The organism is Bacillus cereus group sp. MYBK95-2 (assembly GCF_051915225.1).
Classification (GTDB): domain Bacteria; phylum Bacillota; class Bacilli; order Bacillales; family Bacillaceae_G; genus Bacillus_A; species Bacillus_A cereus.
In genome coordinates, this window is sequence record NZ_JBQAEH010000002.1 from 801,112 (window position 1) to 858,782 (window position 57,671).

Genomic DNA, 57,671 nt, shown 5'->3' on the forward strand with positions numbered 1-57,671 from the left:
ATGAGGATGTACAAAGCCTATTAGTTCAAGCTTTGTTGGTCTTTCGAAATCATACATATTTAAAGCGCCAATTAATTGAGTACCGTTATAAAGAAGAAAATCGTTTATATAATCTTCATTTCGATTTTTTAAAAAGTTGATATGTAAATCTGAAGAGTAATCAAGATTGTCTTGTTGCCCACAAATATAAGCCAAATCCTTCATTTGCTGTATTTCACTTTCTGTTACAGAACGCTTTTTCTGAATATCCATTGTATACTCCCTCTCATTCGTATTTAAAAATAGGATGGGTGACTTAACCATTTTTTAAATTCCACATTACCTTGCACAGATAACAGTCGGTATAAATAACGATAAGGCTGTCTATATTCTTCTAAGTGAGGAATAGACATAATTGTTTCGTAACCACTTTTAAAGGCATGTGCTTCTTTTTCGGTAAGTACATATTCTAGTCCGATAAAATCAAGCTCTCGCGGAGCAACAGCGTAAGCTTCAGTATCTACTAAACCCGTAATAGTTGTACCGTCAGATAAAAATTGAGTAGGATCCATATCAATTAAGACGAGTGTAGATTCCTTTGGTACGGACAGGGAAGAAAGTTGTGATTCAAAAGTAGGGAATGCATTTTGTATGCTTTCATCATCGGAATAAAACATATTCACAAGCTCTTTACTCACGTTTAAAATATGTGATTGGAATTCATCTAGTGGAATTTGGAACGTGCCTGACGGATTTCCTATGAAATCGGCTTTAAACTTATGTATTTCTGCAAGTCCTTTTCCTAGGCTGAATAAAATAGAATCTGGTTGCTCGATAAAAGATTGAACTGTGTTACCTACTAACTTTTCGACCACCACAAATTCACGGCCATTTAAAACATGTTTTTCTAATATTTTTGGGATAGGAAGATTCGTATGTTCTTGCAGCAATGTATGTACAGTTTCTAAATGATGGACGTTCCTTGGATCAATTCCAAATAGATTTTTACATCCCCACCAAAAATCATTATTTGGTTCTTCATTCATTTTAGAAGCACGAACGATAACTTCTGTATCTTCTGTTTGAACGAGAAAAACATCACTTGCATGATCTTCATAACCTGGGTGCAAGGCTTGAACGGATAGAATAGGTGAATTGAATAGTTGTTGTAACATGAAAAGACTCCTTTTTCTGTAAATTCCATAAATTCATTATATAACAGATGATGTGTTATGAGGATAAAGATAAAAAGATAGACAGCATACTTACATTTATAGTGAAAACTCATTAAAAATATTATATTTCTCTATTTTTGTATGAATTGTCTAAAAATAATGGTGGTAATACTTGAATGTAAGACTCGTATCTTTAAATCTATGAAGAGTAAAAGTAAAATTAAGCATTCATTTATAAGATTGTGAATCACAATAATGTAGACTATAGAAAATATTTCTCAATAATAAAATGAAGAGAAAAGCATGAAGAAGTAGAATGCATTCATTTATAATAGACTTAAATTAATTAATATAATTAATTGTTAATTTTATTATATTAATTGGATAGGAGAGAATGTTATGGCAAATGTACTCGTAATAAATTTTCCTGGGGAAGGTCATATTAATCCGACTTTAGCTATTGTAAGTGAGTTAATTCAGCGAGGGGAAACAGTTGTTTCTTATTGTATTGAAGATTATAGAAAGAAGGTTGAAGCAACAGGTGCGGAATTCCGAGTGTTTGAGAATTTTCTCTCTCAAATTAATATTATGGAACGAGTAAATGAAGGTGGGAGTCCTTTGACGATGCTATCTCATATGATTGAAGCATCAGAGCGTATTGTTACTCAAATTGTAGAAGAAACAAAAGAGGAAAAATATGATTATTTAATATATGATAATCATTTTCCAGTAGGACGTATTATAGCGAATATTTTACAATTACCAAGCGTTTCATCCTGTACAACGTTTGCTGTTAATCAGTACATTAATTTTCATGATGAGCAAGAATCGAGACAAGTAGATGAAATGGATCCATTATATCAATCTTGTTTAGCGGGAATGGAAAGATGGAATAAGCAGTATGGAATGAAATGTAATAGTATGTATGATATTATGAACCATCCTGGTGATATTACGATTGTATATACTTCAAAAGAATATCAGCCGCGTTCAGAGGTATTTGATGAATCGTATAAATTTGTAGGTCCATCAATTGCTACTCGAAAAGAAGTGGGGAGTTTTCCTACCAAAGATTTAAAAAATGAAAAAGTGATTTTCATTTCTATGGGAACAGTTTTTAATGAACAACCTGCTTTGTATGAAAAATGTTTTGAAGCGTTTAAAGATGTTGATGCGACAGTCGTATTAGTCGTTGGTAAGAAGATAAATATAAGTCAATTTGAAAATATCCCGAAAAATTTTAAGTTGTATAATTATGTCCCGCAATTAGAAGTTTTACAGCATGCTGATGTATTCGTGACACATGGTGGTATGAATAGTTCGAGTGAAGCGTTATATTACGGTGTTCCATTAGTTGTAATTCCGGTAACAGGAGATCAGCCATTCGTTGCAAAACGATTGACTGAAGTAGGGGCAGGAATAAGACTTAATCGCAACGAGTTAACTTCTGAATTATTACGTGAGACTGTAAAGAAAGTAATGGATGATGTGACGTTTAAGGAGAATAGTCGTAAAGTGGGAGAGTCGCTTAGAAATGCTGGTGGATATCAAAGGGCAGTTGAGGAAATATTCAAATTAAAAATGAAGCCGTACGTAAAGATTAAATAGATGTTAAAAACACACTTACTTTTAATTTGTAAGTGTGTTTTTAGTATTACGCGTTACATGTATTACATAAAAATAGCGATAAAGGTGAAACTTTTCTGTATATAAATCGATACCTTTGAATTAGTAGTAAAATTACGTTAAAATAATACTAAGAAAATATATAAGTTTTGGGGGTAATGAATGAAGAAAGTATTTGAATACGTATTATTAACAATTGGCTCAATTATAGTAGCAGGTTCATTAGAGCTTATTTTAGCACCTAATGGATTAGTAGATGGCGGGGTAACGGCTATTGCTATTATGGCAAATAAAGTCGCAGGATTGCCGCTTTATGGTGTGTTCTTAGGAATTAATATCCCAATTTTATTATTTACTGCAAAAGTAATGGGAAAGAAGTTTTTTATCCGTACATCTTATGCGAATGTAGTTACAACACTCGGATTAATTTATTTAAAACCATTTCCAGCAATTACGACTTCTGAGTTATTAATTGTACTTTATGGTGGAGTGCTGTTCGGAATTGGTGTTGGGATTGTTGTTAAAATGGGTGGAGCAATTGACGGTTCAGAAATGTTAGCAGTTTGGATGAATAAACACTTTAATGTACCGATTAGTACATTTTTACTTGCAGTAAATGCAGTTATTTTTATCTTTGTTGCCATTTTATTTTCAATCGAACAAGCGATGTTCTCGTTAGCAATTTTCTATATTGTTACGAAGATGATTGATTTTATACTAGATGGTATTAATCAAGGTAAGAGCGTTATGATTATTTCTGGTAAGAATAAAGAAATAGGCGATTTACTTATGAAAGAATTGCAACTATCTGTTACGTATCTACATGGAGAAGGTGGTTTTTTAGGGGAGCATAAGAGAATCATTTATTGCATTACAAACCGATTCATTTATCCGAAAATGAAAGATCTCGTTCTCTCTGTAGATCCAACCGCTATAATTGAAGCTTCCTATTCAACAGAAACGACTGGTGTGAAACGTCCGGGAAGGAAAGTTAGGTCAGGTGAATAACTAGAAGAAGGCTGTCCAAAAAGTTATTTTGGAACAGCCTTCTTTTTTATTTTGTTGAATTGTTAACATGTTACAAGTTAAACCCAATGTTAACAAGTTTCCTTGCAACTAGGAAACCAAGCGTCTTTCAATAATATAGCCAACGTTTCAATTTTATTTTCCGGAATACTACCAAAGCCGAGTAATACGTATGATTCCTTACGTAAATCATTCACGAAATCATATGGAGAAAGTGGGTATAATTTAACGCTTTGTTTTTTAGCGGATTCAATCAGTTCATTTTCATTCATACTGTTATGGACACATAAAACAATATGAAGTCCGGACTGTTCGCCAAGAATTTGAACATTAGCCCCCATTTCTTTCATAATGGATTTTACTAACGCATGATGTTTTCTTTTATATAGTGTACGACTCCGATTAAGGTGACGTTCCCAATTCCCGCTTTGTATAAAGTTAGCAAAAGCAAGTTGTTGTATTGTAGCGACTGTTTGTTTGAAAATTCCATGCAGTTCTTGATATGTTTTTAAAAGGTGTGGTGGTAAAACAACATATCCCATTCGTAAAGAAGGTAAAAAAGATTTTGAGAAAGTTCCCATATAAATAACGCGTTCATTTGAATCAAGACTTTGTAAAGAAGGAATCGGCTTACCAGCGTAGCGAAACTCTCCGTCATAGTCATCTTCAATAATGTATCCATTGCAATCATTAGCCCACTTTAACAATTCTAATCTTCTAGATAAAGGCATAATAATCCCGAGCGGAAATTGATGTGATGGTGTAACGTATGCGACATTGGAATTTGTATTGTATAAACTAGAAATATCAATCCCTTTTTCATCCAATGGTATGGGATGAATTTGTCTATCACAGCTTTTAATGATTGCGTGTATACGGTGAAATCCAGGGTTTTCAATGCCGTATTCTTTTGTAGGGCCAAGCAGTTGAAGTAGTAGCCAGAGAAGTGGCTGCGTTCCGGCGCCGATCACAATTTGATTAGGTGAAGAATGGACACCGCGAGAATGATATAAATATGTTGATATATGCTCTCGAAGAGCGAATTCACCTTGAGGGTCTTCTTTGGCAAATAGTGCATTTTCGTATGTAAGTATGGATTCTTGTAATGCTCGTTTCCAATTTGTAATCGGAAATGTATTTTGATCAATAAGTCCCTGGCTACAATCATATTCAAATTTTTCGTCTATCAAATTGCTCGTCTTCTTTGCTGCATTTCGCTTTTTATTTGGGATAACGTCAATATCGAAATTTGCTACAAAAATACCACGTTTCGGTTTACTTTCTACATAACCTTCAGCTAATAATTGTTGATAAGCTGATTCAATAGTAATGCGGCTAATATTAAGTTGTGATGCTAAATTTCTGTGTGAGGGTAGACGTGTGCCGACAGAAATAGTCCCTTGTATAATTTCAGCTTTTATATATTCGTAAATTTGCAAGTAAATAGGTGTGTTACTTTGTAATTGCAATGGGATAGTAAAATCCATATAAAACTCTCCTTTAAAACTGGCCTTATAAAAAACACTTAAACTGTCACTTAAGTGAAGGGCAGTTACTTTCTATAATAATGATATAACATTTAGAAAATTAAATAAATAGTTAGAGGAGAGTTAAAAATGAATGTTAAAGAAGTAGTAACAGAAGAGCAATTACATGAAGTATTACCTGTTTTACAGCAATTAAGAACGAAACTTTCAAAAGAGGAAACAAGCTCTTTATTTCGAAATATGAAAGAAGAAAATTATAAACTATTTTCGTTGCGTAATGAGGATGATGAAGTTGTTAGCCTTGCAGGTGTAGCAATTTGTACGAACTTTTATAATAAGAAACACGTTTTCGTATATGACCTTGTAACAGCAGAAGCACATCGTTCAAAAAGACATGGGAAAGTATTACTTTCGTATATAGAGAACTGGGGAAAGGAAAACGAATGTGAGTCTATCGTCCTCACGTCAGCATTTTCAAGAATTGATGCTCATCGTTTTTATGAAAGAGAAGGGTATGATAAGGTGAGTTATTCTTTTCATAAAGAATTATAAAAAATAAGAAGAAGTTGTCCCGCAAAAATTGGGAACAGCTTCTTCTTATTTTTTAAGTTATTATTAAACCGTAAATAGGTTGTAAGTTATGGTATATGTATTTGAAAAGGTTATATAGTGTATTTTGTCGAATTGTTTTAATTTAATAAAGAGAATGATTGGAGCGCTTATACTTGAAAAAAATAAAGAAACTATCAATCCCTAATGATACTAGAGTTATCGTCATATCTGATATTCATGGAGAATTAAATCTTTTAAAAGAAGCACTACATAAAGTTAACTTTAAAGATGAAGATTATTTAATTATTAATGGAGATCTTTGCGAGAAAGGACGAGATAGCGTAGGCGTAGTAAACTACGTTATGAATCTTGTAAAGAACAATTCAAAGGTTCACGTTGTTGAAGGGAATTGTGAAGTTTTAGTTGATGCTCTTCTAAATGAAAATCCTGATCTTATTAATTATTTATGTATGAGAAAGCACTCGATTTTTAATGAATGGCTAGAGCAATTAGGTTTTTCAGTTCATGAGGGCACTTCAATTCGTGAAGTGAAAGAAGCATTGTTAAGTGAATTTTCACAAGAACTATATTGGCTAACAGAGTTGCCAACAGCGATTGAAACAGAAGATTATATTTTTGTACATGCCGGTCTAGAAGATAGAGTAGATTGGAAAGAAACAGAGCGCAAAAATGCGATAGCAATGCCACAGTTTTTTAATAAATCACATAAAGCAAATAAGTATGTAATAGTTGGTCATTGGCCTGTCGTGAACTATTCTGAAGAAGCACCGTCTAACAATCCAGTTATTGATAAGGAGAAAAAAATTATTGCAATTGATGGAGGAAATGCAATTAAAGAAGCAGGGCAATTAAACGTATTTATTATTCAGAGGAAACAAACCGGCGATACGTTTTCTTATACATATGTAGACTATTTTCCAGAGTACGAAGTAATAGCGGATTTTAATGCGAATTCAGAAATGCAGGGCGGAGTGACATATCCGTATTATTACATAGAGCCTATCGAGAAGATGCAAGATTACACCGTATGTAAACAAAAGGAAACGAATAATTTACTCACTGTAAAAAATGAATATATGAAACAACTTGAGTCAGGTGAATATACAGTGAAAACCGATATTTCTTGTGCGCAAATAAGCGTTAGGAAGGGAGATATCGTTTCTCTCATTGATGATAGCTGTTCAGGATATGATTTAATTAAAAAAGATGGCGTAGAGGGTTGGATAGGGAAAGGGATTTTAGTTGAGATAGAAAAAGTGAAAAATAAAACATTAAGCTGAAATAGGAGGGGTATAACCCCCTATTTTTTTAAAGGAGTAGATTGCTTGCTGTCTTTAATAAGTAAATAAATCGTACTCGGCAGAATGATAAACGTCATTCCTAAAAGAATTGCTAGTATAGCATAACCTCTATAGAGAGCAGAAACGATAAAAGGAAGTATCGCTAAAAAAATACCTGCTATCATCATTGAAATACTACTAATATTTGAAGCTCTTTTTTCAAGGTGCTTATCATTCCATTCTAATGAAACGGTTGATTTAGTCGTATCAATTTTGGAACTGAAATAACCTATTAATATAAATAAAAGCCCTAATGCTAAAAATATGAAATGATCAAGAGGAAGTGAAAAGCCAAGAGCGATGAGGGCGATGACAATATCGACAAAAAATAAGAATAGTAACATTGTGTTACCGATCCAATGGAGAAATTTCTGGTTACTCGCTGCTTTAGATAAAGCTAAAAATACAAAGAATAAGAAGGAACATATAATTATATTTACGATTACAAAAGTGCTTTTATCCATTGTTGATGTAGGCGTTCCATTAAAGTCCCATTTCGTAACAATACTTAATGGTAAGAAGAAATAGAGAATAATATTTGTCATAATAATAGTAAGAAATAAAGCAATACTAAATCGATTATTCACTGAATCACCAGCTTTCTAAATCAATAATTGGTATCTAATAACAAAATTATACAATATAATATATGATATTAGTTTTGATTTTTCTGAAAAAATATTATAATTATATATGAAATAAAGAGGAATGCAGGAGGGAATTATGCAAAACATTGTATTAAAGGGGAAGAAAGTTACAATTCGTACAATAGAAGAATCAGATATAAAAACATTATGGAATATCATATTTAAAGAAGAAAGTCCAGAATGGAAGAAATGGGATGCGCCATATTTCCCGTTCTCAATGCAAGAATACTCTTCCTATAAAGAGAAGATGCAAACTCGTTTGAAAGAAGAACCACTGTCAAATTTAATTATAGAAAATAACGGTCAAATCATTGGGACAGTCGGGTTTTATTGGGAATATAAACCGACGCGTTGGTTAGAGATGGGGCTTGTGATTTATGACTCAACATACTGGAATGGTGGATACGGTACAGAAGCATTGACATTATATAGAGATTTGCTATTTGAAAAAATGGAGATTGGTAGAGTAGGAATCACGACTTGGTCTGGCAATGAACGAATGATGAAAGTAGCGGAGAAAATAGGAATGAGCTTAGAAGGTAGAATGCGAAAGTGTCGTTATTATAACGGAACATACTATGATTCTATTCGAATGGGCATGATTCGTGAAGAATGGGAAGCGCTATGTGTAACGAAGGGGTGAGAAAGATTGTACGCTATTATTGCTACATTTGATCGTGTGTTTACTCATAAAATTACAGAACTGCAAAATGAATTAACAAATGTAATTGGAACAAATCAACTAGCTGGAGTAGAACCTCATATTACGTTAGCTGATTATAATGAGTTAGATGTCCATTTGTATATGGAGAAACTAGGGGAGTTTGTAGCTATTCAAGAAAATATGGATGCAGTGAATTTTCCTTCTATTGGAATTTTTCCTACTAATGGAACGGTCTTTCTAGCGCCGACTGTTACCGATGAATTGTTAAAACTTCATCATTCTTATCATGATTATTTTAAAACTTTTCATGACAACCCAAATTCATATTACGTACCGGGAAAATGGGTTCCGCATTGTACAATTGCAAATAGATTACAGACAAAGCAGTTTTTAAGTGTAATGGAATATATTTATGGGAAATTTGATTTTGCAACAGCTTCAATTGAGAAATTAAAATTAATTAAGGTGAATTATGAAAATGGTTCTGCCATTTCTTCTAGTATATTAGCAGAATATAATTTAAAGAGAATGGAGACATCGAGATGACATATATAATTAGAGAAATGAAGCAAGAAGATATTCATGCTGTACAATCAGTAGCAAAAATAGCTTGGCATGATACATACGAAGGCATTATTCCAAGAGAAATTCAAGATAGTTTTTTAGATGAGGCATACTCTGATGAAAAAATGAAATATCGTCTTAAAAATACACATTTATTCGTTGCGGAAGAAGAGGGTAAAGTAATAGGGTTTGCAAACTTTTCACCTGTTAGACTACAAAACGAAGCAGAATTAGGTGCGATTTATTTGTTACCAGATCAGCAAGGAAAAGGGATCGGAAGTGCTTTATTACAAAGAGGGATTAAAGCATTAAATGGGATACGGAAATTGTACATACATGTAGAAGCAGCAAATGAAAAAGGAAAACGCTTTTATGAAGCGAAAGGTTTTGCTGAATTAGAGCAATTTGAAGAAGACTTTGAAGGACATATGATGCAGACAGTAAGGATGGTTTTATACGTATAAGGAGGACTAGTAATGAAAATTTTTGATTTTAGTGAAAAAGTAGGAAAGCACCTATCAGTATTTCAATCTAATTTCATCATGTCAAAAATATTAAACCATCAAGGAAATATACATATCGGTGCTATGCATTTACACGAGAATGGAATCATCGGTAATCATGAAGCAGTTGTATCTCAACTGCTTCTTATTGTGGACGGGACAGGATATGTATGTGGAGTAAATAAAGAAAAGATAAAGATAGAGGCGGGACAAGCTGTGTTTTGGGAAAAGGGAGAGCTCCATGAAACAAGTACAGAACACGGATTAACGGCAATTGTTATGGAAGCGGAGAATCTTGAACAAGCGATAGTAATGCCTATTATTCAAGGGGAGTTGTGAAAAATGATAATTAAGGCGAATCAAGAAGATACCAATGAAATATTAAAATATGCGGCTCAATCGCTTTTTGAAGGGACGAGAGGGAATTGTCAATTAAGTACCGAGAAAGCAATTGAGATTACAAAGCCGATTGTAGAAAAAGGAGCATACTATTTAATTATTAAAGAAGAAAATAAAGTAATGGGATGGATATTAATAGGGGAAAATACAGACTATTTTTCTCGTGAAAAACTTGGATTTATATATGAATTGTACGTTTTCCCAAAATATCGCGGGAGAGGATTATCGCGAGAACTGATGGAAGCTGGTATTAAGGAATTACAGGAGAAGTATTCAGAAATTCGGTTGAATGTATTTGCTGGGAATTTTGCAAAAGAGATGTACGAAGAGTTTGGGTTTGTTGAAAGGCAGGTAATTATGACTTTGAAGTGAGTATTATAGTCTGAATGGGAGAAAATAATGATTTAGTGGCTACTTTCTCGCTGGGATTTAAAGTGAATAAGTCCCTATAAATATATAAAATAGATGGTTTGCCTTTATTTTATAGTAGATTTATAGAGTGTGCTTAAAAAAACAAATTAGTATTATACAATATATCGTTATTATAGTAAAAGAGAAATTTTGGAAAAATATCATTTTTTTGTTTAGAAATTTTTAAATTATTGATATAATCAATTTGTAGAATTGATTATTGGTTAATTTTACTATTTTTTAATTTTAAGGGGGATTTAATAATGGCAGGACAAATTCGTATGTCACCAGAGGAGCTTAAATCGAAAGCGACTCGATATGGACAAGGTGCAAATCAAATTGAGGACATTTTACGTCAACTACAAAACTTACAAAATGAATTAAGAGGAGAATGGGAAGGTCGTGCTTTCGAAGGTTTTGACCAACAGTTCAATCAATTAAAGCCAAAAGTACAAAACTTCGCACAGCTATTACAAGAAATTAATATGCAGCTTAATAAAACTGCAGAAGCTGTTGCTAGACATGACGAAGATCTTTCTCGTAATTTCGGTCTACAATAAGACAGATAAAAAGAAATATATAATTTAGCCATGCAACCATACGTTGTATGGCTAAATTACTTTAAAACTAGAGTAAGATACGAAGTCTTTCATCAGATAGACTCGCAGTCGCAGGAGTGATAAGTAGTGAAAAAGTTCAAATGGAGCATCTTGTTGTTTATTATTTTAGCTCTTGTACTATCGACAGGGGTCTCCTATTTAGCATTAAATCAAAATGTTAAGAAAGCTAATGAGAATACTACACCAAAAATGACAGTTGCTTTGGTAAATGAAGATCAGGGCACTGTATTTGAGGGCAATAAAATAGCGTTTGGAGATCAATTTGTTAAAAATGTAAATAAAAATACGAAACAAGAATGGTACGTAGTTAGTCGCGGGGTAGCGGAAAATGGATTGAAAAATAATAATTACAATATGATGATTGTTATTCCAAATGATTTTTCTAGGAAGGCAGTTGCGATTGATTCAGAGATTCCAGAGAAATTAACGTTAAACTACAAAGTAAATGCAACTGGGAATAAGGATTTGAAAGCTGAGGCAGAAAATACAGCTTCTGTTATTTTAGAAGATTTCAATAAGCAAATAATCGACGTTTATTTTGCGAGTATTATCGGTAAGCTACAAGGTGCACAAGATAATATAGGTAAAATAATTGAAAAAGGAAACGTTCAAACAACTATGTATAAAAAAGATATACATAGTCCGTTAGCAAATTACACAAATCAATTTAAAACAGTACAAGATTATACAGGTGTTTCTGTTAATAGTTTCAAAGGATTTCAGGATGTTTTAAAAGGTTTCGGTCAAGCGTTAGATGAAGGGAATAAATCTAACAGTACGTATTTAGATGGTTTTAATAACTTTCAAAAAATGCAAAATGATAACAATTTGTTAGCGAATAATTTCACAAATCAATTCAATCAATATATGAATGATATGAATACAGGCGATGCTTTAAAGCAATTAAGTGCATTGGAATCCGCTAATAAAATTATTTCAAATCAATTTACGTTTTCAGAGAAAGAACCGAATATTTTAACTGATGCTGCAGCGATTCAAAAATATTTAGCAGATGTAAAAAAACAAGTGTCTGAATATGATACAGAACTTGCAGGAAAGTTAGAAAGTGATATTCAAGAGACGGTAATTAAGAAGTTAAAGCAATCTATGTCGAATGATGGAAAGCAAGAAATCTTCATAAATACATTAATGAAACAACCAGATGCTCGAATAAAGAAACAAATCGAGAATTTAATTGCGAAATTACCTAGTTTAAACATGGAAGAAATCGGTCAAAGTGATTTGCCAGATACAACGAAATTACAACTGCAAAATGTAATTCAATTTACAAAAAAATATAATAAAGAAAATAATTTTTATTATGATCCTGTAAATAAAATATCTTTAGGAAACGCAATTAAAGAAGTAAAGGATAGACTTTATACAGAGGGAATTACATTTAGTGATACTGCGAAAGTAATTAAAATGGAATCTGCACAAACTTTGAAGATAAGTATTCCGGAAGAGTTTGAACTATATGGAAGTACAGAAGCTTTGAAGATTGATGATGTGGATTACACAAGTATGTTTCTGGAGAAAAACGGAGAAATCACTATACCTCCTCGTAATGAAGGGGATATAAAAATTAATCTGAATGTGAAGTTAAAAGATCCAAACATCAATATAGATGTTTTCTCTCCTGTAATGTGGCAGTGGGAATTGAGTGGGACTCATAAAAAAGAAACTAGTCCTGAAAAAGAAAAACCTAACAAAGAAGATAAAGGAACACAAACGGAAAATAGCAAGGTGGAAAATGTGGTTCATAAATCACAGTATGGCATAATGCCGTTAGTACACAATGCTAAAACGCCTATTATTCAAAAAACAGAACAGAGTAATAATGGTGACAGTGTAAATCCTGATGCAGGAGGAAAACCTGATACGGGAGGGAATCCAGACACAGGAGGAAAACCTGATACGGGAGGAAAACCTGATACAGGAGAAAAACCTGATACAGGAGGAAAACCTGATACGGGAGGAAAACCTGATACAGGAGGAAAACCTGATACGGGAGGAAAACCTGATACAGGAGGAAAACCTGATACAGGAGGAAAACCTGATACAGGAGGAAAACCTGATACAGGAGGAAATCCAGACACAGGAGGAAAACCTGATACAGGAGGAAAACCTGATACAGGAGGAAATCCAGACACAGGAGGAAATCCAGACACAGGAGGAAATCCAGACACAGGAGGGAAACCTGATACAGGAGGAAATCCAGACACGGGAGGAAAACCTGACACAGGAGAGAATCCAGACACTGGGACAGATAACGGTAGCAATTCAAAAACTATTGAAAGTACAACGAATCAAGTTGTACATCAAAAAGCAGAAGTATTAACAAAAAATATATCTAGTTTATTAATTAAAGAAGCAGTAGATACAGTCGAAAGTTATCAAGGTTTAATGAGCCTTTACGAAATGTATTATGGGATTGATTTAAGAACGAAAGATGTAGGTCCTAAGTTAGAAGAGGGAAGTTTAGATGCAATTGCGACGGATCAATCTTTGTACTACGTATTAAATAAACAAAGCTTAATTGATTTAATTTCAAATCTTGTTTCATCAAGTATTACTACAGAAATAAAGCAAGATATGTCAGGTTTAAAACAAAAAATAAACTCTTATCAACAATCTATTACTAGTGCGGATCAAAATTCTATGCTACTAGCGGAGAAATTAAATGGAACGACGCAACAAGCAACTAGTATGAATGAAAATTTAGGAGAGTATGTAAAAGGTTTAGCGAAATGGCGTGAGAATAGCTTAAAACTAGTTGAAGAGCAGCAAGTATTAACAACAAATCATGCTGGTGAGCAAACAGCTGTTTTATCGTTAGATTCTGGTATTAAATCATTAATGATGCAAAGTCAGTCATTGGTCGAAAGTTCGAAACATAGTTTAGCAACTTCAGACGATGTATATAAAACATTTGATCAAATCAATGGACAAGCAAAAGAAATTCAAGACAGCGGAACGACAATTGTTTCAAAAGCTGATTTATTATTAAATGACTTTACGAAGAAAATGGAAGATGATAAATCATTCTCCAAAAACTTTACGAAAATTTTAGCGAATAGCCGTATTGGAGATCGTCAAAATGAGATGCTATATGACTTTTTAGCTAGTCCAGTTCAAAAGCAAAATGATGGAGTAATTGTAGCAGGTAATGCTTTTACACCGTATTTAATTGTATTAACTTGTTTCATTGTTGCATTATTTACAGCATACGCAATTGCGAATCAAGAAAAGAAACGAATGCAATCAGATCATTTTGAAGAGAAATTCTCATTAATTGATATGAATGTACCAACTACAGTAGTAGCTTTCGGTATATCAATTGTGGAAGGGATTAGTATAGGTATCATTTCTGGGCGTCTTTTAAAGTTCGGTCAGGATCAAAGTTTACTATGGATTGCGTTCATCACATTTATTATGATGGCGTTTGTATTGGTCTCAACCTACTTATTACGACAAATAAAAATGGTAGGTATGTTTATACTATTAGTATTTTTAAGCATGTACCTATTTTTAACTGAGGCAGTTGGAAGTAAAGTAGATCAAATGTCGTCTGTCGGAAAGATACGTCAATTCTCACCGCTTCAGTATATAGAAAGTTTTCTAAATGATTTTATTAGTGGTAAAGATACTGGGAAAGTTATTTTTGTCGTATTGTTTGTAATTGCCATTATTGGATTGGTTAGTAATCTATTTGTATGGCATAAGAAATGGGAGGAAAAAGAAGTAAATGATCAAACAATGGAGCATAGTGGCTAAGTTATCATTTCTCTCTATCCTTTTACTGTTTGTCGCGCTACCGATAAGGAGCGCGGCTGACAGTTATCTTGGTGATGATGGGAAGATTAAGTTTAAAGTGGATCGACTTGAAGAAAGCGACCAAGAAAAAAATAAAAAGGAACATAAGGAAACAGAATTAGATAAAGCATCGATTGAGTTATTTAACAAAGATATAGAAGAAGAAATTGAGAAAAAGAAAAAGAAAGAACAAAAAGATATGGAAGCTTTGCGAGATTCTCTTTTTACAAAACCAAAAGAGAATAATAGTGTTAAAGATACGAAAAATAGTTTGTTTAGCAGTGAATACATTGTCAGAAAAAGTGCAGATGAAGTAGCGAGTAATGAAACAATGAATGAAGAGCCAATTAGTATAACAATAATATTATTATTTGGCGGCGGCATTCTACTTATTTGCATCGGTATTTATACAGTTCTTCGTAAAAGTTGGAGGTAAAGCGATGGCAATACAAACACATATCAATGTGACAGTAGATTTTAGTAAATGGAATGGAAATACATATGATTTGCGTATTCCGAATCATCAATCTATTAAATATTTATTAAAAAACTTATTAGATACGCTAAAGATTGATAATCATGAAGGTTCACATTTTGTAATTAAAGTGAAAAATAAGTCAATTGTTTTAACAGATAATGATCGTTTAATTGATCACCAAATAACAGATGGAGATATTTTGCAAGTTTTATAAAGAATATTTTTTACTTTTAGTTATTTGAAAATAAGTTATTACGGGTTATAAAGAAAAGGAGAAGAGGATAAACATGACGGAAAAAATAATTCAAATTGATGCAATGAACTATCAATTTCAAATAGAAAAAGAAAATTGGAAATTGGAGATGACCAAATCTCAAACACGTATAAAAGACTTCCGTCAATTCGATATAATTACGGGCGAATCATCTGAATTTGTACCATTAACAATAGAAGAAACGGATGATATGTTTACGTTTCTATATCAAGTAGATAAAAAATTATATAAGTGGGACGATCTTAGCCGTTTTGGAAGAAATGAGAAATTAAGACTACTTCGGAATGTTGCGCAGTTTCGTAAATATTTAAATAAACGAATCACGTTCTTTTTACATCCAGACAATATAGTTTTTAATGCTAATTTAATACCAAGTATTATACATAGAGGAATTCGAGATATTGTTCCGCCAACCCCGTTATTAGAAGAGCAATTTTTAACACAATATAAGTGTCTAATTATTGCTTTATTCTCCCAAAAACATAACTTTGATGATTTGTATGCTGGGTTACTAAAAGATGCAAAAGAAACAACATTTGAACAGACCGTTGCTCAAATGGAAAGCTTAGATGCATTACTGCAGTTTCTTGATGACAGCTTTGAGAAGGAACAAACAAAAACAGAAAAAAATATGCAGTTAGTACCTAAAAAAAGCTATAAATCATTTAAATACTTAGCTTTTTCCTTCATAGCGGCGACAGTTATTTTAGCTGCTCCTTTAATATATTTCACTTTTATAAAATTTCCTTATCAAAATAAATTGTTAGAAGCAAATGCAAGTTTCATAGCAACTGATTATGACAAAGTCATTACGCAATTGAATGAAGAGGAGTTTGAATCATTACCGATTGCATCTAAATATGAGTTAGCATTTGCATATATTACAGCTGAAAAACTAGGTGAAGCTCAAAAGAAATCGATTATGAAAAACATTAGTTTGAAAAGTGATGAAAAGTATTTGCTGTATTGGATGTATAACGGAAAAGGTAATTTTGATAAATCATTAGATTTAGCTAAGACACTTGATGATCCTCAGCTTATTATGTACGGCCTTGTTAAACAAATTGAATCACTGAAAAATAATCCAGATTTATCAGGGGAAGAACGTGATCAAAAGTTAAAAACATATGAGCAACAATTAGATGAATATAAAAAGAAATATGGCAATTCATCAAACGATAAAAATTTGTCGGACACAGAGAAAAAAGAGTAAGCACTTGATGAGACAGTTGAAAAGGAGCAGTGAACACGGATGGAGCAACTATTAGTATTGACTTATGGAGACAAAATATATAAGTGCACATTACATCCAAATGAGCAATCAATAGTGTCGATTGGAAAAGAGTGGACAAACGATATTACGAATCCAAGTTTAGAACAAGAAGTAGAGTTAAAGTGGAATAATGAAGTAAATGCTTGGATGGTACAGGATCAATTAATAGAATTCAATAAGGAAATTGAGATTGGGAAAACAAGAGATGTGAGCTTGAAAATCTTTATATCTATTGTTGGCACAACTAAAGTGTTTGATATCGGAACGAAACATTCTCTTACAGTGAGTCAAAACGATTACGATGATATTTCTATTACCGGGACTAGTGTAGATTTAATGCTATCTCGCGAAACGTTGTACGATTCTTTTAAAGTGAACGTGTATGGCGGGGATGTATTTCATAATTATACGAAGTTAAAAGATAGCGTTATGTTGGAATCAGGAGACGTATTATATTTTGATGGTATTTTATTGGAGATTGGTAGTGAAGACATTCAAGTACTTTCTTCAGAAGATAAAGTGAAATCTGCGTTACCTATTTTAGTAGAATCAGAAACAAATTATCAAAGTGGTTATCCAGACTATCATCGTTCACCACGTATTATTTACCGTGAACCAGAAGAGAAAATGACAATTGCAAAGCCTTCAAGTATGCCATCAAAACCAACGGAGCATTTAGCAAGAATCATTGCACCTTCACTTGTCATGATTGTCGTAACTGTATTACTTGCTATTTTCATGAAATATGGAATGTTTATTATCGCATCGATTGCGATGACATTAGTAACAATCATTGTTTCTGTCACATCGTATATTAAAAATTTGAAGCAATATAAAGTCGATATTGTTGAACGAGATAAAAGCTATAGAGAGTATATAAAACAAAAAACGAAAGATTTACATGCAGAAAGTGAAAAACAGCGTCACGCATTACATTATCACAATCCAAATGTAGAAGTAATACGTAATATGGCAGTTCAAGTAAATCCTCGAATTTATGAAAAAACAATGTTACATCATGATTTCTTAACATTTAGCGTTGGAACAGGACAAGCTAATACGAGTTTTGAAATTCAATTTAATGAAGAAGAATTTAGTCAAACGAAAGATGAATTAATTGATATAGCACGTGAACTAAGACAGCGTTATCTATCGTTGGAAGATGTACCAGTTGTAACAGATTTAATGAATGGACCAGTCGGTTATATTGGTCAACGCTCTTTAGTGTTAGAGCAATTACAATTATTAGTTGCACAAACGGCTTTATTCCATAGTTATTATGACTTGCAGTTTATTACTATTTTTCCGGAAGAAGAAAAAGAAAAATGGGATTGGATGCGCTGGTTACCTCATGGAAGTGTTCGCGATATAAATGTACGTGGATTTGTATACCATGATCGTAGCCGTGATCAAGTGTTAAATAGTTTGTATCAAATATTGAAAGAACGAAAATTAAAACTAGATGAAAAAAGTTCTACTAATGAAAAAATGTACTTTGCACCGCACTATGTCGTTCTCATTACAGATGAAAAACTAATATTAGACCATGTTGTTATGGAATTCTTTAATGATGATCCGAGTCAATTAGGTGTATCACTTGTATTTGTACAAGATGTTATGCAAAGTTTACCGGAGCATGTGAAAACGGTAATAGATATAAGAGATGCAAAACAAGGGAACATCATCTTAGAGCAAGGAGAACTTGTTAACCGTCAATTTAAACTAAATCATGTGCCAAAAGGATTCAATTTAGAAGATATTTCACGGGCATTAGCACCATTAAATCATTTGCAAAACTTAAAAAATAGTATTCCAGAAAGCGTAACATTTTTAGAAATGTACGGCGTTGAAAAAGTAAAAGAACTGAATATCACAAGTCGTTGGGAGAAAAATGCAGCGCATAAATCTTTAGCTGTACCACTTGGATTACGTGGTAAAGAAGATATCGTAAACTTAAACTTACACGAAAAAGCACACGGACCACACGGATTAATAGCAGGTACAACAGGTTCAGGTAAATCGGAAATTATACAATCGTATATATTATCTCTAGCAGTCAATTTCCACCCGTACGAAGTAGCCTTTTTACTAATTGACTATAAAGGCGGCGGAATGGCGAATTTATTCAAAAACTTACCGCATTTATTAGGAACAATTACGAACTTAGATGGAGCGCAAAGTATGAGAGCGCTCGCATCAATTAAAGCTGAATTACAGAAAAGACAACGATTATTTGGTGAAAATGATGTAAACCATATTAATCAGTATCAAAAACTGTATAAAGAAGGCTTAGTAAGTGAGCCGATGCCGCATCTATTTTTAATTAGTGATGAATTCGCGGAATTGAAGTCAGAACAACCAGAGTTTATGAAAGAGTTAGTTTCAACAGCACGTATCGGTCGTTCGCTCGGAATCCATTTAATATTAGCTACGCAAAAACCGAGTGGTGTTGTAGATGATCAAATTTGGAGTAACTCGAAATTCAAACTAGCATTAAAAGTTCAAAATACGTCAGATAGTAATGAAATTTTAAAAACGCCAGATGCTGCTGAAATTACATTACCAGGACGTGCTTACTTACAAGTTGGGAATAATGAAATTTATGAACTATTCCAATCAGCCTGGAGCGGAGCAGACTATGTAGAAAACAAAGAGGATAAAGAACATTTAGACGCAACAATCTATGCAATAAATGATCTAGGACAATATGAAATATTAAGTGAAGATTTAAGTGGCCTTGGTAGCAGTAAAGAAGTAATAAGCGTACCATCTGAACTGGATGCTGTTATTGACTACATTCACGATTATGCAGAAATAAATGAAATTGAAGCGTTAGCTAGACCGTGGTTACCACCACTTCCAGAAAGCGTATATTTACAAGACTTACATGCAATTCAGTTCAAAGAAGCATGGACGAAAGAAAAGAAACCATTACAAGCAACAATTGGTCTACTAGATCAGCCTGAATTACAATCACAAACACCATTAACACTAGATATTAGTAAAGACGGACACGTAGCGGTCTTCTCAAGTCCAGGCTACGGAAAATCAACATTCTTACAATCAGTCATTATGGATGTAGCTCGTCAGCATAGTCCGGAGCATTTGCATGTGTATTTAGTGGACCTTGGAACAAATGGTCTTCTACCTTTGAAAGGATTACCTCATGTAGCGGATACGATTACGATTGATGAATCTGAAAAATGTTTAAAGTTTGTTGAAAGATTAACTCAAGAAATGAAAAATCGTAAACGATTATTAAGTGAATATGACGTTGCAAATATTGAAATGTATGAAAAGGCAAGCGGGAAAGAAATACCACATATTATTATTGCAATCGACAATTATGATGCAGTAAAAGAAGCGAAGTTCTATGAAAGCTTTGAAATGCTAATTATGCAAATTGTCCGAGATGGTGCAAGTTTAGGAATTCATACCTTAATTAGTGCAGGGCGACAAAATGCACTTAGAATTCAATTGTACAATAATATTAAAATCCAAACTTGCCTATATATGATTGATCAAAGTGAAGTAGCTAGTATTGTAGGGAGATCTGATATAAAAGTGGAAGAAACAGCAGGAAGAGCGTTAATAAAACTAGAATCTCCTACATTATTCCAGGTTGCATTACCTACGAAAGCAGAAGATGAATTACAGCAAATTCAATTATTACAACAAGAAGCAAATGATATGGATCGAGAATGGGATGGAGAACGTCCGAAGGCAATTCCAATGATGCCAGAAGTGATTGATATTGCTACTTATCGTAAAAATAAAGACGTTACAAAAGCTCTACAAGCAGCAAGAATTCCAATGGGGCTTGATTTTGCAAACGTAGAAGTTGTAGCTCATGATATTGCAGTGAATGATCATTTAATGATTTATAGTGTAGATGATAGTATGAGAAAACAAATTGTATCTAGCATCCTATCTCAATTGAATAAAGATTATTTTGAAAGTGTGACGTTGGTGGATACAGCAGAGTATAGTTTCGTTCAATATAAAGACGATGTGACGCACTACATTGTAGACGAAAATGAAATCAATATGCATGCGAAGTATTGGATGGAAGTAATTCGTGAACGAGCTTTTGAATTAGCACAAGCAAGACAAGAAGGTAGAGAAATTCCTGCATTCACAAAACAACTCATTATCATGACAAATGTTGAAGAGTTTAGTAAATTTGTTTATTTAGAAATGGAGGATGCAGCGACTTTAATTGATTTATCTCGTACAGTAGGTATTTACTTTGTATTAGCAGGTCACCACGACTACATGGACCGAAATCGTGAAGCTCTACCTATGAAAATGAGAAGTAAACTAACAGCAGCAATTATCGCAATGCCATTAAATGATCAAAGTATCTTCAATATAAAATATATAAGCAACGAAGCACCATTAGGTAAAGATGAAGTGTATTACTATCAAAAAGGGAACATAATGAAACTAAAAATGCCTAGAGTAACTAACGAGGTGACAGTATGAAATTAAAGAAGAAAGCTAAGGTGATGATAGTCGTGTCAATAATGGCAAGTTTATTAAGTGGATGTGGTTTTGGGGAGACAAAGATAGAGTATGAGAGATTAGTAGAGGCATTGGATGAAGGGGACATGAAGACAGTTATGTCTGCGAGTGATGATGGGTATGCGTATGTGAAAGAAGAGGTTAGGGATAGCACTTTTATTGAGGATAATAATAAGCAAATAGGAGTAGTTTATCAAACAACGCAAGGTATTTATAGTATTAAAGATAATATTCTTTTTGGTGAGGCACAAAAGAAAGTCAATACTCCAGTTGAGGATGAAAAACATAGTGACAACCCACAATATAAAGAAGAAGTTGTATTCAAGTCAGATATAAGATACGAAAATGGACAGCTAGAAGCTTCAAATCGAGGGGGAGATATGTCTAATATAAAATTAATGCTCAATAGAGTGCAAGGAATAAAAGAATTGAAACCAAATGTGAATAAAAAAAGCTTCAGCCAACCAGCTACGATAAGCTATAATTTATCAGAAACTCAATTTAAAGAGCTATTTAATGGGAATTTAGGATTAGAGTATGAGAAGTTTAGTTATGCAACACTACTAATTGAATTTAATTCTGCTAAGGATACAAAGGAAAATCCGATGGAAATAACAGAGATAACAATTTCGATAGGCTATAAACAAAGAAATGAAGAAAATAATATGATTAGGCATGATCAAGAAATAACAACATATTTACATAATAAAGAAGAAAATAATCGGAAATCAAAAAAAGATTACTTACAATATGAAAAGAAATTTAAAGAAAGCCATTAATATATAAAGGGGAGAATATGGTGAATGAGGAAGATTATAAATTAAGTAGTGATGTAGGAAAATTAAGATTATCGGCAAAAGATATTTATGATTATAATGCACAAGAAAAAAAATATAATAATTCTGATCCAATAATAAATAAACAGAAGTTACAAGACAACTTTAATGCTAATATTATAGCTTCTGATGATATTCATTCAGTAACTGGATTTGGGGCGTATGCTTTAGAGGATAGAAACACGCATGAAATTTTCATTGTATACGTTGGAACCCAACCGAGCCAAATAGGTGATTTAGCAACCGATGGAGCAATTGGACTGCATAATTTAACTAATTCACCTATATTGGGGTCATTAGCAGAATTTCAGTATAGTCAAGCAGAAAAATTTTATGAAAAAGTCAAGGCGGGGAATAAAGGAAAGAAGATAACTTTACTAGGGCACTCCTTAGGTGGCGGAGCAGCGAATACAGTTGCATTAAGACATCAAGAAGATAATATAAACGTATTAGCTTTAAATCCTGCGCCTGTTTTAAATAAAGATGTGGTTAAGTACGGATACGGGACCAATATGAAAAATTGCCGCAGTCTTATAAATGAATATGATCCTTTGTATGGCGCCATTAAGGCCGCAGATTTTGTAATACCTGGACAGGTTTATAAAATGGAAAATGGGGAAGGGCATTCTTTTTTATATGATCCAAAGTTTTATTCTAGGAATGGGAATGTAGCAATAGATAAATTGAAAAAGGTTAGCGAAACAGGATTTGATTGGAAATTTGGTTTTTTAGAAATATCAGAATCTGCTGGGGACCTATATAAAGGAATCACTGGAAAAAAAACATTAAGTACAACAGAAGAAGTTGTAGTGGATTTAGTGGTAAATGGAACCCCAGTCAGTGCAATTCTAGTTGCAATAACAGTAGTGGGAGATACTAGTGCTCTAGCAACAAAAATAGCAAGTATAGGTGTAGAAACAGGAAAAAAAGCTTTGAAATTTAGTAAGGAAGTTATACAAGAAGTTAGAAATCAGGTGAATGCGGCTGTGGATTGGATAGAGAATAAATTAGCAAAATGTAAGGAAAAGGTACTTGAAGTGTTAGAATCAGTATTTAACGCAGCTGTAGATTTTTTAGTAGGATGCATTATTCTTTATTTATCCCGTGATGAAATTATAGCAATTGCAAAAGAAGTAGCATCTTCTCTTGTTCAAGATATTTTAGATGTATTTAAAGGTGACTTTGAAATTGATACAAATATTGCTTCAATTGCTGGAGATTATGTAAGAAGCCATCGCCAATCATTATTAAACTATTTTATGAATGATGGTAGTAGAGGATTAAATCGTTCATTATTAGTAGAGATTTCCAGAGATGTGAACGAACTTTCAAATGATTTAAAAGAGTTAAGTCAAGATGTAACAGATGCGGTAATTTCTATGATAGCAAAAGATGAAGAGTTAGCTTCGGTTTCCTATTATTGATAAATGTTAAGGAAGGGGGTATGAGGATGGATTTACATATGATAATGTCGAGGGTTCATAGTACATTTCCGGACAGTGGTGGGCGAGATCAAATTATTAACGTTGTTATGCAACTTGAAAAAGCAGCTGTATCTTTGACAGGAGATATTAGAAGATTAGAAAGTAGTATTGATAATAGTTTGCAAGGTAAAACACGTGATGCTTTTATTGATCGTATTCGCCAATTAGAAAAAAGGCGACAAAAAATAGAAGAGAAAATTATCGTATTAAAAGGATCGGTGAATTAATATGAAAGATTATATGGAGAAAGTTTTGCCTTTAGGAAGTGTAGTGAGGTTGAGTACTGAGGAAGAAAAAGATGTAGAGTATGTAATTACTACAAGAGGAATACTTCTCGATGAAGACACTTTCTATGATTATGGTGGGGTATTACACCCAGTAGGTTTGACGGCAGAGACATATAAATTATTCAATGACTTTGATATTTTAGAAGTGAAATTTGAAGGGTATAAAAATTCTATTGAAGGAAAATTTGCTCATAATTTTAAAATATGGCGAAATGAATTTGTAAAAACGATAAAGAACAAGGCTGAAAATAATAAGTAACAATTATTAATAAAACAAGGGCTATAATATATTTAGAAATAAATAGACTTTCCTCTTCCAACATGGAAAGAGGAAAGTCTATTTTTGATTGAATAAGAATCTAAATATCTAGTATTACGTGGGAACAACATGAAAAGGAACGCCACGAATTTATAGCAAATAGAAAAAGAATAAGAGAGAAAGAACAAAAGCGAAACAAAAACTGAAATGAAAGTTATAAATGATACTCGTAAACTTACATTGAAGATAGAATGAATACATTATTCATAAATTAACTAGTAAAGGGAGGAATGTAATATCTTGAATAAAGATTCTAAAGCTGCAAAAAAAGAAAAAGGTTTATTTGAAAGTGTAATAGCACCTATTATTGTTGGGATTATGTTTATCTCTTTAATTCTATATAAAGTAGCAGAGTTTCTGGGGAAGTGGATTGTTATCTTCGGAATAATATTTTTTATTGGTAGTATATTTCTTTGCATATATCTAGAAGAATATGGAGGGGTGTTGGGCGGTGGGATAGGGTTAATATCGATGCTATTGTTATATGTTATGTTTATTAGAAAAAGTAAAAAAGGCTAGTTTAATATGAAATACCAAAAACATTTATTTACTCTCAGTTTGTCTACAAAAATAGAGTTATTACATGATTTTAGAAAAGATGGTGTAATTATATGTGGAATATAAAAGAAAAAGATTTAGATGAATTTAAAATAACATGTAGAAATCGCTTAAGCCCAGAAGACTCTGTGGGATTTATGTTTGGAGGAATAGTTTATAGTTCATTATTCATGATTTTTATTTTGGTAGCATTAATTAAGATTGGCTGGGGATACTATCCGACTCTCTTTGACAAAATAATTGTTAGTATTGAATTAGTGTTATATGGTTTGCAAGTAATCTTTTTCATTCTATATCTAATTCCAAAAGCTCGTTTCAAATATCAAAAGTTGCAAGCACTTGTGATATTATTATTTGCATTTCAGCTAGGAACTATAGGATTCACATTGTTTATACTTCCAGCAATTTCGAATTATTCAATTGATCAAATTACATTATTGTATGTGGGTTTATTGTTTCTAGGAGCAGTTTTTGTTCATCTGGTGACAACGATTGATACCTTTAAACAAGCAGAGAGTGGGGCATTTAGTATGGATGAAAGAGCAACTTCATTTTTTAGTAAAACAAAAGGCAATGCAATGATTGGTGTTACGATATATGTACTAACCCTTCTTATCTTAATTTATGTTCATAATAATTATGAAACAGGGGTTTTAGTGGGGTATATGGCAGGAACCCTTGTAATGTACGCGGTAGCCATAGGTGCAGCAGAGTTCCAATTATTAGCCTATTGTAGATTTAAATTTCCATCATTTTATATTTCGTGGGAGGAACATGAAAGGGAACGTCAGAAAAGACTAAAGCTTTATGAAGAGAAGGAAAAAAGAAAACTAAAGAAATAAAATAAGTTTTGGTTTCTGAAAATTCGAATAGAATATATAAACAATTAAGGATTGTATATAAATTAATGCTATTAAAAATTAAAGTATCTTCAATATAATCTGTATGAGTTAATAAATACCGGTAAGTAAAGGTGAACTATATTACTATCAAAATGGGAATGTAATGAACCTAAAAATGCCTAGAGAAATCAACGGGGGTCAGTATGAAGTTAAAGAAGAAAGCTAGGATGATGATAGTTCTGTTAATAGTATCAAGTTTATTAAGTGGATGTGGTTTTGGGGAGACGAAGATAGAGTATGAGCCATTTGTCAAAGCTTTGGATGAAGGTGACATGAAAAAGGTTATGTCCGCTAGTGATGATGGATATGCGTATGTGAAACAAAGAGGTATATATAGTACATATGAGCAAAAAGAAGATGGAGAGCATAGAAAAACAATCTATCAAACTTCGGAAGGGATATATAATACGAAAGATAAAAGTTTATATGGAAATATAACACAAGAGGTTACTTCAGCAGTAGACAGCAAAGATAATAAAGAAGAAGTTGTTTATCGTACCAATATTATGTATAAAAATGGAGAGGTACAAAGTCCGGAATCGAATCTGGATGTTTCATATGTGAACTTAATTGTAGATCGTTTAAAAGGGATAGGGAAACTAAAGATGAAGCCAGGAGGTGATATAAAAAAGTTTGATCAACCTAGTACAGTTGGATATAAACTAAATGAATCAGAGTTTCAGAGTATCATTAATGATAAGTTGAAAATACAATATGATGAATATGATGGTGGATCAATCGCATTGCATATTGATTCTAAAAATGGTTCAAAGCAGATATTGGAAGTAAGTATTGTAATAAATTATAAGAAGCGAAATGATGAAGGTAAGTTAGTAGAATATATATCACAAATACATACATCTTTTGATAGTCACCAAGGTAATAATCAGGATGCGAGACAGGAATATATTGATTTTAAAGCAAAGTATAATAAGAAGCAGTAATATTAAGAAGGGCATTTGCACGTAAAGATAATAGTGATATAAGTGTGATAAATCTTTCATAAATATTTCTATTTGTAGCGGAAAGAATTTGAGAATAAACAGGTAGCCCCAATTGCTGGAGTAGATGCAACAATTGGGGCTTTTATGTGTCTAAATTTAGTTTGAATGCATACCGTTTTTTAGTTAGAGTCCTTGCTCCTCAAGTAGTTTCTTCATAACAACGGTTTGAAGTTTTTGTGTAATCTGCTTTTATTGCTAAGTTACAACTATTTCCTCTTATAGAGTACTTCTTATTATCGATACATCGTCCACATTCCAATGTCTTTAAATCCTAGTCGTTTATAAATTCGTCCAGCAGCTGGATTGTTATAAAATAAACAAAGTGTTCGGCCTTCTTTCGTAAAGTCTTGGATCATTTTTTGTAATATGAGTGAAGCGTAACCATTTCCGCGATAATTCGGGTGTGTACATACACCAACTACCATAGCGGATAATGAATTTTCAGCGGAAGTAGAGGCGGATGCGATGATAGCACCGTCTTTTTCAATATAATATGTGCGTCCTGTATTTGTTTTGAGAGCTTGTCTTAATATTTTCTCTGATTCATTAACAACTGGAAATTCAGCAATGTTACCTCGCAATTGCATAATTCGCTCTACATCATCTAGTGAGGCAAGTTTAATTGTTTCATGAATTGGTGTGCTAGGTAAGTTGTTGTCATTTAGACATTCACAAAAATACATTTCATTTTTGACGCCTAATTGTAGACTTGGAGCAGTTTCAAACTTTTCTACAATGGTTGACTTACCAGAGAGTTTAAGCGGCTTATATGTGGAAAGAAGTGCCTCATAATCAGTGGTAATAAATTCTTCTTTACTATAGGGTATAAATGAATCGTGGAATCGGAGTAGAATTGATTTTAATGTTCCATTCTCTTTAAATACTCCCCATAATTCTTGAAAATCTGTGTCATAACCGAAAGCTTCAATATCTCCAATAATAAACAAGTTAAGGGCTGCTTCTTCTTTTAGGTAAGCGAATACTTGTTCATGATCTTTCTTTGTTAATTTTCGCATCATAACGAATCGACCTCTTTTTTTATTTTTCTAAATATTACAACTTAAGTTTTTTGAAATCAATATAAAATTTTATGTTTAGTTCACAAACTTTCGGAAAAACTAGGAAAGATATGACAAAGGAGGTTATGAACGGTGGATCATCCAATTCAAGGTTTAATGAAAGCAGCAATGGAAAATTTAAAAGAAATGGTCGATGTAAATACGATTGTTGGAGAGCCTGTTCAAACGGCTGACGGTGGTGTGGTGTTAACTGTTTCTAAAGTAGCGTTCGGTTTTGGAGCAGGAGGTTCTGATTTCCAAACGAATGATGGACAAAGAGCGAACGGTAACCCTGCATTTGGTGGCGGTAGCGCGGGTGGTGTTTCAATTGCACCAGTAGCATTTCTTGTGGTGAATAAAGATGGAGTAAATATTCTGCATCTACAAAATGCGACACATTTAGCAGAAAAAATGATTGAATTAGCTCCACAAACAATTGATAAAATTCAATCGATGTTCCAAAAAGAAGAAAAGAAAGAGGGAAATCATCATCCTCAAAACCCTGATGAAATCCTTTAAAAACGCCTGCTTATGAGCAGGCGTTTTTTCTTGTAATCACTATGTAATAAAACACATGAAATTGTAAATAGTTTTTGAAGTTTTTTCTATGTTTCTAAAATTTTTCATGTTAAAATATGCTATAGAATTGAAACATATAAAACGAAGGTGGCTAGGTGCTTTGTCTGGAGGATCTGACCAAGTAAAGAATATGATATATATTAATGGTAATCGTCGAGGTCATTGTTTTATTACATCAGGAATTACGTTTAAAGAGTTTGCGAGTAACATCCCTTCACCGCTTCATCAAGTGTTGCTTTTAAAGCACAACTTTGAATGGACGGATTTTCATTATCATACTTTATTTGAATATGTTGAGGAAGAAAATATACATAAGTTAATTCAAGCAGAGATTGATGAATTTGATGAATTTTGTTGGGTAGATTTTGATGATGCAAGCGATTTAGATGAATTAGAGCCGAAAGAAATTGCAGAATTATTATATTTGGCTCACAAAAAAGAACCACTTGCAAGAACATTCTTTCCGCTGTTGAAAAATAGATTTGTTTATTTTTCACATGATGACGGATGGTACAACAAAGTGTATTATCGTAGAATTGCTGATTTTGTAGGAATGTTAAGTAAAGTCATTCCGTATAAACTCGGTGCTTTCGGTAAGAAACGTTTTTCTTTCTTCCAAAAATCAAAAATTTTCCCAGCGATTTCAAAAGAATTGATTATGGGACTTATTCCACTAATGGAAGATGGTCTTTACATAGATCTAGCAGGGAAGATTGAGTCAAGAAGAGGTCTTGAAATTCCGGTATATGTAGTTGGTTCGTATGAAAGTACGGATGAGGTGTTAGATAATATCGATGAATTGAAAGAGGAAGCAACAGAAACAGGTTGGCTCATTTTTGATAAGAAAGAACAAGAGTGGCAATGGGTTGTTGACTAAGAAAACTTGGCGTATGAAGTCAAGTTTTCTTGTCATTTGAAAGGAGTACAAATGAAGAAATATTATACAATTGTGGGTATTATAAGTATTATTCTCGTGGCAATATTACTTATAACTTGTCCGAAAGAATCAGATTTTAAAGTGTATGTACAGGATAAGTATGCGTTGAATTGTAATGAGAGTAGTTTTGAATGCACGCAAAATGTAGATGGTAAAAAAGAAAAACTACAATTTGAAAGTACAGATGCACGAAATGGTGTATTCTTTATGACTGTAAAGCAAACATTTAAAACAGAAGCTGGTGTTTCAAAAGAATATAGCGGAGTAGGAATGCTTGGTACATTTCTTTTTGTTTCAGAGAAGACTTTCTAGTAATAGAAGGTCTTTTTTTTATGCTTATGTTCATATAGATGAAGTAAGACAAGCATAGGAGGGGTATTGATGAAGAACACATGTATTGTTTGTGGCGGTGAGGATTTTTTTTCCTCAACGTTATATGCACGTACGAAACAAGATTGGGCATATGCACCAAACATGTATCGATTTGAAAAAGTATTTATTGAGCATCGAGATGAAGAAAATTATCCAGTGTTTCAAGAAATTACAGCGAAACATTGTTGTGGATGCGGCCATATTATGTTGTATCATGAATGAACACACCAAGTATGACTTGGTGTGTTTTTTTAAAACGCTGACAAAGCAAGCGGATAAAATAAAGTGAATAAAACAGAAAAACTACCAAAACCAATTGCTGTATATCCAAGTGTTCTTGCTCCGAAATTGACAGCTAATAGGCCAACTAAAATTGCTAGGGAGCCGAGCGTAACTGGATAAAAAGCAATGGAGAATAACGAAAGAAATAAAGCGACATAGCCTACCATTGCACCGGTATTTGTACCTTCTATCTCATTTGCAATTTCTTTACGCTTATGTCTAATTGGAATGCCAGCTGGTGATATTTCAGCAGCATACTCTTCGTTTTTTTCACCACTTTTAAAATGATGATTTCTCTTTCTTCGCATGTACATCCCTCTCTTTCAATTGGGTGTATCTATAGTATCTTTCAAAATGAGAAGAGCATGAGTATGAGTTAAACCCAAGTAAAGCAAAAATTGGAGAATACGCATTCCATCGTTAACATATCCATCTCCTATTGAAGATAAAGTGTGGGATTTTTTCCACTAGGACTGATTATCAGCCAGCAACAATTGGATTTTTATGAGCAGTTCTCTCCCATTAACTGATCCGCATCCATTGAATTTTGAGGTAGGTGTCTTACTGCAAGCGGGATAAAACAGGAATTTTGGAAAATGATGTAGAATGAAATGAGTGATAAAGCGTGAAGGTAGGGGAATGTATGACGAAATTTAATTGGCATGAATCAGCAGAAAAGAAATGGGATAGTAGTGCGGAGTTTTGGAATCAAAATAGTCAAGAGATGTGGGATAGCGGGAGTAGGAGCACAATTATTCCGTTTTTTGAACAGTATGTGAAGAAAGACGCACAAGTGCTCGATGTTGGATGCGGTGATGGGTACGGTACATATAAATTAAGTCGCGCAGGCTATAAAGCAGTGGGAGTAGATTTATCGGAAGTGATGATTCAAAAAGGTAAGGAGCGCGGAGAAGGACCAAATTTATCTTTTATAAAAGGAGATCTTTCTGCATTACCATTTGAAAATGAGCAATTTGAATCAATTATGGCAATTAATTCTTTAGAATGGACGGAAGAGCCATTACGAGCATTAAATGAAATAAAGCGTGTGTTAAAGAAAGATGGATATGCATGTATTGCAATTTTAGGACCGACAGCAAAGCCACGAGAGAACAGTTATCCTCGCTTGTACGGAAAAGACGTTGTTTGTAATACAATGATGCCTTGGGAATTTGAACAGTTAGCGAAAGAACAAGGTTTTGAAGTTGTAGATGGCATCGGCGTATATAAGCGCGGAGTAAATGAGAAGATGTTAGGTCAACTACCTACAGAGTTGCAACAATCGTTAACATTCTTATGGGTATTTATGTTAAAAAACGTATAAAGAAATGAAAGAATTTTTAGGAGGTAAATAAGTGCAGAAAATACAAAAAACTGATACAATATCATCAGAACCAATTAAAGGGGGACTAGGGTATATGACAACTACTACAACAGTGAAATCCGATATTGAAATCGCACAAGAAGCGAGTATGAAGAAGATTCAAGAAATTGCAGCTGATTTAAATATTTTAGAAGATGAATTAGAGCCATACGGTCATTATAAAGGTAAGTTATCTCTTGATATTTTTAAGCGCTTACAAGATGAGAAAGACGGTAAAGTTGTTTTAGTAACAGCGATTAACCCAACTCCAGCTGGAGAAGGTAAATCAACAGTAACAGTTGGTTTAGGTCAAGCTTTTAACAAAATTGGTAAGAAAACAGTAATTGCACTTCGTGAACCATCTCTTGGACCAACGATGGGATTAAAAGGCGGAGCAGCAGGTGGCGGTTTTTCACAAGTCGTACCAATGGAAGACATTAACCTTCACTTTACTGGAGATATCCATGCGATCACAACTGCCAATAACGCATTAGCAGCGTTTATTGATAATCATATCCAACAAGGAAACACACTTGGAATTGATACACGTAAAATCGTTTGGAAACGCTGTGTTGACTTAAATGATCGTGCCCTTCGTAACGTAGTAATTGGTCTTGGTGGACCTGTACAAGGTGTACCACGTGAAGACGGTTTTGACATTACAGTAGCATCTGAAATTATGGCCGTGTTCTGCCTTGCAACAGATATTCAAGACTTAAAAGCGCGTCTATCTCGCATCGTAGTTGCTTATAACTTTGCAAATCAACCTGTAACGGTTAAAGACTTAGGTGTAGAAGGTGCTTTGACACTATTATTAAAAGACGCATTAAAACCGAACTTAGTACAAACGTTAGAAAATACACCAGCTATTATTCATGGCGGACCATTTGCGAATATTGCTCACGGTTGTAACAGTGTTATCGCTACGACAATGGCAGCAAAATTAGGTGATTATGTTATTACAGAGGCTGGATTCGGTGCTGATTTAGGCGCTGAGAAGTTTTTAGATATTAAAGCTCGTGCAGCTGGCATTAAACCAGAAGCAGTTGTTATTGTTGCGACGATTCGTGCGCTTAAAATGCATGGCGGCGTTGCAAAAGATCAATTAAAAGAAGAAAATGTAGATGCATTAGCAAAAGGTATGGAAAACTTACAGAAGCATGTTGAAACAATTCAAAGCTTCGGTGTGCCTTTCGTAATTGCAATTAATAAATTCATTACAGATACAGATGCAGAAGTTACATACTTACAAGAGTGGTGTAATGAGCGTGGCTATGCAGTATCCTTAACAGAAGTTTGGGAGAAAGGTGGCCAAGGCGGAGTTGATCTTGCTGAAAAAGTACTAAAAGAAATCGAAAAAGGTGAAAACAACTACGCACCACTTTATGAATTAGAATTACCATTAGAAGAAAAAATTCGTACAATTGCTCAAAAAGTATATGGCGCAAAAGATATTGAATTTGCTCCGAAAGCACGTAAGCAATTAGCTCAATATGAAGGAGAAGGTTGGAGTAATCTACCAGTTTGTATGGCGAAAACACAATACTCTCTTTCTGACGATGCAACAAAATTAGGTCGTCCATCTGACTTTATCGTTACAATTCGTGAGCTAAAACCATCTATCGGTGCAGGCTTTATCGTTGCGTTAACAGGTACAATGTTAACAATGCCAGGTCTTCCAAAACAGCCAGCAGCACTTCAAATGGATGTAAATGAAGATGGAAAAGCAGTAGGTTTATTCTAAAAGGTTGTAATTCATCTCGTTTATCTGTAAACTATATATACATCAAGTGGCGCCTTTCCATCGAAAGGCGCCTGTTTTTTGGAGGAAATTATGTTTGATCCAACTGCTTTTGACAATTTAAAAGTAATCGTAGAAGGTGCTGTGTATGATTTTGATCTACATGGAGATATTCTTGTAACAGATCGAAAAGATATGATGGATCTTGCTTCATTAAGTCGTATATATCATATCTCATTTCAATTAACAGAACCGTTTGAACCATTAGTAGAAGCAACATTTTCATTATCTGTGGATGCAAAGAACTTGTCTGGTGAAATACTAGAAGTGCCTCAGTTTACACCAGGTTGTGAGATGAAGCTAGCATTTTCATTCCCGTTAGAACAACCAGAAGTAAAATGCGAAGAAATTGAAACATTAATGCGTTCTATATGGGGAAAAGAAAGAATGATTATGCAGAAAGTTTCATACGAATATAATAAGCAAGCGATTTCATATCATAATAAGGTAGAGGTTCTATTTCAAAAAGCGATTACAGAAGACCATGTTGATGATTTAATAGCTGTTATTTCACACATGATAGAAACGGTGCGAACAATACAGCATTTTCTTCAAAAATAGAGATAAAGGAGAAAAACAAATGATAAAAGATATGCAACCATTTTTACAACAAGCTTGGGAGAAGGCTGGTTTTAAAGAGTTAACTGAAATTCAAAAACAAGCGATTCCAACTATTTTAGAAGGACAAGACGTTATAGCTGAATCTCCAACTGGAACAGGAAAAACATTAGCGTACTTATTACCCCTTTTACATAAAATTAATCCTGAAGTAAAACAGCCACAAGTTGTTGTTTTAGCGCCAACACGTGAACTTGTAATGCAAATTCATGAAGAGGTTCAAAAGTTTACAGCAGGAACTGAAATTTCAGGTGCATCTTTAATTGGTGGTGCAGATATTAAGCGCCAAGTTGAAAAATTAAAGAAACACCCAAGAGTAATTGTCGGTTCACCAGGCCGTATTTTAGAATTAATTCGTATGAAAAAGCTAAAAATGCATGAAGTAAAAACAATTGTATTTGATGAGTTTGATCAAATTGTAAAGCAAAAAATGATGGGCGCAGTGCAAGATGTAATTAAATCAACGATGCGCGATCGTCAATTAGTATTCTTCTCGGCGACAATGACAAAAGTGGCAGAAGATGCGGCACGTGATTTAGCAGTGGAACCACAATTAGTACGTGTAACACGTGCAGAATCAAAAAGCTTAGTTGAGCATACGTATATCATTTGTGAGCGACGCGAAAAAAATGATTACGTAAGAAGAATTATGCATATGGGCGATGTAAAAGCAGTTGCGTTCTTAAACGACCCATTCCGTTTAGATGAAATTACTGAGAAATTGAAATTCCGTAAAATGAAAGCAGCAGCTCTTCATGCAGAAGCAAGTAAACAAGAGCGTGAAGCGACAATGCGTGCTTTCCGCGGAGGGAAATTAGAAATTCTACTTGCTACTGATATTGCAGCACGCGGTATCGATATTGACGATTTAACACACGTAATTCATTTAGAGTTACCAGACACAGTAGACCAATATATTCACCGCTCAGGACGTACTGGACGTATGGGTAAAGAAGGAACTGTCGTGTCTCTTGTAACACCACAAGAAGAGCGTAAATTACTACAATTTGCGAAAAAACTAGGCATCGTATTTACGAAGCAAGAAATGTTCAAGGGATCATTTGTAGAAACGAAACCGAAAGCACCAAAGAAAAAGAAACCAGCATTTACTGGGAAGAAAAAGCCTAGATAAATGATAGGGAAGGCGTAACTATTTGTAGTTACGTCTTTTTTGTTTGTAAACAAGCGATAATGGGAATTGTATTAGTGTTTTTAATGTGCCTATCATATATATGCTTCTACTGGGAGTATCGAAAAAAGGGTAGTTTATTTATTTGGTTTATACGAGGAAATAATATAAAAAAAGTCGAATATTAAACTGACACGAAATAATAAAAAGAAGGTACACATATGGATAGGAAATTAGGAATGTTTTTAAATACGAAACATATTGAAGTAAACGAAGGAATACAAAAAGCAAGGGAATGGGATTTAGAATATATTCAATTATATGCTATGAATAAAAACTTTAACTTAGCTAATATCTCAATGGTAGAATGGAATGCTTTAAAGAAAAGCTTATCTTTTAATGGAATAAAGATTCCATCATTAGCAATTAGTTTTGGAGAAAATGGAATTATGGGAATAGAAGCTGAGAGTGCAATAGATCAGTTTAAATATATTACTGACAGATGTTTGGGGCTTGGGGCAAAGATCATAACAGCTCATATTGGAAAAGTTCCAGATGATGAAAAAAGTGCCTACTATGATAAAATGCTACGTGTTTGTAATGAAATAGGGGACTTAGCGTTCAGATTTGGAGGCTTCTTCGCCATTGAGACGGGATCTGAAAAAGCAATAGTATTAAAACGATTTTTAGAAACTGCAAACTCGAAAGGACTAGCTGTTAACTTTGACCCAGCAAATTTAATAAGTGATGTAAATGAAAATCCGGGAGAAGGTTTGTTACTACTAAAAGATTATATAGTACAAACTCATATTAAAGATTGTACAAAGGTGAAAAGCGATAGTTCAAGTAAGTATATTGAAGTCGCAGCAGGGAATGGTGAAGTAGATTTCGATATATTCTTCAAAGTATTAGATAAAATTGGATTCGACGGATATAACATGATTGAAAGAAATGATTATTTTGATGAACTGGATGGGATGAGTCAGTCGATAAATTTTGCAAAGAAGTACATACCAACTCAAAAGGAATAACGATAGTATTTGTAGAAAGCTACATAGAATATAAAAACCATTAGGGGGAAATGTAATGATCCATAAAGTAGGACAAATTATGTTATATGTAAATAATCAAGATGAGGCAGTAAATTTTTGGACGGAAAAGGTAGGGTTTCATGTAGTAGCAGAGGAAGATAACAAGCAAGGAATGAGATGGATTGAAATTGCTCCGACTAACGGTGCAGAAACGAGCATTATATTACATAATAAAGAAGTTATTTCTAAAATGAGCCCAGAATTGAATCTTGGTACACCGTCCTTAATGTTCTTCTCAGAAAATCTTGATCAATTATATACAGATTTAACAAACAAAAATGTTACTGTTGGAGAAATGGTAACTATGCCTTCTGGTAAAGTGTTTAACTTTGCTGATAGCGAAGGGAATTATTTTGCGGTTATGGAGAAGAACCAATAATAATATTGCTATGTGAAAATCCCCCTCAAATATATTTGAGGGGGATTAAATTTTTGAAGTGGATTTTTCATTAGAGAGTTGTTTAATAAAAAATACTCCTTTTTCAATCGCTGTCTCAATATAGCCAACGATTTGGTCAAACGTAAATACTTGTAAGTCTTCATGCAAATGTTGCTTTGGATACAACATATCTTCAAAAAGATACTTTCGAAAAGCTAAAACGTTTTCTTTAGAAACCTCTTCAATATCCACAATGTGAGCCTCTTGATTGAGAAGAGAGAAAAGCTGTTGTTCTTGATCGTAATGATGAAGCAACTTTGCATTTAACAATTTAAAATCGTTATAGTACAGGGGTGCGATAGTTTCGTCATTCTCTATTCTATTTTTTAGCCAAGATAGAAAAAATCCACTTAGCCAATTATCATCGGCAATGAGATGGGTATAATAGCCTAAAATAAATGGGGAATCTATATGTGATTCATATTTATGAAAAAATGAATCATAATCTATTCTTCTCGTATAGTTCTTCGTTGTACCGGCATAAAAATGTGAGGTTCCTTTTTCTTTTTTTGAATGAACAGCATCAGGGGCTACAGCTCCAAGTAAGAAAGAAGTCTTATCGTGAATAGATAGTTTCTCAGCAATACCGTTAGCGATAATAACATGCATAATTCGTGATCCCATGAATGCCACCTCTGTTTCCAGTATTCATTTCAGGAAGAGGACTGAACAGTTAGTATTACTTTCCCTGTACTTTTTCTACTTTCGACCCATTCATGTGCTTTCCCTGCATCTTGAAGTGGAAAAGATTTCGTAGCCTTAATTTGTAAACGTCCGTCACGCAAATAACGGAAAACTTCATTTGCAGTTTCTTGGAGCAGTTCAGGACGCTTTTTTCGTGTGGTTCCAAAGCTAAAACCGAGTATAGAGCGGCAACTTGCATGTAAATCTTTCGTTTGAAAGTTACCAATTTCACCGCTAGCATTACCGAAATGAACGAGGCGACCGTAAAAAGCAAGGCAGTTTAAACTTCTTTCAGAAACAGTTCCAGAAATAGAGTCCAAAATAATATTCACTCCTTCTCCGTTTGTCAGCTCATTGACTTTCTCTACAAAATCTTCAGTTTGATGACAAATTACATAATCAGCTCCAGCATCTAAAGCGATTTTTCTTTTCGTTTCACTTCCGATAGTACCGATAACTGTTCTAGCCCCTAATAGTTTTGCAAGTTGAATTGCGGTAGTACCAATCCCGCCAGCAGCTGCATGAATGAGTACAGATTCACCCTTTTGAATTCTTGCAACATTTGCGAGTAAATTATAGCTTGTAAAGGATACGATTGGACAAGCGGCTGCAGCTTGAAAGTCAACTTCATGGGGAAATACGAAAGTAAGATTTTCATTTGCAACAACGTATTCTGCGTAAGATCCATTTTGAGGAAAAGCAATGACACGTTGTCCAGGGTGAATATTTTTCACATGAGAACCGACACGTTCTACAATACCAGTGGCATCTATACCTGGAATAAAAGGTAGTGCTTTATTTCCTTTTTTGCCATAACGTGATTTAATATCAGCGAAATTTACACTAGTAGCAACTACGCGAATTAAAACTTGATCTTCTGAAATAGCCGGTATATCAAAATCTGTATATTTCATCACTTCAGGACCACCGAACGACGTTACAACGATAGCTTTCATTATATGTCCTCCTAAATTTGACTATATAAATTATTTTAAATCTTTATCAGAAATTGGAAAATTATATAATAGTTATGTGTGGTTATAAGTGAAGCTTATGAACTCAGTGGATCATTATATTAATTTATATAAAAAACTTTTTCGGAAAAATCGAACGAAATATGAATTACCTGCCAATATATAGTGTAAGACAAAGGAGGGCTGGAATATGAAGGGTGAAATAGATTACGCACATTTAATTCAATTAACTTTATCAGGCAATAAAGAAGCGTATAGCGAATTGTATGATGTAACGATTCAAGAAGTATATAAAACAGCACATTTTTTAATTGAAGATAAAACGGATGTAGATGATGTCGTTCAAGAAGTATACATACAGCTATATGAATCGCTTCGTAAATATGATAGCGAGAAGCCATTTCGCCCTTGGCTAATTGGGCTTGCGATTAAACAAATTCATTCTTATAGAAGAAAGAGGTGGATGCGACTACGAATTATAAAAAAAGCAGAAGAGCAAAGAAAGCCAGTGCAAATTGATTTTTCTAACGATGTTGTAAGTAAAATATCAAACCAAAAACTAATCGAACTCATTCATAAATTACCGTATAAATTGAAACAAGTTATTATCTTAAGATACTTACACGATTATTCACAAGAAGAAGTAGCACAAATATTACATATTCCAATCGGTACAGTGAAATCTAGAATTCATGCGGCATTAAAGAAACTACGTCAAAAAGAGCAAGTAGAAGAAATTTTTTTAGGAGAGGTAGGGAATGTGAAATGAGTTTAGATTGTAGAGTTAGGGAATCTATACAAGAAGAAGCAAAGGGTATTGTTGCCCCGCCGGATTTAAAAGAAAAAGTAATCGTGCAAATAAAAATGAAGCACGGCGGGAGTAAGAGGAAGAAACGCCTTATCGCAGGAGTACTTGCAGCAGCTCTTTTAATCCCGACGACAGGTTTTGCGTACCAATCTATTATGGCGGATGGTATATATGGATCTTTTGAGAATTTAAAAAAACATGCCGGAGCAATGACATTAGAAACGTATATGCGTTTTAATGCAAAATTATCAGAAGCGAAAGATGAAATGGGTGCGAAGGAATATGAAGAGTTTACAAAAGAACTGAAAAAATTAACTAATGCAAAGCTTGCGTACGGAGATTCGAACGGTAATATAGATTATGATGGATTATCACCAGCAAAAAGAGAAGAAATGAAAAAGGTAAGTATGGGCCTTCAACCATACTTTGATAAATTAAATGGTCATAAATCTAGTAAAGAAGTATTAACGCAAGAAGAGTTTGATCGCTATATGGAAGCTTTAATGACACATGAAATAGTACGAGTGAAGATAAAATCAACTGGTGCAATAAAAATAGAAGAAGTACCTGAGGCGTACAAAGAAAGATTTATTAAAGCGGAGCAGTTTATGGAGTATGTAGATGAAAAGGTGAGATAAGTAAAAAAACTCAAAGCTTTAGCTTTGAGCTTTCTTTATTAAAAGAAAATAGAGCATTCAATTATATTTTTTCATCGTTGCATTGTCCTTTTGTATAAAACAATCTAAAAGGGAATAACCAGCTATTAAACTAATAATCGTAACAAAAGTTGTATTTATTAGAATAATATTAACTAAATAAGGTAGGTATTTGGCAAGTGGTGAAAAGAGTAGTGCTGGGGAAAAGGAAATGAATAGTGTAGGCACTGTAATAGCAATAAATTTATCCGGTTGAAAGCTCCAGTTTTGTTTACTCGTTTCGCGATTAATAGATTGAAGGAATCGTAATAAAATGCCAACTATAAGAGGGAAGAGTGTAAAGTAGAATAATCTTGGATAAACGTTAAAGTTCACTTGTGCATCTGTATCTAAATAAAATTGAATTTTTACTCCTACAAATAATAATAAGACGATAAATAATGTGAAGCAGAGGTATAGCATCAATTTTTGCATTATATTCCACCATCCTTTACTCAAAATATATTCAAAAAAAGAAGAGATATACAATAACTACTGTTGTATATCTCTTCTTTTACTGTTAGTTAATAGTGGAGTTTGCTTTTTCTTGCTTCGTGAAATAATCAATAATGCCCATTGCGCTAATTTCTATATCTAAATGTAAAATATTATAAACGGAATGATCTGATGGAACGTTTAACTTTGTAAGATGAGAAGAGATTTTATCCATTAACAAAGTTTGTAAAGCTTTAGTCGCTTCATCGAAATCATTATACTTGTCAAAGACTTCCTTACCAGTCTGAACGAAAATAGGTAGCCAATGTTCCAATTGATTGTATACTTCTGTAACATGAGAGGATGCGCCGTAATGACCGAAATAAATAGTATCTACATTCATGCTTTGAATGTGATTTTTAGAAGCAATCATCGCATCTGGTTGGAATTGTGAAGGGGACGTTGATGGTAGATATAACTCTACATCAACGTCTGCGAGTTCTCTATAATAAATTCCAATTGTATCGCCAGTAAAAATCCCGTTTGTTAATGAATCGTGAATGCTAATATGGTGCTTCGCATGTCCTGGTGTATCATAAAATGTAAGGGTGCGGTCTTTTGCAATTTTTAACGTATCACCATGTTGTACAATATGAACACGTTCTTCTTCAATTGGAAGAATTGGGTAAAAGAGTTTATCGAAATCTTCTTTGTAGACAGCTTTTGCACCTAAAATAAGTTTTGTTGGATCAATCATATGACGAGCACCACGAGAATGCACATATAACGTAGCATTTGGACACTGTTCCATCATTAAACCAGCTGCGCCAGCGTGATCTAAATGCACATGTGTAACGATAATGTTTTTAACATCGTTTAAATCAATATGTAATTGTTGTAAGCCGTCTAAAATATACGGAAGAGAAGGGGCTGCACAAGTTTCAATTAAAGTAATATCGTCACCTAATAAAACGTACGTACCTGTTCGTTCATTATGCTGTAAATCGAAATCATCAATAAGATATAGGTGAGAAGATAATTGCTCTACTTTTTTCATAGTTACCACTCCTTATATACTGCATGTTTTTATTATACGCTAAAATAGAAAAAAGGCAGAAAACGAAGCTCGTCTTCTGCCTTTTTGTAATATTATTATTTCGTTTGTTGTTTATTAATAGACATAATGAACAGTCCAACAATCCCGCCTACTAATGGAAGCATAATCTCTCCTGCTAAATTAAAGTAGGAGCTTAAGAATAAACCATTTACATCGATTACCCAGCCAGTAACATACAATAACATCATATATAGTACGAAATAAAACTCGCGATTTGAAATCGTTTCATGTTGTGCAGTTTTCATAATGAACACCATCCTTTTCTTTTATAATGGAATATAAACTGTCACATTTTGTTCACATTTCAATTGTAAAACTTTCCATCATAAAAGTCTAGTAGTTTGTGTCGAATTTTCGAACAGAAATAAAGCGCTATCATTACAACTTATAAGTACGTAATAAGAGCTGTATATTCACGAATGTAGTATAGTATAAACATAGAATGATAGTGAAGAGAGGGGCAAAGACAATGACAGTTTATGATTTTTCAGCTAAAACAATTACAGGTGAAGAAAAATCGTTAAAAGATTACAAAGGAAAAGCACTTCTTATTGTCAATGTAGCTAGCAAATGTGGTTTCACACCACAATATAAAGGATTACAAGAGGTATATGATAAATATAAAGACCAAGGACTAGAAGTACTCGGTTTCCCTTGTAACCAATTCGGGGGACAAGAACCAGGTACAGAAGCGGATATTACTAGTTTTTGTGAATTAAACTACGGTGTAAACTTCCCAATGTTTGCAAAGGTTGATGTGAAAGGTGATAAGGCTCATCCTTTATATACATACATGACAGAACAAGCACCAGGTTTACTCGGTATGAAAGCAGTGAAATGGAATTTTACGAAGTTTTTAATCGGAAAAGACGGGAAAGTAGTAGGGCGTTTTGCGCCGCAGACGAAGCCGGTAGATTTAGAAGTTGAGATTGAGAAGGTACTTGGAGAATAATTAGGAGTTTCACTTTATTAAAAAACGTCTCAAAGAACAATGTAGTTCTTTGAGACGTTTTCTTTAAACTCACATTTTCAAGATTAAATAACTGTATCAAAGCCATCTGATTTAGGCAGAGAAGCTGCTTTTTTCATAAGCACTTCCCATAAGTGTACAGATTTCTTCCATTCTTCTGCAGCCTGCTCCTGTTTATACATAGCGTTCTCATAACTGGCAGTAAGTTGTTGCATATCGGCCGAGTTGTAAAGTGTATCGATATGGAGAGCGTATTCTCGGAATGTTTGACTTTCACTCCGTGGTATGCCAATTCTCGCAAATTGTTTTAAAAGTGCACCGTAAGCTTTTTGATAAACAGCATCATTTTTTCGGTATTTATAGAAATGAATAATAAGAAATGTCATCCATTTCATTCTAGTGGTGAAGAGAATGTATCCTATAATACTAATTAGTATCGTAGAGAGGAATACGTACCACCAAGAAAAACTAGTTTTAGAATTTGTGACCTTTTTAGTAGAAGCTTCTTCTGTATTTTCTATTAAACTTTTAAGTTTTGCTTCATTATTTCGTTGTTGTATTTGCTCGTTATTAGAATTATTTGCTTCGCTATTTTGTGAAATAGGAGCAGGCGTATTATTTATAAAATTATAGGGATTGGTAAATCCTTTTGTTGGTTCGAATGGAATCCATCCGTATCCTGGGAAATATACTTCGACCCAAGAGTGTGCGTTATCGTTCGTGATTGTATAAACATCCGCACCTTCTGCAGAGGCAAGTGTATTGTCAAGAGTTCCTTCTGTATAGCCTTTTACCCAGCGAGCAGGAATCCCGGCAGAACGAAGTAGTACAATCATAGACGTCGAAAAATTATTACAGTAGCCGCTTTTTGTATCGAAAAGGAATTGATCTACATAATCTTGGCTTTTGGCAGGGAATAAGACATTCGTTGATTCGTATGTAAAAGAGTTGTCTGTGAAGTAATTTTCAATAGCTAATACTTTATCATATCGGTTGTCTTTATCATTTGTAAGATTGACAGCCAAGTCTTTTACGCGCTGTGGTAATGACTCGGGAAGTTGTGTGTACTTTGTCATAAAATAAGGGTTTGTTTCTTGACCTTCATTTGTTTTTACAGCTTTCAAGTTTTCTATGGAAAACTCAGGGATCTCATATGTTACTTTATACGAATGTAAAGTAGTAGAAGAGTCTTCATTCATTGTATAAATTTTTTCTGAAAACGGGTCAACACTGTATGATACATCAGAAGAAGCCTCAACTGATACTAATCCTGCTGGATAGGTAAGGTGAGGGTAACTTTTTTGCATGGTAATTGTTGCCTCAGTCGTTTCCGTTTTTGTATTTTGTTCGTACCAGCTTACGACGTCGTTTTTATTTTTAAAAGAAATCTTTTTCGGATTTTCAGAAATTTCCCAGCCTTTTCCTGTATAGAAATCTTTTGTTTCTACTCTCCAATAGTGTTTGTTTTGCGTTCGTGCTGTGAAAACAATTGTAGGATCCGCCTTAAAAGGACCACCTAATCGCGAGTCATCTAAACCATACCCAATTGTAGAAACTTTTTGTTCTTTACTTGCTTCAGATGTGTTGAATTTTAAAAAATCCATTGGGTTTGGCCATTGAGGGCCAAATTTTGGAGCAAAGTATGCGATGGTTGCTAATAATACAATAAATATTGTAAGTGGTCTAAGTAATTTTGAGATTTCCCTAGCATAATTTTGTAAGTGTTCACGCTCTTTTATTCGTTCTACTTGAAGAAGACTAAGCATAAAAAATCCGATGACAACAGTTCGAATAATAGCGTAGTTTGCATTGTATAAATGTAAGTTATGAAAAGTTGCGATATAAATAATAGTCAATACAAGAAATAGAAACCCACGTTTTTTATGAATAATCCAAAATGAAGTGAAAGAACTCAAAAACCAAAATGAGAGAAAAAATAAAACGGTCGGAAAAACTGGAGAAATATCTAGTAAATTCCCTTGGAAAAATAGGGAGGAATTTCGAGACATATCAGAAAAGAATGTTGTTAGCCAAGATAGATTTATAAAAGCATTTTTATAATATAGGGAATGAATGATAAATAGGACTGTGACAATTTTTATTGGAATCTGCCACCTCGTCTGAAAAAAAGAGAGAGCGAAGCAAATTCCTATAAATGTTACGAAAATATCTAATCTACCTACATTTGTAATGCCTATAAGAGGTCTTAGCCATTCTAGTAAAAGAAGAAATACACATGCATGCATAAAGAATCTGTTCGTATCCCACTTGTATTTTGTTTGTAATGTTATCATTTGCTCACCTCAAAAAACACGTTTGTATACCGGTTTTCATAAACCGTGTTTACAAATATTTGTCGTTTTTTTAGAGTTTCTATTATACTGATTTCTCGGTGTGAAAGTTGATTCGCTTTTTCTTTCACGACAAAAACCATACATTTTCTATTTTTTATAGCAGCACAATCAGCCGCCTTTTGAATATCGGGAGAAAGATTACTGGTCACGAGTATAACCGTGACGGGCTCATAAATTTTTCTTAGTTCCATGTCTACACTCTGGGAGAGCGGGAATACACTGTCTGCTTGCACTTTTGCTAAATGACAAAGGATTTGTTGTAACTGCGTATCTCCATTGTCTAAAGGGAAGATAGTTTGTTCTTTTCCGATAGACACGAATGATGCTGGTGAATTTTGTTTCAAGACAGCCCTTACGATAGAGGCAGTAAATGTGACGACTGATTCGAATAGAGGAGACTCGGTTCTGTCTATGAATATCATGACATTATGGCTGCGCTGCTGTTCAAACTCTTTTGTCATAATATTGTTTGTTCGTGCAGTTGCTTTCCAATCAATCCATGAAAAGCGATCACCAGGTTTATAGTCTCTGACACCGACAGAGATTGTAGAGTCTTTTGCTGAATTTATATTTGCTGAAAGCGCTCCTTGTTCGAAATGATTTTCCAATTGTCGATATGCTATATCTACATACTGGGGATAGACTAAAAATGTATCTGGAACTGAAAAAGTTACTTCTTTCTCTATCATGCCGAATAAATCGCCGGTTTTGACACGAACGCTTGAAAAAGTGTGCTCGCCTCTAGGGATTGTGTCAATAACATATTGAAACGAAATATTTCGTTTCAATCCTGGGAAGAGTACTACCTTATTCATCTTTGTTTGTTTACAACTTATAAATTGTGGTGGCAGTTCATCTTCTATAACTAAATAAAGTAAGGGAAAAGGAAATTTTCTTTTTATTGTAATCGTGCTTACAAATTGTTCTCCTACTACATATCCATTCTGGTTTGTTATTCGCTTTACTTCAGCGTCCCGTAAAGCGTAGAAGGGGAGTAGTAGCGAATAAAGAGCAATGGGAATTATGCTGTAAAACAAAAACCAACTGACAAACCCGCCTTGAAACATAGCGTATATAAATGTTAAGACTAGGCATAAAGGGAGTAGCAATAACTTCATAACGTGATATAGCGCTCGCAGCATTCGTTTTATCAAGGGTTCATCGTCCTTTGAGTAGGCACGGTAGTTCGTGCAACGATTTTTCCGATAACTTGTTCTCCTGTTATTCCTTCAAATTTTGCTTCCATTTTTAGAATGAGTCTATGTGCTAAAACGTAAGGAGCTAAAAATTTAACATCGTCTGGAATAACATAATTCCTGCCATGGATAAATGCATAAGCTTGTGAAGCTTTCATTAAAGCAATCGAGCCACGTGGACTTGCACCTAACTGTATAGAACTGTACGTACGAGTCTGATTAACAAGCTTTACAATGTAATGCTTAATTGCTTTGTCCATACTTACTACCCGTACGCTTTGTTGTAAATAAAGTAATTCTTGTATTGTAGTAATGGTTTGTAATTGAGAGAGTGGATTTGTTTTTTCCATCCGATTTAAAATTTCAAATTCTTCTTCTGGTGTAGGATATCCCATTTTTAGTTTCAATAAGAAACGATCGAGCTGAGCTTCTGGTAGAGAATATGTTCCTTCATATTCGACCGGATTTTGTGTAGCCATGACAAAGAACGGCTTTGGTAAAGGTCTTGTAATACCATCTATTGTAATATTGCCTTCTTCCATACATTCAAGTAAAGCAGATTGTGTCTTTGGAGATGTACGATTAATTTCATCAGCAAGTACAAAATTCCCCATAATTGGTCCAGGCTTGAACTCAAATTGGAGCTCTTTCGGATTATAAATAGAAACTCCTGTTACATCTGACGGCAATAAATCAGGTGTAAATTGAATTCGCTTATAATCAGCATCAATGGATTTAGAAAGAGCACGTACTAGCATTGTTTTCCCGACACCAGGAACATCTTCTAATAGCACATGACCTTCAGCTAAGAGAGCTGTCAAAGCTAAGATTGTTTCTTTTCGTTTTCCGACCATTATTTTTTCAATATTATTGATTATTTTTTCTACAGTGGGATGTAATGAATCAAGCTGGGGCATCGTAATCCTCCTAATGTTATTATCGTTTTCTAATCAATTTAGTGGACATATTTCTAATTCTATATGTAGATAGTAAAGGTCTAACTTAAATTCTGAGAATATTCAGATTATTTATTTCAATTACATCTAGTATAATTGTTTCCGTAACTAAGGGCAATACAGTAAATAATGATTTGTAGTTTTATGTAAAATAAGACTCGATATAAAATAATAACATTGGGAAAAATATTTTTACATACAATTTATACTCTTTTCCTTATGGCAGTTTTGAAATAATATCAAAACTCTTTTTCTTTTGCAAAATAGTCGATACCTCAAAATACCATTCTCCTAATAATTAAGATTAACCATAATCTTCACAACGGAACACAAGATTTTCTCACAAACTTATTTTCTACTGAATTTTTGACAATCTCTTGAACTGTGCGAAATGTCACATCTGTATTTTACAACCTCTCTTATAGTAAGGGTATGTAAGAGAGACGTATTAAAGGAGTGAACAGTATGAAGAAAAAACCTTCAGCACTAATGAGACGTTTAAAATATTTTTCACCAATAGATCGTTATAACGATAATCATACACAAGAAACATATGAAGATCGCGAATGGGAAAATGTGTACAGAAAGCGTTGGCAGCATGATAAAGTAATTCGTTCTACACACGGCGTGAACTGTACTGGTTCATGTAGCTGGAATATATATGTGAAAGATGGAATTGTGACGTGGGAAGGGCAAGAGCTTAACTATCCAACGACAGGTCCTGATATGCCAGATTTTGAACCGCGAGGCTGCCCACGTGGAGCAAGTTTTTCTTGGTACATTTATAGTCCACTTCGTGTGAAATATCCGTATGTACGTGGTGTTCTTTGGAGTGTGTGGCAAGAGGAATTACAAAATAATGAGTCACCATTAGATGCTTGGAAAAGCATTGTGGAAAACCCTGAAAAAGCACGAAAGTATAAGCAGGCACGTGGTAAAGGGGGATTCATTCGTGCGAATTGGGATGAAGTGTTACAACTCGTTTCAGCTTCATTATTATATACAGTAATGAAATACGGTCCAGACCGAAATGTTGGTTTTTCGCCAATTCCAGCTATGTCGATGTTAAGTCATGCTGCAGGCAGCCGCTTTATGCAACTTATGGGTGGACCAATGCTTAGTTTCTATGATTGGTACGCAGATTTACCACCAGCTTCTCCGCAAATTTGGGGCGATCAAACAGATGTACCAGAAAGTAGTGACTGGTATAACTCTGGTTACATTATGACATGGGGTTCAAATGTACCGATGACGAGAACACCAGATGCTCACTTTTTAGCAGAGGTTCGATATAAAGGAACGAAAGTCGTTTCTGTCAGTCCTGACTTCGCTGAATCTACAAAGTTTGCAGATGATTGGATTAGTGTGAAACAAGGTACAGATGGTGCACTTGCGATGGCAATGGGGCATGTGATCTTACAAGAATTTTACGTAGATAATCAAGTGGAATATTTCACAAAGTATGCGAAGCAATATACTGATTTTCCTTTCTTTGTCACATTGAAACAAAAAGGAGATCAATTCGTTGCTGATCGTTTCTTAAACGCTGCTGATATTGGACGCGAAACGAAGTTAGGAGAATGGAAACCTGTTCTTTGGAACGAGAACACGAATGATTTTGCAACACCTCATGGCACAATGGGCTCACGTTGGGATAACGAAAAGAAATGGAACTTGCGTTTAGAAGATGAAGAAACAGGTGAAAAGATTGATCCACGTCTTTCTTTACTTGGAATGGAAGAATCGATTGGAACGGTACAAATTCCGTACTTCTCTGATGATGGAAACAAAGTATTAGAACGTACAATTCCAGTGAAAAAGGTTATGACAGAAGAAGGCGAAGTGTTCGTTACAACTGTATACGACTTAACGTTAGCAAATTACGGTGTGAACCGAGGGCTTGGCGGACAAGAGCCGAAAGACTTCAATGATGACGTTCCGTTTACACCTGCATGGCAAGAGAAAATGACAGGAGTAAAACGTGAGCTTATTATTCAAATCGCTCGTGAGTTCGCACAAAATGCTGTTGATACGAACGGTCGCTCAATGATTATTGTCGGAGCTGGTATTAACCATTGGTTTAACTCTGATACGATTTATCGCGCCGTTTTAAATCTTGTACTTCTCGTTGGGGCACAAGGTGTAAACGGCGGTGGCTGGGCGCATTACGTTGGGCAAGAAAAATTACGACCAGCAGAAGGATGGCAAACAATCGCGATGGCAAAAGATTGGCAAGGGCCACCAAAATTACAAAATGGTACATCTTTCTTCTATTTCGTAACAGATCAATGGCGCTATGAAGATACACCAGTTGGACATTTAGCATCACCAGTGGAAGGAAACTCTCGTTATCAACATCACGGTGATTATAACGTTTTAGCGGCGCGACTTGGTTGGTTACCTTCTTATCCTACATTTGAGAAAAATGGAATTGAACTATATAAAGAAGCTGTTGCTGCTGGTGCAACAACACAAGAAGAAATCGGAAAATACGTTGCACAAAAACTAAAAGAAAAAGAACTGAAATTTGCGATTGAAGATCCAGATAACAAAAATAACTTCCCGCGCAACTTATTCGTATGGCGTGCGAACTTAATTTCAAGTTCCGGTAAAGGGCACGAATATTTTTTAAAACATTTACTAGGTACAACAAACGGATTAATGAATGACGATAGTGATTCATTACGACCAGAAGAAATTAAGTGGCATGAAGAAGCACCAGAAGGGAAGCTTGATTTACTTATTAATTTAGATTTCCGTATGGCTGGAACAGCACTGTATTCTGATATCGTATTACCAGCTTCAACTTGGTACGAAAAACATGATTTAAGTAGTACAGATATGCATCCATTTGTGCATCCTTTTAATCCAGCAATCGGTTCACCGTGGGAAGCACGCTCTGATTGGGACATTTTCACTTCACTTTCTAAAGCTGTGTCAGATTTAGCGAAGAAAATTGATCTTGAACCAATGAAAGAAGTTGTTGCAACACCACTTCTTCATGATACACTGCAAGAATTAGCGCAACCACTTGGCAAGATTAAAGATTGGAGTAAAGGTGAATGTGAACCAATCCCGGGTAAAACGATGCCACAAATTCATGTTGTCGAAAGAGATTATAAAACGATTTATGACAAAATGACTGCGCTTGGACCGAATGTCGGAAAACAACCGATTGGTACGAAAGGGATCTCTTGGTCTGCGGAAAAAGAATATGAGCAATTAAAGAGCAAATTAGGAGTTGTTCGAACGGATTCTATCGCGAAAGGTTGCCCAGACATCAAAGAAGCAATCAATGCTGCTGAAGCGGTATTAACACTATCTTCTACAACAAACGGTCATATGGCAGTAAAAGCATGGGAAGCACTTGAAAAACAAACAGATCTAAAATTACGTGATTTAGCAGAAGAACGTGAAGAGGAATGCTTCACATTCGAACAAATTACAGCACAGCCGAAAACAGTAATTACTTCTCCAGCATTTACAGGTTCAGAAAAAGGTGGACGCCGTTACTCACCGTTTACAACAAATGTGGAACGTCTTATCCCTTGGAGAACGATAACTGGTCGACAATCTTTCTACTTAGACCATGACATGATGAAAGAATTTGGTGAAACGATGGCAACATTTAAACCAATTCTGCAACATAAACCGTTCCGTAAATCACGGCCCGAAGTAGAAGGGAAAGAGATTACACTAAACTATTTAACACCGCATAATAAGTGGTCGATTCATAGTATGTACTTCGATTCATTACCGATGTTAACGCTATTTAGAGGTGGTCCAACTGTTTGGATGAATAAAGAGGACGCTGCTGAAGTGGGTGTTGCAGATAATGATTGGATTGAGTGCTTTAATCGTAACGGTGTTGTTGTAGCGCGTGCTGTTGTAACGCATCGTATACCGAGAGGAATGGCGTTTATGCACCATGCGCAAGATCGTCATATTAACGTACCTGGTACGAAATTAACAAGTAACCGGGGGGGAACGCATAATAGTCCAACTCGAATTCACGTTAAACCAACACATATGATTGGTGGATACGGTCAATTAAGTTATGGATTTAACTATTATGGTCCGACTGGGAACCAGCGCGATTTAAACGTTGTAATTCGCAAACTGAAGGAGGTAGATTGGCTTGAAGATTAAAGCACAAGTCGGAATGGTTATGAACCTAGATAAATGCATCGGTTGCCATACTTGTAGCGTAACGTGCAAAAACACCTGGACAAATCGTCCAGGTGCTGAATATATGTATTTCAATAACGTAGAAACGAAACCTGGCATTGGTTATCCGAAGCAATGGGAAGATCAGGAGAAATATAAAGGCGGCTGGGAATTGAAAAATGGTGAAATTCAGCTGAAATCTGGTTCGAAAATGAAACGTCTTATGAACATTTTCCACAATCCAGATCAACCAACAATTGATGATTACTTTGAACCTTGGAATTATGATTATGAAACATTAACAAATAGCCCACAGCGTAAGCATCAACCAGTTGCTCGTCCGAAATCAGCAATTACAGGCGAATTTATCGACAAAATTGAATGGGGTCCAAACTGGGAGGACGATTTAGCAGGCGGACATATAACAGGATTACAAGATCCGAACGTAAAGAAAATGGAAGAAGAAATTAAAACTGATTTTGAAAACGTCTTTATGATGTATTTACCACGCATATGCGAACATTGTATGAATCCATCGTGCGTATCATCTTGTCCATCTGGTGCAATGTATAAACGTGAAGAAGACGGGATTGTACTTGTGGATCAAAATGCATGTCGTGCTTGGAGATTCTGCGTATCATCTTGTCCATATAAAAAAGTGTATTTTAACTGGCAAACGAATAAAGCTGAAAAATGTACAATGTGTTTCCCACGTATTGAGGCTGGTATGCCAACAATTTGTTCAGAAACATGTGTAGGACGTATCAGATATATTGGGGTAATGCTATATGATGCTGATAAAGTAAAAGAAGCAGCGTCTGTTGAAGACGAAAAAGATTTATATGAATCTCAGCTTACTGTTTTCCTAGATCCAAATGATCCAGAAGTGGCGGCTGAAGCGAAAAAACAAGGCATTCCTGAAGAATGGATTAAAGCGGCACAAGAGTCACCAATCTATAAAATGATTATCGATTGGAAAATTGCTCTACCTCTTCACCCAGAGTATCGTACAATGCCAATGGTTTGGTATATCCCGCCGCTTAGCCCAATTATGAATATGGTGGAAGGGAAAGGAAGTAACTGGAAAGCAGAAGAGATTTTCCCTGCTATCGATAATATGCGTATTCCAATTCAATATTTAGCGAATTTACTCACTGCAGGAGATGAATCACACATTCGTCTTACATTGAAGAAAATGGCTGTTATGCGAACGCATATGAGAGCGCTGCAAATTAATAAAGAGCCAAATGAAGCTGTATTAAAAGAACTTGGTTTAACAAAACAGGATGTAGAAGATATGTATCGTCTTCTTGCTATTGCGAAATATAAAGATCGCTTCGTCATTCCGGGCACTCATCGTGAACAAGTGGCAGATTTATATAGCGAACAAGGAAGCTGTGGTTTAGCATTCGCAGGTGGTCCAGGCTCTTGTATGACAATTTCTTAAATAAAGGGGGCAGAAAAATATGAAACAAAGTTTACAAACTGCTTTTTCTTGTTCTTCATTCCTTCTCTCCTATCCTGAACTAGGGTGGAGGGAAGCTTTAACTGAATTACTAGAAGAGATTGAAGCGATTGAACAGGACGATGTTAAAGCTTCACTTGCAACATTTATAAAACAAGCGCTAAATAAAACAAATGATCAATTGATTGATAGTTACGTATATACATTCGATTTTGGTAAGAAAACAAATATGTATCTTACTTATATGAACACTGGTGAACAAAGAGAAAGAGGTATTGAATTACTGGAGTTAAAACAGCATTATAAAAAATCAGGTTTTGAAGTAACAGATAAAGAATTACCTGATTATTTACCGCTATTGCTTGAGTTTTTTGCAAATGCAAATGAGCAAGACAGTGAACCAATTATGAGTAAATACAAGGAGAACATACAAGCATTACACGTTCAGTTAAAAGAAGCAGGTAGTATGTATGAACCAATTCTTGCGGCTGTTCTACTCGCTATCGATACATGGGGTGTACAGACAAATTAGAAAGGAGAGTTGTTAAAATGATGGATCAATTTCTATGGGTATTGTTTCCCTATATCATTTTTGCAATCTTTATCGGTGGACATATTTTTAGATACAACTATGATCAATTTGGATGGACATCAAAATCTAGTGAACTATTAGAAAAGAAAATGCTCCGAATCGGAAGTCTATTATTCCACTTTGGGATTATGTTCGTAATTGGCGGTCATGTTATGGGGATTTTAATTCCAGAAGCTGTATACCGTTCAACAGGTATTTCTGAGCATATGTATCATGTAGTAGCAATTAGTTTTGGGCTTCCGGCAGGTGTTGCTTCTATCATCGGTTTAATTATATTAACGTACCGCCGCGTAACTGTAAAACGTATCATTGCAACGAGTACAAAGGGAGATTATATTGCGCTTATTTTATTACTTATCGTAATGCTAGCAGGACTTTCTTCAACATTTTTAAATATCGATTCAAAAGGATTTGATTATCGTACAACAATTGGCCCTTGGTTCCGAAGCCTCTTTATTTTCCAACCGAAAGTTGAATATATGATGGAAGTACCAGTATGGTTTAAAATTCATATTCTTGCAGGGATGGGTTTATTCGCAGTATGGCCATTTACAAGACTAGTACATGTATTTAGTGCCCCAATTAAATATGTAAGCCGTAGTTATGTAATTTACAGAAGACGTATTCCTAATGAATTGAAAAAATAATACTGCTGTAAACGGATAGGAGCTAATGGTTAAAACGAAACGAGGTCTAATATGGAAGGCCTCGTTTTTGTTTACAGAGGGAATAACCGTTAATAAATGGCTTAAATTGAAAAAAGATTAGCATCTAAATAAGACGCTAATCAATACTACAAACAGAAGCAGAACAATCTTCACAAGCAATTTCACATTTTAAAAATTGTAAATCGTGTATTGTAATCTTTCCTTTATGAATAGAAATTGTACCTTGCTTTTTTAATTCATTTAACATTCGATTTACACTTTCACGTGAAGTTGCACAGAAATTAGCAAGTTCTTGATTCGTTAATGGTAAATCGATGAGAATACCATTTTCCTTTAAAACACCATAACTATTTGTCATTCGTATGAGAGTAGAATATAGGGCACCTTTTTTGCCATGTAATACTAAATCTCGGAACTTCGTTTGCATTCTTCTTAAATGTTCACTAATCCATTTCATAAATTCAAATACAAGAGCTGGTTTTTGGAGTAATTCTTTTTCTAACGCTTCACGCTTTATAACGCCTACTTCAACATCTTCAAGGCATTTTGAATTTAATAAATACTTCGCATTATCCGTGAACAATGTTAATTCTCCAATAATGTCGTATGCCGAACAAATTCGAAGTGTTAGTTCTTGTCCGTCAGCACTAAGTTTACTAATTTGTACTTTTCCTGAGTGGATGATATAGAGTTCGGTTGCCTCCATACCTTCCTGAAAAATAAAACTACCTTTTTTAATTTGCATTTTATATTCAACAGATGCAAGTAATTCTTTTAAATCTTGAGATAATGTCATACTGTTTGCCACAGTGATCACCTTTCTTCTTATAAGCAATACATTTCCTATTTTGAGTGTAAATATGATGAAAATGCAAGAGCTATTTTAAAAATAAATTGAAATTTCAATGACCGTAAGGGGAAGAGATTTTCAGTTTTTAGTTTGAAAAATTCAATAGACAAAGTAGATGAGATTAAAGATGTGAACAAAATTCGAACGGATTTGTGAAAAATTTTTGAATGGGGAAAGTAATGTGAGAAAAGTCACATTGAATATGTAGCTTCTTTTTTATAATGAAGGCAAATAAAAAAATGAAAGCTTACTAAGGATTGTAGCAGAAAAGAAGGGATAGAGATGCACGAGAACATGAAAGATTCTTTAAAGCGGCCACTTCAAGATTTACGTATTTCAGTTATTGATCGTTGTAATTTTAGGTGTACATACTGTATGCCTGCTGAAGTGTTCGGACCTGATTATGCTTTTTTACAGGAAGAGCTTTTATTAACGTTCGATGAAATAGAAAGATTAGCGAGATTATTTATAAGTATGGGAGTAAATAAAATTAGGCTTACTGGCGGTGAACCTTTATTGCGTAAACACTTACCGACGTTAATTGCAAGACTTGCAAATCTAGAGGGCTTACAAGATATTGGACTCACAACAAACGGTATTCATTTAGCAAAACAAGCAAAGGCGTTAAAAGAAGTGGGATTAAAGCGTGTAAATATTAGTTTAGATGCGATAGAGGATTATGTCTTCAAAAAAATTAATGGACGAAATGTAAGCACAAAACCTGTATTAAAAGGAATTGAAGAAGCAAAGAAGGTAGGGTTAGAAGTAAAGGTAAATATGGTCGTAAAAAAAGGAGTGAATGATAGTCAAATTCTTCATATGGCTCGTTATTTTAAAGAACAAGAAATTCAGCTCCGTTTTATAGAGTTTATGGATGTGGGCAGTACAAACGGCTGGAACTTTGAACAAGTTATTACGAAGGAACAATTAATAGAGAAAATTAATCGTGTATATCCAATTGAGCCCGCTCAGCCTCGTTACTTTGGAGAGGTTGCGAAATTGTATCGATATGTAGGGAGTAATGCAGAAGTGGGATTTATTACTTCTGTTTCTGAGTCATTTTGTTCTTCTTGTACGAGAGCACGTATTTCGGCAGATGGTAAGTTTTTTACGTGCCTATTTGGAGAAAAAGGAACGGATTTGCGAACGCTTCTTCGAGAAAATATTTCTGATGCCTCACTATTAAAAATTTTACAACATACATGGCGATATAGAACAGATCGATATTCAGATGAAAGAACGGTTGAGAGTGCAAGTAAACGTCCAAAAGTTGAAATGTCTTACATTGGTGGATAGTGAAAGGAGGATTTCTTATGCAAGAGCGTTATTCAAGACAAGTGTTGTTTTCTGGAATTGGTGAAATGGGACAAAGAAAAATAAGAGAAAAGCATGTGCTCCTAATCGGTGCGGGTGCACTAGGGGCTGCGAATGCAGAAGCACTCGCTAGGATGGGAATTGGGAAATTGACAATTGCCGATCGTGACTATGTCGAATGGAGTAATTTACAACGGCAACAGTTATATACAGAAGAAGATGCAAAACAATGCAAACCAAAAGCAATTGCAGCGGCAGAACATGTAAGAAAGATTAATTCTGAAGTGGAAATTGTACCAGTTGTAATGGATGTCACAATGCAAGAAATAGAAGAGTTAACAAAAGAAGTGGATCTCATTATAGATGCCACTGACAACTTCGATACGCGCCTACTTATAAATGATATTTCACAAAAAGAAAATATACCTTGGATATACGGTGGATGCGTTGGAAGTTACGGTGTAACGTATACAAGTCTTCCAGGAAAAACACCATGTTTTCGCTGCTTAATGGATCATCCGATGGGCGGTGCAACATGTGATACAGCGGGAATTATTCAGCCAGCTGTACAGATGGTTGTTGCTCACCAAGTGACAGAAGCAATGAAAATATTGGTGGATGATTTCGAGACGCTACGAGGAACAATGTTATCATTTGATATTTGGAACAATCAATTTCTCTCATTAAAAGTAAATAAACAGAAAAAAAGTACATGTCCATCTTGCGGAAATACACGTACGTACCCAAGTTTAACATTTGAATCACAGGTGAAAACGGAGGTGCTATGCGGACGGAATACAGTTCAAATCTCTTCAGGAATAAAGAGAGTTCTAAATTTAAACGAAATCCAAAAAAGATTACAAAAAATTGTACATGTCCAAAAAACGCCGTACTTACTATCATTTCTAATTGATGAATATCATTTCGTTTTATTTACAGACGGTAGGGCATTTATTCATGGGACAAATGATGTGAAAATAGCAAAACGATTGTACGCAAAATATATAGGCTGAATAGAAAGTGAGTTTCACTTTCCAAAAACGAGGTGAAAAAGAATGTTATTAAAACGTAATCCAATTCCAGTGGCAGAAGCAGTTGCACGAGTAATGGAATATGCTTATCAGGGTGAAATAGAAGAGGTTTCTCTTATAGAAAGCTACGGTAGAACGCTTGGAAAAGATGTTATTGCAGATCATGATGTCCCGCATTTTGATCGCTCTCCGTACGACGGGTTTGCGATTCGAGCAGAAGATACGAAAGAAGCAAGTAGCAGTAATCCCATTCTGTTTGAAGTGATTGGTGAAATTGGAGCAGGTTTTGTTTTTACAGAAGATGTGAAAGCATTTCAAGCTGTCCGTATTATGACAGGTGCGGCAATTCCTGCGGGGTGTAATACAGTAGTTATGTTAGAGCTAACGGAAGGATTTGAAGAAAACGAAAAGACTTATATGAAATTGAAACGCTCCTTTGTTGCTGGGGATAACATTTCTTTTAAAGGAGAAGATGTAAAACAAAATAGCATTCTGGTGAAAAAAGGGACTGTTATTAATCCTGGAGTAGCAGCACTTCTTGCTACGTTTGGTTATAGTACCGTACGCGTTGTAAAACAGCCGGTTATTGGAATTGTAACGACAGGAAGTGAACTGCTTGAAGTACATGAACAATTAAAGACAGGGAAGATTCGAAATAGTAACTCCTATATGATAGCTGCGCAAATTGAACGAGCAGGCGGAGTTGTACGGTATTATGGACAATTCGCTGACGATTTTGAGACGTGTTATAACACTGTAAAAAAGGCGATAAAAGAAGTTGATATATTAATTACAACTGGTGGTGTTTCAGTAGGAGACTATGACTATTTACCTGCCATCTATGAGAGATTACGAGCTAATGTACTTTTTGACAAAATAGCGATGCGACCAGGAAGTGTGACAACTGTAGCTGAGGTAGAAGGAAAATTACTATTTGGTCTATCTGGTAATCCTTCT

56 protein-coding genes and 2 pseudogenes (2 of these 58 only partly in view) are annotated in these 57,671 nt (G+C 34.5%); 43 read left to right on the forward strand and 15 right to left on the reverse strand.

Annotation, left to right across the window (positions count from 1 at the left end):
• Together ACTFN4_RS11090 and ACTFN4_RS11095 are read right to left on the reverse strand one after the other, a co-directional pair.
• On the reverse strand, positions 1 to 252 hold the 5' end (the start) of the coding sequence (locus ACTFN4_RS11090; RefSeq protein ID WP_000354423.1) for a GNAT family N-acetyltransferase. Its footprint begins 618 nt before the window's first position; the window shows 252 of its 870 coding nt (coding positions 1-252); its start codon is at positions 250 to 252; the stop codon falls past the left edge of the window.
• Between the two features lie 23 nt (positions 253 to 275).
• Positions 276 to 1,154 carry a hypothetical protein gene (locus ACTFN4_RS11095; protein WP_000941366.1) on the reverse strand — a complete coding sequence of 293 codons (879 nt, stop codon included), beginning with the start codon at positions 1,152 to 1,154 and terminating at the stop codon, positions 276 to 278.
• A gap of 399 nt (positions 1,155 to 1,553) precedes the next feature.
• Between ACTFN4_RS11095 and ACTFN4_RS11100 the strand changes: the two genes are divergently transcribed.
• Both ACTFN4_RS11100 and ACTFN4_RS11105 read left to right on the forward strand, forming a co-directional pair.
• Complete coding sequence (locus ACTFN4_RS11100; protein ID WP_000024465.1) at positions 1,554 to 2,762, forward strand: macrolide family glycosyltransferase; 1,209 nt, start codon at positions 1,554 to 1,556, stop codon at positions 2,760 to 2,762.
• 180 nt (positions 2,763 to 2,942) lie between these two features.
• The gene (locus tag ACTFN4_RS11105) at positions 2,943 to 3,788 is read left to right on the forward strand and encodes a YitT family protein (protein WP_000755127.1); all 846 of its coding nucleotides are present in this window, start codon (positions 2,943 to 2,945) and stop codon (positions 3,786 to 3,788) included.
• 89 nt (positions 3,789 to 3,877) lie between these two features.
• Here the strand turns inward: ACTFN4_RS11105 and pdxR are convergent, their stop codons facing one another.
• Entirely contained in the window at positions 3,878 to 5,293 is a 1,416-nt protein-coding gene (gene pdxR, locus ACTFN4_RS11110) for a MocR-like pyridoxine biosynthesis transcription factor PdxR (protein WP_000348024.1), read from the reverse strand.
• A 129-nt stretch (positions 5,294 to 5,422) separates the two neighbouring features.
• On the opposite strand from pdxR, the gene ACTFN4_RS11115 reads away from it, so the two are divergent.
• Together ACTFN4_RS11115 and ACTFN4_RS11120 are read left to right on the forward strand one after the other, a co-directional pair.
• Positions 5,423 to 5,845, forward strand: coding sequence for a GNAT family N-acetyltransferase (locus tag ACTFN4_RS11115; protein ID WP_001101116.1), 423 nt, complete (start codon positions 5,423 to 5,425; stop codon positions 5,843 to 5,845).
• Positions 5,846 to 6,018: 173 nt separating this feature from the next.
• Positions 6,019 to 7,146, forward strand: a complete 1,128-nt coding sequence (locus ACTFN4_RS11120; RefSeq protein WP_000721395.1) for a metallophosphoesterase — start codon at positions 6,019 to 6,021, stop codon at positions 7,144 to 7,146.
• 20 nt (positions 7,147 to 7,166) lie between these two features.
• On the opposite strand, the gene ACTFN4_RS11125 is transcribed toward ACTFN4_RS11120, so the two are convergent.
• The gene (locus tag ACTFN4_RS11125; protein WP_048655642.1) at positions 7,167 to 7,793 is read right to left on the reverse strand and encodes a DUF1648 domain-containing protein; all 627 of its coding nucleotides are present in this window, start codon (positions 7,791 to 7,793) and stop codon (positions 7,167 to 7,169) included.
• Between the two features lie 136 nt (positions 7,794 to 7,929).
• On the opposite strand from ACTFN4_RS11125, the gene ACTFN4_RS11130 reads away from it, so the two are divergent.
• The 19 genes and pseudogenes from ACTFN4_RS11130 (at position 7,930) to ACTFN4_RS11220 (ending at position 26,709) form a co-directional block, all read left to right on the forward strand.
• Positions 7,930 to 8,496, forward strand: a complete 567-nt coding sequence (locus tag ACTFN4_RS11130; RefSeq protein ID WP_439962296.1) for a GNAT family N-acetyltransferase — start codon at positions 7,930 to 7,932, stop codon at positions 8,494 to 8,496.
• Between the two features lie 6 nt (positions 8,497 to 8,502).
• A complete protein-coding gene (locus ACTFN4_RS11135) occupies positions 8,503 to 9,063 on the forward strand; it encodes a 2'-5' RNA ligase family protein (RefSeq protein WP_000270860.1) in 561 nt (186 codons plus the stop codon).
• Positions 9,060 to 9,545 (forward strand): GNAT family N-acetyltransferase, encoded by a 486-nt coding sequence (locus tag ACTFN4_RS11140; protein ID WP_000221052.1) that lies wholly within the window; start codon positions 9,060 to 9,062, stop codon positions 9,543 to 9,545. The genes ACTFN4_RS11135 and ACTFN4_RS11140 overlap by 4 nt, the downstream gene beginning before the upstream one ends.
• Before the next feature lie 12 nt (positions 9,546 to 9,557).
• A complete protein-coding gene (locus tag ACTFN4_RS11145; RefSeq protein ID WP_000688072.1) occupies positions 9,558 to 9,923 on the forward strand; it encodes a cupin in 366 nt (121 codons plus the stop codon).
• Between the two features lie 3 nt (positions 9,924 to 9,926).
• Complete coding sequence (locus ACTFN4_RS11150; protein WP_000584238.1) at positions 9,927 to 10,355, forward strand: GNAT family N-acetyltransferase; 429 nt, start codon at positions 9,927 to 9,929, stop codon at positions 10,353 to 10,355.
• Positions 10,356 to 10,657: 302 nt separating this feature from the next.
• Complete coding sequence (locus ACTFN4_RS11155; protein WP_000918601.1) at positions 10,658 to 10,954, forward strand: WXG100 family type VII secretion target; 297 nt, start codon at positions 10,658 to 10,660, stop codon at positions 10,952 to 10,954.
• A gap of 126 nt (positions 10,955 to 11,080) precedes the next feature.
• Entirely contained in the window at positions 11,081 to 14,791 is a 3,711-nt protein-coding gene (gene esaA / locus ACTFN4_RS11160) for a type VII secretion protein EsaA (protein WP_080478589.1), read from the forward strand.
• Positions 14,763 to 15,266: a type VII secretion protein EssA gene (gene essA / locus ACTFN4_RS11165; protein ID WP_000595655.1), complete on the forward strand. Its 504-nt coding sequence runs from the start codon at positions 14,763 to 14,765 to the stop codon at positions 15,264 to 15,266. Before esaA ends, essA begins: the two co-directional genes overlap by 29 nt.
• A gap of 4 nt (positions 15,267 to 15,270) precedes the next feature.
• Positions 15,271 to 15,522 (forward strand): EsaB/YukD family protein, encoded by a 252-nt coding sequence (locus tag ACTFN4_RS11170; protein ID WP_001007571.1) that lies wholly within the window; start codon positions 15,271 to 15,273, stop codon positions 15,520 to 15,522.
• A 73-nt stretch (positions 15,523 to 15,595) separates the two neighbouring features.
• Positions 15,596 to 16,795 carry a type VII secretion protein EssB gene (essB, locus tag ACTFN4_RS11175; RefSeq protein WP_000136611.1) on the forward strand — a complete coding sequence of 400 codons (1,200 nt, stop codon included), beginning with the start codon at positions 15,596 to 15,598 and terminating at the stop codon, positions 16,793 to 16,795.
• Between the two features lie 39 nt (positions 16,796 to 16,834).
• A pseudogene (locus ACTFN4_RS11180) lies at positions 16,835 to 17,116 on the forward strand (FtsK/SpoIIIE N-terminal domain-containing protein); the annotation flags it as partial.
• Positions 17,111 to 21,340 (forward strand): annotated as a pseudogene (gene essC, locus ACTFN4_RS11185) (type VII secretion protein EssC); the annotation flags it as partial. The pseudogenes ACTFN4_RS11180 and essC, both read left to right, overlap by 6 nt.
• Positions 21,337 to 22,158 carry a DUF3952 domain-containing protein gene (locus tag ACTFN4_RS11190; protein ID WP_000768469.1) on the forward strand — a complete coding sequence of 274 codons (822 nt, stop codon included), beginning with the start codon at positions 21,337 to 21,339 and terminating at the stop codon, positions 22,156 to 22,158. The pseudogene essC and the gene ACTFN4_RS11190, both read left to right, overlap by 4 nt.
• A 17-nt stretch (positions 22,159 to 22,175) precedes the next feature.
• Positions 22,176 to 23,639 (forward strand): lipase, encoded by a 1,464-nt coding sequence (locus ACTFN4_RS11195; protein ID WP_029442152.1) that lies wholly within the window; start codon positions 22,176 to 22,178, stop codon positions 23,637 to 23,639.
• A gap of 26 nt (positions 23,640 to 23,665) precedes the next feature.
• Complete coding sequence (locus ACTFN4_RS11200) at positions 23,666 to 23,926, forward strand: hypothetical protein (protein WP_000363091.1); 261 nt, start codon at positions 23,666 to 23,668, stop codon at positions 23,924 to 23,926.
• 1 nt (position 23,927) lies between these two features.
• Complete coding sequence (locus ACTFN4_RS11205; protein WP_000656387.1) at positions 23,928 to 24,245, forward strand: DUF4176 domain-containing protein; 318 nt, start codon at positions 23,928 to 23,930, stop codon at positions 24,243 to 24,245.
• 300 nt (positions 24,246 to 24,545) lie between these two features.
• Entirely contained in the window at positions 24,546 to 24,824 is a 279-nt protein-coding gene (locus tag ACTFN4_RS11210; protein ID WP_001030792.1) for a hypothetical protein, read from the forward strand.
• A 92-nt stretch (positions 24,825 to 24,916) separates the two neighbouring features.
• The gene (locus ACTFN4_RS11215; RefSeq protein WP_439962297.1) at positions 24,917 to 25,705 is read left to right on the forward strand and encodes a hypothetical protein; all 789 of its coding nucleotides are present in this window, start codon (positions 24,917 to 24,919) and stop codon (positions 25,703 to 25,705) included.
• 203 nt (positions 25,706 to 25,908) lie between these two features.
• Positions 25,909 to 26,709 (forward strand): DUF3952 domain-containing protein, encoded by an 801-nt coding sequence (locus tag ACTFN4_RS11220; protein ID WP_439962298.1) that lies wholly within the window; start codon positions 25,909 to 25,911, stop codon positions 26,707 to 26,709.
• A 293-nt stretch (positions 26,710 to 27,002) separates the two neighbouring features.
• Here the strand turns inward: ACTFN4_RS11220 and ACTFN4_RS11225 are convergent, their stop codons facing one another.
• Positions 27,003 to 27,788 carry a GNAT family N-acetyltransferase gene (locus ACTFN4_RS11225; protein ID WP_016124501.1) on the reverse strand — a complete coding sequence of 262 codons (786 nt, stop codon included), beginning with the start codon at positions 27,786 to 27,788 and terminating at the stop codon, positions 27,003 to 27,005.
• A gap of 132 nt (positions 27,789 to 27,920) precedes the next feature.
• On the opposite strand from ACTFN4_RS11225, the gene ytfJ reads away from it, so the two are divergent.
• The 4 genes from ytfJ to ACTFN4_RS11245 all read left to right on the forward strand — a co-directional run bounded on the left by ytfJ (position 27,921) and on the right by ACTFN4_RS11245 (position 29,937).
• Entirely contained in the window at positions 27,921 to 28,346 is a 426-nt protein-coding gene (gene ytfJ, locus ACTFN4_RS11230; protein WP_137396845.1) for a GerW family sporulation protein, read from the forward strand.
• A gap of 160 nt (positions 28,347 to 28,506) precedes the next feature.
• Entirely contained in the window at positions 28,507 to 29,283 is a 777-nt protein-coding gene (locus ACTFN4_RS11235; protein ID WP_000014087.1) for an oxalate:formate antiporter, read from the forward strand.
• A 51-nt stretch (positions 29,284 to 29,334) separates the two neighbouring features.
• A complete protein-coding gene (locus tag ACTFN4_RS11240; protein ID WP_439962299.1) occupies positions 29,335 to 29,655 on the forward strand; it encodes a hypothetical protein in 321 nt (106 codons plus the stop codon).
• Between the two features lie 69 nt (positions 29,656 to 29,724).
• Entirely contained in the window at positions 29,725 to 29,937 is a 213-nt protein-coding gene (locus ACTFN4_RS11245; RefSeq protein ID WP_048538774.1) for a hypothetical protein, read from the forward strand.
• A 29-nt stretch (positions 29,938 to 29,966) separates the two neighbouring features.
• Here ACTFN4_RS11245 and ACTFN4_RS11250 read toward each other — a convergent pair whose 3' ends face one another.
• Positions 29,967 to 30,305 (reverse strand): hypothetical protein, encoded by a 339-nt coding sequence (locus ACTFN4_RS11250; protein ID WP_001253200.1) that lies wholly within the window; start codon positions 30,303 to 30,305, stop codon positions 29,967 to 29,969.
• Positions 30,306 to 30,640: 335 nt separating this feature from the next.
• Here ACTFN4_RS11250 and ACTFN4_RS11255 point away from each other — a divergent pair, with 335 nt between their 5' ends.
• The 6 genes from ACTFN4_RS11255 (at position 30,641) to ACTFN4_RS11280 (ending at position 36,378) form a co-directional block, all read left to right on the forward strand.
• Positions 30,641 to 31,321 carry a class I SAM-dependent methyltransferase gene (locus ACTFN4_RS11255; protein WP_000160025.1) on the forward strand — a complete coding sequence of 227 codons (681 nt, stop codon included), beginning with the start codon at positions 30,641 to 30,643 and terminating at the stop codon, positions 31,319 to 31,321.
• A gap of 94 nt (positions 31,322 to 31,415) precedes the next feature.
• Positions 31,416 to 33,104, forward strand: coding sequence for a formate--tetrahydrofolate ligase (locus tag ACTFN4_RS11260; RefSeq protein ID WP_014482011.1), 1,689 nt, complete (start codon positions 31,416 to 31,418; stop codon positions 33,102 to 33,104).
• Positions 33,105 to 33,194: 90 nt separating this feature from the next.
• Entirely contained in the window at positions 33,195 to 33,722 is a 528-nt protein-coding gene (locus tag ACTFN4_RS11265) for a hypothetical protein (protein WP_000460219.1), read from the forward strand.
• Between the two features lie 19 nt (positions 33,723 to 33,741).
• Complete coding sequence (locus tag ACTFN4_RS11270) at positions 33,742 to 34,911, forward strand: DEAD/DEAH box helicase (protein ID WP_000588619.1); 1,170 nt, start codon at positions 33,742 to 33,744, stop codon at positions 34,909 to 34,911.
• Between the two features lie 218 nt (positions 34,912 to 35,129).
• A complete protein-coding gene (locus ACTFN4_RS11275) occupies positions 35,130 to 35,939 on the forward strand; it encodes a sugar phosphate isomerase/epimerase family protein (RefSeq protein WP_000375202.1) in 810 nt (269 codons plus the stop codon).
• A 55-nt stretch (positions 35,940 to 35,994) separates the two neighbouring features.
• Positions 35,995 to 36,378 (forward strand): VOC family protein, encoded by a 384-nt coding sequence (locus ACTFN4_RS11280; RefSeq protein ID WP_000581478.1) that lies wholly within the window; start codon positions 35,995 to 35,997, stop codon positions 36,376 to 36,378.
• A gap of 45 nt (positions 36,379 to 36,423) precedes the next feature.
• On the opposite strand, the gene ACTFN4_RS11285 is transcribed toward ACTFN4_RS11280, so the two are convergent.
• Positions 36,424 to 37,062: a zinc dependent phospholipase C family protein gene (locus ACTFN4_RS11285; RefSeq protein WP_071740438.1), complete on the reverse strand. Its 639-nt coding sequence runs from the start codon at positions 37,060 to 37,062 to the stop codon at positions 36,424 to 36,426.
• 29 nt (positions 37,063 to 37,091) lie between these two features.
• Positions 37,092 to 38,078, reverse strand: coding sequence for a quinone oxidoreductase family protein (locus ACTFN4_RS11290; RefSeq protein WP_071740439.1), 987 nt, complete (start codon positions 38,076 to 38,078; stop codon positions 37,092 to 37,094).
• Positions 38,079 to 38,286: 208 nt separating this feature from the next.
• On the opposite strand from ACTFN4_RS11290, the gene ACTFN4_RS11295 reads away from it, so the two are divergent.
• Positions 38,287 to 38,865, forward strand: coding sequence for a sigma-70 family RNA polymerase sigma factor (locus tag ACTFN4_RS11295; protein WP_000675556.1), 579 nt, complete (start codon positions 38,287 to 38,289; stop codon positions 38,863 to 38,865).
• Entirely contained in the window at positions 38,862 to 39,542 is a 681-nt protein-coding gene (locus tag ACTFN4_RS11300) for a DUF3600 domain-containing protein (RefSeq protein WP_000050672.1), read from the forward strand. Before ACTFN4_RS11295 ends, ACTFN4_RS11300 begins: the two co-directional genes overlap by 4 nt.
• 57 nt (positions 39,543 to 39,599) lie before the next feature.
• Here ACTFN4_RS11300 and ACTFN4_RS11305 read toward each other — a convergent pair whose 3' ends face one another.
• The 3 genes from ACTFN4_RS11305 to ACTFN4_RS11315 all read right to left on the reverse strand — a co-directional run bounded on the left by ACTFN4_RS11305 (position 39,600) and on the right by ACTFN4_RS11315 (position 41,396).
• Complete coding sequence (locus ACTFN4_RS11305; RefSeq protein WP_439962300.1) at positions 39,600 to 40,034, reverse strand: hypothetical protein; 435 nt, start codon at positions 40,032 to 40,034, stop codon at positions 39,600 to 39,602.
• Between the two features lie 85 nt (positions 40,035 to 40,119).
• A complete protein-coding gene (locus tag ACTFN4_RS11310; RefSeq protein ID WP_000754978.1) occupies positions 40,120 to 41,091 on the reverse strand; it encodes an MBL fold metallo-hydrolase in 972 nt (323 codons plus the stop codon).
• Positions 41,092 to 41,186: 95 nt separating this feature from the next.
• Positions 41,187 to 41,396, reverse strand: coding sequence for a DUF3925 domain-containing protein (locus tag ACTFN4_RS11315; protein ID WP_000844984.1), 210 nt, complete (start codon positions 41,394 to 41,396; stop codon positions 41,187 to 41,189).
• A gap of 224 nt (positions 41,397 to 41,620) precedes the next feature.
• Here ACTFN4_RS11315 and bsaA point away from each other — a divergent pair, with 224 nt between their 5' ends.
• On the forward strand, positions 41,621 to 42,103 hold the full coding sequence (gene bsaA, locus ACTFN4_RS11320) for a glutathione peroxidase (RefSeq protein WP_000219441.1): 483 nt from the start codon (positions 41,621 to 41,623) through the stop codon (positions 42,101 to 42,103).
• 83 nt (positions 42,104 to 42,186) lie between these two features.
• On the opposite strand, the gene ACTFN4_RS11325 is transcribed toward bsaA, so the two are convergent.
• The 3 genes from ACTFN4_RS11325 to ACTFN4_RS11335 are packed head-to-tail and all read right to left on the reverse strand — an operon-like array spanning position 42,187 to position 46,588.
• Positions 42,187 to 44,415, reverse strand: a complete 2,229-nt coding sequence (locus ACTFN4_RS11325; RefSeq protein WP_000631787.1) for a transglutaminase TgpA family protein — start codon at positions 44,413 to 44,415, stop codon at positions 42,187 to 42,189.
• On the reverse strand, positions 44,412 to 45,626 hold the full coding sequence (locus tag ACTFN4_RS11330) for a DUF58 domain-containing protein (protein WP_033666560.1): 1,215 nt from the start codon (positions 45,624 to 45,626) through the stop codon (positions 44,412 to 44,414). Before ACTFN4_RS11330 ends, ACTFN4_RS11325 begins: the two co-directional genes overlap by 4 nt.
• Positions 45,626 to 46,588 carry an AAA family ATPase gene (locus ACTFN4_RS11335; protein ID WP_001135812.1) on the reverse strand — a complete coding sequence of 321 codons (963 nt, stop codon included), beginning with the start codon at positions 46,586 to 46,588 and terminating at the stop codon, positions 45,626 to 45,628. The genes ACTFN4_RS11330 and ACTFN4_RS11335 overlap by 1 nt, the downstream gene beginning before the upstream one ends.
• 504 nt (positions 46,589 to 47,092) lie before the next feature.
• On the opposite strand from ACTFN4_RS11335, the gene ACTFN4_RS11340 reads away from it, so the two are divergent.
• Genes ACTFN4_RS11340 through narI form a run of 4 tightly spaced genes read left to right on the forward strand, consistent with a single transcriptional unit; the run spans position 47,093 to position 53,498 of the window.
• Entirely contained in the window at positions 47,093 to 50,776 is a 3,684-nt protein-coding gene (locus ACTFN4_RS11340) for a nitrate reductase subunit alpha (protein ID WP_439962301.1), read from the forward strand.
• Positions 50,766 to 52,241: a nitrate reductase subunit beta gene (gene narH / locus ACTFN4_RS11345; protein ID WP_033695472.1), complete on the forward strand. Its 1,476-nt coding sequence runs from the start codon at positions 50,766 to 50,768 to the stop codon at positions 52,239 to 52,241. Before ACTFN4_RS11340 ends, narH begins: the two co-directional genes overlap by 11 nt.
• A gap of 19 nt (positions 52,242 to 52,260) precedes the next feature.
• Entirely contained in the window at positions 52,261 to 52,791 is a 531-nt protein-coding gene (gene narJ, locus ACTFN4_RS11350; RefSeq protein ID WP_000814216.1) for a nitrate reductase molybdenum cofactor assembly chaperone, read from the forward strand.
• Between the two features lie 17 nt (positions 52,792 to 52,808).
• The gene (gene narI, locus ACTFN4_RS11355; RefSeq protein ID WP_439962302.1) at positions 52,809 to 53,498 is read left to right on the forward strand and encodes a respiratory nitrate reductase subunit gamma; all 690 of its coding nucleotides are present in this window, start codon (positions 52,809 to 52,811) and stop codon (positions 53,496 to 53,498) included.
• Positions 53,499 to 53,634: 136 nt separating this feature from the next.
• On the opposite strand, the gene ACTFN4_RS11360 is transcribed toward narI, so the two are convergent.
• A complete protein-coding gene (locus tag ACTFN4_RS11360; protein ID WP_000013859.1) occupies positions 53,635 to 54,327 on the reverse strand; it encodes a Crp/Fnr family transcriptional regulator in 693 nt (230 codons plus the stop codon).
• Between the two features lie 324 nt (positions 54,328 to 54,651).
• On the opposite strand from ACTFN4_RS11360, the gene moaA reads away from it, so the two are divergent.
• The 3 genes in view from moaA to ACTFN4_RS11375 are tightly spaced (at most 42 nt apart) and all read left to right on the forward strand, a layout consistent with a single transcriptional unit that may run on beyond the window.
• Positions 54,652 to 55,665, forward strand: coding sequence for a GTP 3',8-cyclase MoaA (gene moaA, locus ACTFN4_RS11365; protein ID WP_439962303.1), 1,014 nt, complete (start codon positions 54,652 to 54,654; stop codon positions 55,663 to 55,665).
• Between the two features lie 17 nt (positions 55,666 to 55,682).
• The gene (locus ACTFN4_RS11370; RefSeq protein WP_439962304.1) at positions 55,683 to 56,696 is read left to right on the forward strand and encodes a molybdopterin-synthase adenylyltransferase MoeB; all 1,014 of its coding nucleotides are present in this window, start codon (positions 55,683 to 55,685) and stop codon (positions 56,694 to 56,696) included.
• Positions 56,697 to 56,738: 42 nt separating this feature from the next.
• Positions 56,739 to 57,671 carry the 5' portion of a molybdopterin molybdotransferase MoeA gene (locus tag ACTFN4_RS11375; RefSeq protein WP_088322224.1) on the forward strand. It continues 357 nt past the right edge of the window, so the window shows 933 of its 1,290 coding nt (coding positions 1-933); it begins with the start codon at positions 56,739 to 56,741; its stop codon lies off the right edge, out of view.

Bases quoted from the DNA above. Each gene is read 5' to 3' on its own strand.
- ACTFN4_RS11095 (WP_000941366.1), bottom strand. From the start codon at position 1,154: ATGTTACAACAACTATTCAATTCACCTATTCTATCCGTTCAAGCCTTG.
- ACTFN4_RS11100 (WP_000024465.1), top strand. From the start codon at position 1,554: ATGGCAAATGTACTCGTAATAAATTTTCCTGGGGAAGGTCATATTAAT.
- ACTFN4_RS11105 (WP_000755127.1), top strand. From the start codon at position 2,943: ATGAAGAAAGTATTTGAATACGTATTATTAACAATTGGCTCAATTATA.
- pdxR (WP_000348024.1), bottom strand. From the start codon at position 5,293: ATGGATTTTACTATCCCATTGCAATTACAAAGTAACACACCTATTTAC.
- ACTFN4_RS11115 (WP_001101116.1), top strand. From the start codon at position 5,423: ATGAATGTTAAAGAAGTAGTAACAGAAGAGCAATTACATGAAGTATTA.
- ACTFN4_RS11130 (WP_439962296.1), top strand. From the start codon at position 7,930: ATGCAAAACATTGTATTAAAGGGGAAGAAAGTTACAATTCGTACAATA.
- ACTFN4_RS11140 (WP_000221052.1), top strand. From the start codon at position 9,060: ATGACATATATAATTAGAGAAATGAAGCAAGAAGATATTCATGCTGTA.
- ACTFN4_RS11145 (WP_000688072.1), top strand. From the start codon at position 9,558: ATGAAAATTTTTGATTTTAGTGAAAAAGTAGGAAAGCACCTATCAGTA.
- ACTFN4_RS11150 (WP_000584238.1), top strand. From the start codon at position 9,927: ATGATAATTAAGGCGAATCAAGAAGATACCAATGAAATATTAAAATAT.
- ACTFN4_RS11155 (WP_000918601.1), top strand. From the start codon at position 10,658: ATGGCAGGACAAATTCGTATGTCACCAGAGGAGCTTAAATCGAAAGCG.
- essA (WP_000595655.1), top strand. From the start codon at position 14,763: ATGATCAAACAATGGAGCATAGTGGCTAAGTTATCATTTCTCTCTATC.
- ACTFN4_RS11170 (WP_001007571.1), top strand. From the start codon at position 15,271: ATGGCAATACAAACACATATCAATGTGACAGTAGATTTTAGTAAATGG.
- essB (WP_000136611.1), top strand. From the start codon at position 15,596: ATGACGGAAAAAATAATTCAAATTGATGCAATGAACTATCAATTTCAA.
- ACTFN4_RS11190 (WP_000768469.1), top strand. From the start codon at position 21,337: ATGAAATTAAAGAAGAAAGCTAAGGTGATGATAGTCGTGTCAATAATG.
- ACTFN4_RS11195 (WP_029442152.1), top strand. From the start codon at position 22,176: ATGGTGAATGAGGAAGATTATAAATTAAGTAGTGATGTAGGAAAATTA.
- ACTFN4_RS11200 (WP_000363091.1), top strand. From the start codon at position 23,666: ATGGATTTACATATGATAATGTCGAGGGTTCATAGTACATTTCCGGAC.
- ACTFN4_RS11205 (WP_000656387.1), top strand. From the start codon at position 23,928: ATGAAAGATTATATGGAGAAAGTTTTGCCTTTAGGAAGTGTAGTGAGG.
- ACTFN4_RS11215 (WP_439962297.1), top strand. From the start codon at position 24,917: ATGTGGAATATAAAAGAAAAAGATTTAGATGAATTTAAAATAACATGT.
- ACTFN4_RS11220 (WP_439962298.1), top strand. From the start codon at position 25,909: ATGAAGTTAAAGAAGAAAGCTAGGATGATGATAGTTCTGTTAATAGTA.
- ACTFN4_RS11225 (WP_016124501.1), bottom strand. From the start codon at position 27,788: ATGATGCGAAAATTAACAAAGAAAGATCATGAACAAGTATTCGCTTAC.
- ACTFN4_RS11240 (WP_439962299.1), top strand. From the start codon at position 29,335: ATGAAGAAATATTATACAATTGTGGGTATTATAAGTATTATTCTCGTG.
- ACTFN4_RS11245 (WP_048538774.1), top strand. From the start codon at position 29,725: ATGAAGAACACATGTATTGTTTGTGGCGGTGAGGATTTTTTTTCCTCA.
- ACTFN4_RS11250 (WP_001253200.1), bottom strand. From the start codon at position 30,305: ATGCGAAGAAAGAGAAATCATCATTTTAAAAGTGGTGAAAAAAACGAA.
- ACTFN4_RS11255 (WP_000160025.1), top strand. From the start codon at position 30,641: ATGACGAAATTTAATTGGCATGAATCAGCAGAAAAGAAATGGGATAGT.
- ACTFN4_RS11260 (WP_014482011.1), top strand. From the start codon at position 31,416: ATGACAACTACTACAACAGTGAAATCCGATATTGAAATCGCACAAGAA.
- ACTFN4_RS11265 (WP_000460219.1), top strand. From the start codon at position 33,195: ATGTTTGATCCAACTGCTTTTGACAATTTAAAAGTAATCGTAGAAGGT.
- ACTFN4_RS11270 (WP_000588619.1), top strand. From the start codon at position 33,742: ATGATAAAAGATATGCAACCATTTTTACAACAAGCTTGGGAGAAGGCT.
- ACTFN4_RS11275 (WP_000375202.1), top strand. From the start codon at position 35,130: ATGGATAGGAAATTAGGAATGTTTTTAAATACGAAACATATTGAAGTA.
- ACTFN4_RS11280 (WP_000581478.1), top strand. From the start codon at position 35,995: ATGATCCATAAAGTAGGACAAATTATGTTATATGTAAATAATCAAGAT.
- ACTFN4_RS11285 (WP_071740438.1), bottom strand. From the start codon at position 37,062: ATGGGATCACGAATTATGCATGTTATTATCGCTAACGGTATTGCTGAG.
- ACTFN4_RS11290 (WP_071740439.1), bottom strand. From the start codon at position 38,078: ATGAAAGCTATCGTTGTAACGTCGTTCGGTGGTCCTGAAGTGATGAAA.
- ACTFN4_RS11295 (WP_000675556.1), top strand. From the start codon at position 38,287: ATGAAGGGTGAAATAGATTACGCACATTTAATTCAATTAACTTTATCA.
- ACTFN4_RS11300 (WP_000050672.1), top strand. From the start codon at position 38,862: ATGAGTTTAGATTGTAGAGTTAGGGAATCTATACAAGAAGAAGCAAAG.
- ACTFN4_RS11305 (WP_439962300.1), bottom strand. From the start codon at position 40,034: ATGCAAAAATTGATGCTATACCTCTGCTTCACATTATTTATCGTCTTA.
- ACTFN4_RS11310 (WP_000754978.1), bottom strand. From the start codon at position 41,091: ATGAAAAAAGTAGAGCAATTATCTTCTCACCTATATCTTATTGATGAT.
- ACTFN4_RS11315 (WP_000844984.1), bottom strand. From the start codon at position 41,396: ATGAAAACTGCACAACATGAAACGATTTCAAATCGCGAGTTTTATTTC.
- bsaA (WP_000219441.1), top strand. From the start codon at position 41,621: ATGACAGTTTATGATTTTTCAGCTAAAACAATTACAGGTGAAGAAAAA.
- ACTFN4_RS11325 (WP_000631787.1), bottom strand. From the start codon at position 44,415: ATGATAACATTACAAACAAAATACAAGTGGGATACGAACAGATTCTTT.
- ACTFN4_RS11335 (WP_001135812.1), bottom strand. From the start codon at position 46,588: ATGCCCCAGCTTGATTCATTACATCCCACTGTAGAAAAAATAATCAAT.
- ACTFN4_RS11340 (WP_439962301.1), top strand. From the start codon at position 47,093: ATGAAGAAAAAACCTTCAGCACTAATGAGACGTTTAAAATATTTTTCA.
- narJ (WP_000814216.1), top strand. From the start codon at position 52,261: ATGAAACAAAGTTTACAAACTGCTTTTTCTTGTTCTTCATTCCTTCTC.
- narI (WP_439962302.1), top strand. From the start codon at position 52,809: ATGATGGATCAATTTCTATGGGTATTGTTTCCCTATATCATTTTTGCA.
- moaA (WP_439962303.1), top strand. From the start codon at position 54,652: ATGCACGAGAACATGAAAGATTCTTTAAAGCGGCCACTTCAAGATTTA.
- ACTFN4_RS11370 (WP_439962304.1), top strand. From the start codon at position 55,683: ATGCAAGAGCGTTATTCAAGACAAGTGTTGTTTTCTGGAATTGGTGAA.